At 33.5% G+C, this 57,671-nt stretch carries 49 protein-coding genes and 1 pseudogene (2 of these 50 cut by a window edge); all 50 read right to left on the bottom strand.

The genetic code is table 11. The annotated features are described in order from the left end of the window. Nucleotides 1-233 carry the beginning of a GltB/FmdC/FwdC-like GXGXG domain-containing protein gene (locus tag BM077_RS03145; protein WP_089748095.1) on the bottom strand. 505 nt of this gene lie to the left of the window's left edge, so only the first 233 of its 738 coding nucleotides appear in the window; its start codon is at nucleotides 231-233; the stop codon falls past the left edge of the window. A gap of 17 nt (nucleotides 234-250) precedes the next feature. After that, nucleotides 251-1,510, bottom strand: coding sequence for an NAD(P)/FAD-dependent oxidoreductase (locus BM077_RS03140; protein WP_089748097.1), 1,260 nt, complete (start codon nucleotides 1,508-1,510; stop codon nucleotides 251-253). A 2-nt stretch (nucleotides 1,511-1,512) separates the two neighbouring features. After that, nucleotides 1,513-1,965 (bottom strand): 4Fe-4S dicluster domain-containing protein, encoded by a 453-nt coding sequence (locus BM077_RS03135; RefSeq protein WP_089748099.1) that lies wholly within the window; start codon nucleotides 1,963-1,965, stop codon nucleotides 1,513-1,515. A gap of 21 nt (nucleotides 1,966-1,986) precedes the next feature. Next, nucleotides 1,987-3,489, bottom strand: a complete 1,503-nt coding sequence (locus BM077_RS03130) for an FMN-binding glutamate synthase family protein (protein ID WP_089748101.1) — start codon at nucleotides 3,487-3,489, stop codon at nucleotides 1,987-1,989. Then, nucleotides 3,486-4,583, bottom strand: coding sequence for a class II glutamine amidotransferase (locus BM077_RS03125; RefSeq protein WP_089748103.1), 1,098 nt, complete (start codon nucleotides 4,581-4,583; stop codon nucleotides 3,486-3,488). The genes BM077_RS03130 and BM077_RS03125 overlap by 4 nt, the downstream gene beginning before the upstream one ends. 207 nt (nucleotides 4,584-4,790) lie before the next feature. Beyond that, the gene (locus BM077_RS03120) at nucleotides 4,791-5,129 is read right to left on the bottom strand and encodes a P-II family nitrogen regulator (RefSeq protein ID WP_089748104.1); all 339 of its coding nucleotides are present in this window, start codon (nucleotides 5,127-5,129) and stop codon (nucleotides 4,791-4,793) included. Nucleotides 5,130-5,435: 306 nt separating this feature from the next. Beyond that, nucleotides 5,436-6,770 (bottom strand): ammonium transporter, encoded by a 1,335-nt coding sequence (locus BM077_RS03110; RefSeq protein WP_089748110.1) that lies wholly within the window; start codon nucleotides 6,768-6,770, stop codon nucleotides 5,436-5,438. 341 nt (nucleotides 6,771-7,111) lie between these two features. Continuing rightward, the gene (locus BM077_RS03105) at nucleotides 7,112-7,843 is read right to left on the bottom strand and encodes an NAD+ synthase (RefSeq protein ID WP_089748111.1); all 732 of its coding nucleotides are present in this window, start codon (nucleotides 7,841-7,843) and stop codon (nucleotides 7,112-7,114) included. 13 nt (nucleotides 7,844-7,856) lie between these two features. Further along, nucleotides 7,857-9,188: pseudogene (glnA, locus tag BM077_RS03100) on the bottom strand (type I glutamate--ammonia ligase). A 187-nt stretch (nucleotides 9,189-9,375) separates the two neighbouring features. Beyond that, complete coding sequence (gene asnB / locus BM077_RS03095; RefSeq protein ID WP_089748113.1) at nucleotides 9,376-11,217, bottom strand: asparagine synthase (glutamine-hydrolyzing); 1,842 nt, start codon at nucleotides 11,215-11,217, stop codon at nucleotides 9,376-9,378. Nucleotides 11,218-11,426: 209 nt separating this feature from the next. Continuing rightward, a complete protein-coding gene (locus BM077_RS03090) occupies nucleotides 11,427-12,092 on the bottom strand; it encodes a 4Fe-4S binding protein (protein WP_089748115.1) in 666 nt (221 codons plus the stop codon). Nucleotides 12,093-12,253: 161 nt separating this feature from the next. Then, the gene (locus BM077_RS03085) at nucleotides 12,254-12,622 is read right to left on the bottom strand and encodes a hypothetical protein (RefSeq protein ID WP_089748117.1); all 369 of its coding nucleotides are present in this window, start codon (nucleotides 12,620-12,622) and stop codon (nucleotides 12,254-12,256) included. A gap of 153 nt (nucleotides 12,623-12,775) precedes the next feature. Continuing rightward, nucleotides 12,776-13,000, bottom strand: a complete 225-nt coding sequence (locus BM077_RS03080; RefSeq protein WP_089748119.1) for a hypothetical protein — start codon at nucleotides 12,998-13,000, stop codon at nucleotides 12,776-12,778. Nucleotides 13,001-13,147: 147 nt separating this feature from the next. Beyond that, nucleotides 13,148-14,389 (bottom strand): LL-diaminopimelate aminotransferase, encoded by a 1,242-nt coding sequence (locus BM077_RS03075; protein ID WP_089748122.1) that lies wholly within the window; start codon nucleotides 14,387-14,389, stop codon nucleotides 13,148-13,150. A 433-nt stretch (nucleotides 14,390-14,822) separates the two neighbouring features. Continuing rightward, the gene (gene dapF, locus BM077_RS03070; protein WP_089748123.1) at nucleotides 14,823-15,665 is read right to left on the bottom strand and encodes a diaminopimelate epimerase; all 843 of its coding nucleotides are present in this window, start codon (nucleotides 15,663-15,665) and stop codon (nucleotides 14,823-14,825) included. Nucleotides 15,666-15,812: 147 nt separating this feature from the next. Next, entirely contained in the window at nucleotides 15,813-17,567 is a 1,755-nt protein-coding gene (gene pyk / locus BM077_RS03065) for a pyruvate kinase (protein ID WP_089748124.1), read from the bottom strand. A 35-nt stretch (nucleotides 17,568-17,602) separates the two neighbouring features. Beyond that, entirely contained in the window at nucleotides 17,603-18,601 is a 999-nt protein-coding gene (pfkA, locus tag BM077_RS03060) for a 6-phosphofructokinase (RefSeq protein WP_089748125.1), read from the bottom strand. Between the two features lie 25 nt (nucleotides 18,602-18,626). Continuing rightward, nucleotides 18,627-19,634 carry an acetyl-CoA carboxylase carboxyltransferase subunit alpha gene (locus tag BM077_RS03055; protein ID WP_089748126.1) on the bottom strand — a complete coding sequence of 336 codons (1,008 nt, stop codon included), beginning with the start codon at nucleotides 19,632-19,634 and terminating at the stop codon, nucleotides 18,627-18,629. Next, the gene (gene accD, locus BM077_RS03050; protein ID WP_089748127.1) at nucleotides 19,627-20,535 is read right to left on the bottom strand and encodes an acetyl-CoA carboxylase, carboxyltransferase subunit beta; all 909 of its coding nucleotides are present in this window, start codon (nucleotides 20,533-20,535) and stop codon (nucleotides 19,627-19,629) included. The genes BM077_RS03055 and accD overlap by 8 nt, the downstream gene beginning before the upstream one ends. Before the next feature lie 243 nt (nucleotides 20,536-20,778). After that, nucleotides 20,779-21,729 (bottom strand): serine/threonine protein kinase, encoded by a 951-nt coding sequence (locus tag BM077_RS03045; RefSeq protein WP_089748128.1) that lies wholly within the window; start codon nucleotides 21,727-21,729, stop codon nucleotides 20,779-20,781. Nucleotides 21,730-21,747: 18 nt separating this feature from the next. Beyond that, nucleotides 21,748-23,835 (bottom strand): PP2C family protein-serine/threonine phosphatase, encoded by a 2,088-nt coding sequence (locus tag BM077_RS03040; RefSeq protein WP_089748129.1) that lies wholly within the window; start codon nucleotides 23,833-23,835, stop codon nucleotides 21,748-21,750. Nucleotides 23,836-23,886: 51 nt separating this feature from the next. Continuing rightward, complete coding sequence (locus BM077_RS03035) at nucleotides 23,887-24,726, bottom strand: PP2C family protein-serine/threonine phosphatase (RefSeq protein ID WP_090003420.1); 840 nt, start codon at nucleotides 24,724-24,726, stop codon at nucleotides 23,887-23,889. Nucleotides 24,727-24,767: 41 nt separating this feature from the next. Further along, nucleotides 24,768-25,310, bottom strand: coding sequence for an FHA domain-containing protein (locus tag BM077_RS03030; RefSeq protein ID WP_089748131.1), 543 nt, complete (start codon nucleotides 25,308-25,310; stop codon nucleotides 24,768-24,770). A 23-nt stretch (nucleotides 25,311-25,333) separates the two neighbouring features. Then, complete coding sequence (locus BM077_RS03025; protein ID WP_089748132.1) at nucleotides 25,334-25,981, bottom strand: FHA domain-containing protein; 648 nt, start codon at nucleotides 25,979-25,981, stop codon at nucleotides 25,334-25,336. Nucleotides 25,982-26,002: 21 nt separating this feature from the next. Then, the gene (locus tag BM077_RS03020; RefSeq protein WP_089748133.1) at nucleotides 26,003-26,431 is read right to left on the bottom strand and encodes a DnaJ domain-containing protein; all 429 of its coding nucleotides are present in this window, start codon (nucleotides 26,429-26,431) and stop codon (nucleotides 26,003-26,005) included. A gap of 22 nt (nucleotides 26,432-26,453) precedes the next feature. Then, nucleotides 26,454-27,227 carry a hypothetical protein gene (locus BM077_RS03015; RefSeq protein WP_089748134.1) on the bottom strand — a complete coding sequence of 258 codons (774 nt, stop codon included), beginning with the start codon at nucleotides 27,225-27,227 and terminating at the stop codon, nucleotides 26,454-26,456. Nucleotides 27,228-27,277: 50 nt separating this feature from the next. Next, nucleotides 27,278-29,911, bottom strand: a complete 2,634-nt coding sequence (locus BM077_RS03010) for an Hsp70 family protein (protein WP_089748135.1) — start codon at nucleotides 29,909-29,911, stop codon at nucleotides 27,278-27,280. Beyond that, on the bottom strand, nucleotides 29,908-30,618 hold the full coding sequence (locus tag BM077_RS03005) for a hypothetical protein (RefSeq protein ID WP_089748136.1): 711 nt from the start codon (nucleotides 30,616-30,618) through the stop codon (nucleotides 29,908-29,910). Before BM077_RS03005 ends, BM077_RS03010 begins: the two co-directional genes overlap by 4 nt. 218 nt (nucleotides 30,619-30,836) lie before the next feature. Next, nucleotides 30,837-31,892, bottom strand: a complete 1,056-nt coding sequence (locus BM077_RS02995) for a hypothetical protein (RefSeq protein WP_090095126.1) — start codon at nucleotides 31,890-31,892, stop codon at nucleotides 30,837-30,839. A 51-nt stretch (nucleotides 31,893-31,943) separates the two neighbouring features. Beyond that, on the bottom strand, nucleotides 31,944-33,380 hold the full coding sequence (locus BM077_RS02990; RefSeq protein WP_176941609.1) for a contractile injection system protein, VgrG/Pvc8 family: 1,437 nt from the start codon (nucleotides 33,378-33,380) through the stop codon (nucleotides 31,944-31,946). Between the two features lie 215 nt (nucleotides 33,381-33,595). Beyond that, nucleotides 33,596-36,928, bottom strand: coding sequence for a hypothetical protein (locus BM077_RS02985; protein WP_090095123.1), 3,333 nt, complete (start codon nucleotides 36,926-36,928; stop codon nucleotides 33,596-33,598). 25 nt (nucleotides 36,929-36,953) lie between these two features. Then, nucleotides 36,954-39,809, bottom strand: coding sequence for a hypothetical protein (locus tag BM077_RS02980; RefSeq protein WP_089748140.1), 2,856 nt, complete (start codon nucleotides 39,807-39,809; stop codon nucleotides 36,954-36,956). A gap of 15 nt (nucleotides 39,810-39,824) precedes the next feature. Next, nucleotides 39,825-40,868 (bottom strand): hypothetical protein, encoded by a 1,044-nt coding sequence (locus BM077_RS02975; RefSeq protein WP_089748141.1) that lies wholly within the window; start codon nucleotides 40,866-40,868, stop codon nucleotides 39,825-39,827. Nucleotides 40,869-41,084: 216 nt separating this feature from the next. Next, nucleotides 41,085-41,876 carry a hypothetical protein gene (locus BM077_RS02970; RefSeq protein ID WP_089748142.1) on the bottom strand — a complete coding sequence of 264 codons (792 nt, stop codon included), beginning with the start codon at nucleotides 41,874-41,876 and terminating at the stop codon, nucleotides 41,085-41,087. 12 nt (nucleotides 41,877-41,888) lie between these two features. Continuing rightward, complete coding sequence (locus tag BM077_RS02965) at nucleotides 41,889-42,956, bottom strand: hypothetical protein (RefSeq protein WP_090003418.1); 1,068 nt, start codon at nucleotides 42,954-42,956, stop codon at nucleotides 41,889-41,891. A gap of 352 nt (nucleotides 42,957-43,308) precedes the next feature. Next, entirely contained in the window at nucleotides 43,309-43,737 is a 429-nt protein-coding gene (locus BM077_RS02960) for a membrane-associated protease 1 (RefSeq protein ID WP_089748144.1), read from the bottom strand. Between the two features lie 85 nt (nucleotides 43,738-43,822). Next, nucleotides 43,823-45,985: a transcriptional regulator gene (locus tag BM077_RS02955; RefSeq protein ID WP_089748145.1), complete on the bottom strand. Its 2,163-nt coding sequence runs from the start codon at nucleotides 45,983-45,985 to the stop codon at nucleotides 43,823-43,825. Between the two features lie 256 nt (nucleotides 45,986-46,241). Then, nucleotides 46,242-47,045 (bottom strand): tryptophan synthase subunit alpha, encoded by an 804-nt coding sequence (gene trpA, locus BM077_RS02950; protein WP_089748146.1) that lies wholly within the window; start codon nucleotides 47,043-47,045, stop codon nucleotides 46,242-46,244. Then, a complete protein-coding gene (gene trpB / locus BM077_RS02945) occupies nucleotides 47,045-48,229 on the bottom strand; it encodes a tryptophan synthase subunit beta (RefSeq protein ID WP_090095121.1) in 1,185 nt (394 codons plus the stop codon). Before trpB ends, trpA begins: the two co-directional genes overlap by 1 nt. Further along, a complete protein-coding gene (locus tag BM077_RS02940; RefSeq protein WP_089748148.1) occupies nucleotides 48,222-48,842 on the bottom strand; it encodes a phosphoribosylanthranilate isomerase in 621 nt (206 codons plus the stop codon). The genes trpB and BM077_RS02940 overlap by 8 nt, the downstream gene beginning before the upstream one ends. Beyond that, nucleotides 48,835-49,626: an indole-3-glycerol phosphate synthase TrpC gene (gene trpC, locus BM077_RS02935; RefSeq protein WP_089748149.1), complete on the bottom strand. Its 792-nt coding sequence runs from the start codon at nucleotides 49,624-49,626 to the stop codon at nucleotides 48,835-48,837. The genes BM077_RS02940 and trpC overlap by 8 nt, the downstream gene beginning before the upstream one ends. Beyond that, the gene (trpD, locus tag BM077_RS02930; RefSeq protein ID WP_089748206.1) at nucleotides 49,617-50,663 is read right to left on the bottom strand and encodes an anthranilate phosphoribosyltransferase; all 1,047 of its coding nucleotides are present in this window, start codon (nucleotides 50,661-50,663) and stop codon (nucleotides 49,617-49,619) included. The genes trpC and trpD overlap by 10 nt, the downstream gene beginning before the upstream one ends. Before the next feature lie 48 nt (nucleotides 50,664-50,711). After that, nucleotides 50,712-52,178, bottom strand: a complete 1,467-nt coding sequence (gene trpE / locus BM077_RS02925; RefSeq protein ID WP_089748150.1) for an anthranilate synthase component I — start codon at nucleotides 52,176-52,178, stop codon at nucleotides 50,712-50,714. Beyond that, nucleotides 52,165-52,395 carry a hypothetical protein gene (locus BM077_RS02920; RefSeq protein WP_089748151.1) on the bottom strand — a complete coding sequence of 77 codons (231 nt, stop codon included), beginning with the start codon at nucleotides 52,393-52,395 and terminating at the stop codon, nucleotides 52,165-52,167. The genes trpE and BM077_RS02920 overlap by 14 nt, the downstream gene beginning before the upstream one ends. A gap of 432 nt (nucleotides 52,396-52,827) precedes the next feature. Continuing rightward, nucleotides 52,828-53,052, bottom strand: coding sequence for a trp RNA-binding attenuation protein MtrB (gene mtrB, locus BM077_RS02915; protein WP_089748152.1), 225 nt, complete (start codon nucleotides 53,050-53,052; stop codon nucleotides 52,828-52,830). A gap of 94 nt (nucleotides 53,053-53,146) precedes the next feature. Continuing rightward, nucleotides 53,147-53,626 (bottom strand): COG2426 family protein, encoded by a 480-nt coding sequence (locus tag BM077_RS02910; RefSeq protein ID WP_089748153.1) that lies wholly within the window; start codon nucleotides 53,624-53,626, stop codon nucleotides 53,147-53,149. A gap of 150 nt (nucleotides 53,627-53,776) precedes the next feature. After that, nucleotides 53,777-54,853 carry an ammonia-forming cytochrome c nitrite reductase subunit c552 gene (locus tag BM077_RS02905; RefSeq protein WP_089748154.1) on the bottom strand — a complete coding sequence of 359 codons (1,077 nt, stop codon included), beginning with the start codon at nucleotides 54,851-54,853 and terminating at the stop codon, nucleotides 53,777-53,779. 143 nt (nucleotides 54,854-54,996) lie between these two features. After that, nucleotides 54,997-55,977 (bottom strand): DapH/DapD/GlmU-related protein, encoded by a 981-nt coding sequence (locus tag BM077_RS02900; RefSeq protein WP_089748155.1) that lies wholly within the window; start codon nucleotides 55,975-55,977, stop codon nucleotides 54,997-54,999. Nucleotides 55,978-56,018: 41 nt separating this feature from the next. Beyond that, the gene (locus BM077_RS02895) at nucleotides 56,019-56,504 is read right to left on the bottom strand and encodes a phosphatidylglycerophosphatase A family protein (RefSeq protein ID WP_089748156.1); all 486 of its coding nucleotides are present in this window, start codon (nucleotides 56,502-56,504) and stop codon (nucleotides 56,019-56,021) included. Between the two features lie 51 nt (nucleotides 56,505-56,555). Next, nucleotides 56,556-57,671, bottom strand: the 3' end of a protein-coding gene (locus BM077_RS02890) for a DNA polymerase III subunit alpha (RefSeq protein WP_089748157.1). Its footprint extends 2,271 nt past the window's final position; the window shows 1,116 of its 3,387 coding nt (coding positions 2,272-3,387); its start codon lies off the right edge, out of view; the stop codon is at nucleotides 56,556-56,558.

Genomic DNA, 57,671 nt, shown 5'->3' with positions numbered 1-57,671 from the left:
CCATCTTGACCATTTCCATTTACAATTATCTCTACTCCATTAGTGAAAGCAGCCATGTCATTACCAGGCGTTCCATTTATAATTAATTTTACATTACTATCTAAACCATCACCTATATAGCGATGCCCATTAACATTATTAAGCACTATTTCATCATTGCCTTGCGCAACTAAATCTTTAATCTGTTTATTTAATTGACGATAATAGACTCCTTTTGCATCTATGGTAGCCATTCTACTCCCTCCTTTAACTACTCTGCTAACTTTTGAGTTCTCCATTCTTTATCAAAATCAATGTAACCAAAGTCATCAGCTAATAATTGATTCTTAATATCCTCTACACCCTTTTGTTCTTTAATTAATCCGGTTAAGATTCCAGCTCTATCTACATCATTTAAATAAATAAAACCTACTATCTTACCATCCTTTAAAACAATCTTCTTATAAACTTTATCTTCCTCCACTTTATCAATTAAAACTTCATACTCATCTGTAGCTGGGTTAATAATTCCTGCCGTAATCATCGATAGGTCAAAGAATCCGATAGCATTTCGTGCAAACCCTTCCCTATAACTCTCATTACTTCCGGCCATATTCTGCCCTGCCACTAAGCCTTGATTATAAGCATTAGGCCAGATTGGAATTACTCCTGCCATCTCATGTAACATATCATAACCTTCGGAAACATCTCCGGCAGCATAAATATCATCTATGTTAGTTTCTAACTTATCATTTACAACTAATCCTCGGTTCACCTCTACATTAGTACCCTTTACTATTGATACATTAGGCTTTACTCCTACTGCTACAACAGCTAAATCACAATCTAACTCTTGACCTGATTTTAATTTAACTCCTGTAACCTTTTCATCTCCAAGAAACTCTATAATTGTGTCTTCTAGAATAAAATTAATACCTGCTTCTTCTAAATGTTCCTGCACTAAATCAGCTGCTTCTTTATCTAAAATAGCACTTAATACTCTATCGGCTAGCTCAACAACGGTTACTTTTAAACCTTTCTTAATTAAAGCCTCTGCTGCCTTTAAACCAATTAACCCCGCCCCTAAGATAACAACTTCCTCGGCTTCACTCTCTTTTATATCACTAGCAATCGCCTTAGCATCATCTAACTTAATAAAGTTAGAAATATTCTCTTTATTAACTCCTTTCATTTCTGGTATAAAAGGAGCTCCTCCAGTTGCTACTAATAACTTATCATAAGTAACTTCTTCGTCGTCTTCTAAAAGAACTTTCTTATCATCTTCATTAACCTCTGTAACTTTAATACCTAGTTTAGCATCAACATTATTCTGATTATAAAATTCATCTGGTCTGTATTTCATCTCTTCTTGCGTTACTTTATCAGCTAAGTAATACGAGATTAACGGTCGCGAATAAGCAGAATATTCTTCATCAGATATAATAGTAATCTTACCTTCTCTATCAACTCTTCTAATTCCCTCGACAGCACCGATTCCCGCCGCGGAATTCCCGATTATTACATAATCCAAAATTAACACACCTCCTCTACTTCTCTATCCTCAAAAATCAAAGCAGCATTCGGACAGTTCTCAACACATGCTGGCTCACCTTCTTCAGCACAGAGATCACATTTAGAGATCACTTTATTCCCAAATTCATCTCTTTTGACTGCACCAAAAGGACAAGCCATAATACAAGTCCAACAACCTACGCATTTATCCTCATCATAGTCTACTATTCCCGTCTCTTCATCCTTCTGCATTGCTCCGGTAATACAAGCTTTAACACAAGGTGACCCTTCACAATGACGACATTGTAATGCAAACGAAACTGCACCTTTAGTTTCAACAATAATTCGCGAAGTAACTTCTTCTAATTTATACGCCTTAATTATATCTTTAGATTGCGAATGATTAGTCACACAATAAACTTCACAGAGCTTACAGCCAAGACAATACTCTTCTCGAGCATAAACTTTCTTCATCTCAATACTCCCTCCTCTTTTTTATTCCCCTGCGTGTTTTATACCTAGAATTTCTAACTCTTTTTCTGTTAAATCTATCCCTCGTAGCATTAATCGATTGCCACGAAGACTTTCTAAAGCGTTGATTCCCATTCCGCCTAGTATTTCTTTAATTTCATGAGACCAGCCTTCGATTAAGTTCTTAACTCGTTCAACACCTATTTCAGGGTTTAATCGCTTTACTAATTCTGGATTTTGAGTTGCTATACCCCAGTTGCATTTGCCGGTATAACATTTCTGACACATATGACAGCCTAATGCTATTAAAGCAGCGGAAGCAACATAGACCGCATCTGCTCCTAAGGCTACTGCTTTTACTATATCAGCACTATTTCTAATCGAACCACTAACTACTAATGAGACTTTATTTCTCAAGCTTTGCTCACGCAAGCGACTGTCAACTGCTGCTAATGCTAACTCAATAGGAATTCCTACATTATCTCGAATCATAGTCGGGGCTGCTCCTGTACCACCTCGATAACCATCGATGGCAATAATATCAGCTCCTGCACTAGCTATTCCCGAAGCAATAGCTGCTACATTATGCACCGCTGCTATCTTGACAGAAACTGGCTTTTCATAATTAGTAGCTTCTTTCAAAGCGTAAATTAACTGTCTTAAGTCTTCTATTGAATAAATATCGTGGTGCGGAGCTGGGGAAATTGCATCTGTACCTTTAGGAATCATTCTTGTCTTTGAAACTTCTTCTCCTACTTTTTCCCCTGGCAGATGACCGCCGATCCCTGGTTTAGCACCTTGGCCGATCTTAATTTCAATAGCTGCACCAGCATTTAAATACTCTTGATGAACACCAAAACGTCCAGAGGCTACCTGTACAATCGTTCTATCTTTATATGGATACAAATCCTCATGCAAACCACCTTCACCGGTATTATACATCATGCCCATTTCATTGGCCGCCTGAGCTAAAGACTTACAGGCATTAATACTGATTGAACCAAAAGACATAGCACCAAACATGATTGGAGTTTCTAATTCTAATTGTGGTGGTAAGTCCTTTACCTTACCTTCTTCATCAAACTCAACTTTATCTGGCTTGCGACCTAAGATAGTCTTAAGCTCCATTGGCTCTCTTAATGGATCTATCGAAGGATTGGTAACCTGACTCGCATTAAGTAATATATGATCCCAATAGATCTTCTTATCGGTTGGATTACCCATCCCAGTTAATAAGATTCCACCAGTATTAGCCTGTTTTTGGATATTACTTATCATACCACCGGTCCAATTACTATTCTTCTTATACTCTAATGGATATTCTTTAATCACTAAAGCATTGGTAGGACAGAGCGTTACACACCGATGACAATTAACACAATTAATATCTTCTTCTCTCATTCTCTCTAAATCTTCATCATAAAAATGTGCTTCGTTAGCACACTGTCTTGCACAGACTCGACACTCAATACATTTGTCCTGATCTCTTTCAATTACAAATTCCGGATTATTATAATTTAAGCTCATACTCCACTCCTCCCTTCTAATAGACCAATTACTGGTTCTCCTCCTCTAGGAGACCAAAGCTTCTCTGGCTTAGAGCATATTTCTCGAATAGCTGCTTCTTCACTAGCAACATAAGTTCTTTCTTCATCCTCAGCCACAACTAAAGGTCGTAATTTAATTCTATCATTCAAAGCAAGAAACCCATCTTTATGTCCTAAAATGATTGAAAATGGTCCATTCAATAGTGCACTACCATAGACTGCTCTGATCGATTTAACAAGTTTTGCTTCTTCATCATCCATACGCTCAACCTCACTCCATAAAGGTGCAGCCACTGCTTTAACTGCTACTTCTAAAGGGAGATTATGTTTACGTAGCATTAAATCAAATAGATAAGTAATCGCTTCAGTATCTGTCTGCATAGTACATTTATAATCAAACATCTCTAAATAACGTTTGTTTGCTCCATAAGATGAAATCTCTCCATTGTGAACAATTGACCAATCAAGTAAAGTGAATGGATGGGCTCCTCCCCACCATCCTGGTGTGTTAGTTGGAAACCTACCATGAGCCGTCCAAAGATAGGCTTCATACTCTTCTAACTTATAAAACTCACCTATATCTTCTGGATATCCTACTCCTTTAAAGACGCCCATATTTTTACCGCTAGAAACTACAAAGGCCCCGCGATAATTAGCATTAATATTCATTACTGACTGTGCTACATACTCATCTTCTTCTAATCCTGATTCTGATAACTTCCTTTCGTCTGGTCGTACAAAATAACGCCAAATAATCGGTGGATTATTGATTGCTTCTACTTCCCGTGTTGGTATCTTTTCACTAACTAAGATAACAAAATGGCGATTTAAAAAGTAATCAACCTTCTCCTTAGCCTCTAAATCATCATAAAACATGTGAATAGCATATTCGTCTTTATGGTCAGGATAAATACCATAAGCAGCAAATCCACCACCTAAACCATTAGAACGATCATGCATCAAAGCAATCGAATCCATAATTTCCTTCCCAGAAAAGCATTTTCCTCTTCTGTTCAATATTCCACTAATTGCACAACCTGACATAATCTTTTCCGTTGGCCTACTTCCTCTCATCTACTCCACCTCTCATTTCTTAATCACCTTAATAACCTCGTTTTCATAATATGAAATTCAATTTCGTTTTTTATGGTATAGTTATTATATAATATATTTTCAGGAGTTGCAAGTCTATTTTACATTATGAAAACAATACAATAAATGATATAAAATACAAATGGTTTATAAAATTAACCCCCAGGAATAAAATTCCTGGGGGTTAATTTAAATCGCCTCTTCACCTGTCTCTCCTGTTCGGATCCTGACAACCTCTTCAATAGGATAAATAAATATCTTTCCATCACCTACATTGTCTGTTCGAACCGCATCAATAATCTCGTTTACTACAAGATCCGTTTTTTCATCCTCAACCACAATCTCTATCTTTAATTTTTCTTTCAATTTTACTTCATACTCTACTCCACGATAGAACTTTTTAGCCCCTTTTTGATTACCATAACCCGCAATTTGAGTAATATTCATACCATTAACTCCTATTTTTTCTACAGCCACCACTAATTCCTCTAAACGTGTCGGCCTTATAATACACTCGACTTTCTTCATTATTATCACTCCTCATCTTTACGATATAAACTTCTAACTATTATCTATTTTCTATCAATTGCATTACTCCTTAATCTCAACCTTAGCCTTAGTCTCAACCTTAGCCTTAATCTTAACCTTAGCCTTAATCTTAACCTTAATCTTAACCTTAACCTTAGCCTTAGCCTTAGCCTTAACCTTAGTCTTAACCTTAGTCTTAACCTTAGTCTTAACCTTAGTCTTAACCTTAGTCTTAACCTTAGTCTTAACCCCAATCTTTCGACTCCATGATTTAGACCTACACTAATACTAACAAATTAATTCCTACTACTCTTCTTTACTAACCGGTATACTCTTCCAGTGCAATGGAACAAAATCAGGATAAGAAACCGAACCATGCTCCGTTATATCTAACCCTTCTAATTCTTCTTCACGAGCAACCCTCAAGCCAATCACCGCATCAATCGCTTTAAATAAAACATACGCCATACCGAAAGTCCAAATAAACACACTAACTACACCTTTAGCTTGAATCAATAATAACTCAGCACCTCCACCATAGAAAAGACCACCATCTACAGCAAGTAAGCCAACCATCAATGTACCAAAAGCCCCACAAACACCATGAACCGCCACTGCTCCAACCGGATCATCTACACGTAATTTATCAATAAATTCAACCGCAAAAACTATCAATATTCCAGCTAAAGCACCAATAGTTACCGCTCCATAGTTATCAACTGCAGCAGTTCCAGCAGTAATCCCTACCAAACCAGCTAATGCCCCGTTCAACGTCATACTAACATCAGCCTTACCATACTTAACCCAACTAGTCACCATAGCCAATGTAGCTCCAGCAGCAGCGGCCAAATTAGTCGTCACTGCAATAGAAGCAATACTTAAATCAGTCCCCGCTACAGTACTACCAGCGTTAAAACCAAACCAACCAAACCATAAAATAAAGACACCTAAAGAAGCCATTAACAAGTTATGACCTGGCATCGCATTAGCGGAGCCATCCTCATTATACTTACCAATTCGTGGACCTAAAACCATAGCTCCTGCCAAAGCAGCCCAACCACCTACCGAATGAACAACTGTTGAACCAGCAAAATCAACCATATTCGATAACCAGCCGCCGCCCCATATCCAATGACCAACAACCGGATAAATAATCCCTGTGATCACAATACTATAAACCAAATACCCACTATATTTTGTTCTTTCCGCCATCGCTCCAGAAACAATTGTTGCCGCAGTTGCTGCGAAAACAGCTTGGAAGATCCAAAATGCACTTACCGGGATACTCAAGCCTAAATTTTCGAAATTACTATTTAAAAAGAAGCCTTCCATACCAACAAACTCATTTCCAGCACCAAACATCAATGCGAAACCAAAAGCCCAATAGATCAAGGAGCCAACCGAAAAGTCCATCAAGTTCTTCATAATGATATTTCCAGCATTCTTAGCTCTAGTAAATCCCGATTCAACCATAGCAAAACCAGCTTGCATAAAGAATACTAAAATTGCTGCTAATAAAGTCCAAATCGTATCAATCGCTATTGCATTACTTGCCGCAGTAGTTTCTGCCGCAAAAATCGTTGCCGAAGAAAAAATCAACACTCCTAAAGTCACCAAACCAACTAATAAACTCCTTCTCATTTTTACCACACCTCTTTTAATTTTAATACCTATTATCAAATCTTATAAGTCCCAACAACAAACCTAACATCAAATAACTTTATTTCCCCTTCCTTTTCATAAAAAAGCCATTTAGAAAACTAAATAACTTCATTTGATGTTAGGTATATGTTAAGTATACGTTAATTATAAGAGTTTTATCTGCTTTTGTCAAGGATTTTATTAGTTTTTTATAAAAATAACAATAACCTAACATGAATTGAGCCAAATAATAAAATAATACCAAATAAATAAGCCTAAGAGTTAACACCCTTAGGCTTATCATAGTTATTGTAACATTCACAAATAATCACTCAATGACCTTAATCAATTTGAAAAATATCAGGTAATTGAACTTTATGTTTATTTTTCTCTTCTAAATCATCTACTACTTTTTTCACTTCATCACTTGCTTCACCAGTTAAAATATATCTATCAATTTCTTCATAACTTATCCCCAGCTCTTCTTCGTCAGTTTGACCTTCCCACAAACCAGCCGAAGGAACCTTGTTAATAATCCTTTCAGGAACATCTAACACTTCAGCAATTTCTCTAACTTCTGTTTTAACTAAGCCACCTAAAGGAGCTAAGTCAATTCCTCCATCACCATACTTAGTAAAATAACCTAGTTTCAGTTCACTCCGATTATCAGTACCTATCACTAGACTATTTCTTAAATTGGCGTAATAATAAAGAGTAACCATTCTCAACCTAGGCTTAATGTTAGCCACAGCCAAGTTCTGATCATTTGATTCTTCTCCCATTATCTCTAACAAAGAATAAAAAGCATCTTCCAAACCAAAGACTTTATATTCTATACCAAATTTCTCTGCTATCAATTTAGCATCTTCTTTGTCTTGATGGTTACTTTCACAAGGCATAATCAAACCTAGGGTCTTTTCAGGAAAAGCTCTTTTACATAAAGCTGCTGTCACAGAAGAATCGATACCACCAGACATCCCAACTACAACTCCATCACAGCCTGCTTCTGTCACTTTCTCTTCAATCCACTTAATTAACCCCTCTGTAATCTCATCATAATTCCTATTTAACATAATAACCCCCAGTTTAATAAGTATTTAAATATTGATCTAATTCCCACTGATGAACTTGCATCTTATATATATCCCATTCAATCTGCTTCGCTTTAACAAAGTGCTTATAAACATGCCCTCCTAAAGCAGATTTAATCACTTCATCTTCCCGGAGTTCTTTTACAGCCTCTATCAAATTACCAGGTAAACTTTCAATGCCCGCATCTTGCTTTTCAGATTCAGTCATACTATAAATATTATCTAAAACTTCTTCCCCTGGCTCTATTTCATTCTTAATACCATCTAAACCAGCTTTTAACATTACTGCCATAGCCAAATAAGGATTCGAAGATGGATCAGGGTTCCTAAGCTCAATTCTAGTCCCCACTCCTCTAGAAGAAGGAATTCTAACTAAAGCACTTCTATTAGCTGCCGACCAAGCAATATAAACCGGCGCTTCATAACCTGGAACTAATCTTTTGTAAGAATTAACAGTTGGATTAGTAACTGCAGCAACAGCTTTAGCATGCTTCAATATACCACCAATATAATGATAAGCCGTCTTACTTAAATCTCGCTCATCCTCCGGATCATAAAAAGCATTCTCTCCATCTTTAAATAACGACTGGTGAACATGCATCCCCGACCCATTCTCTCCAAATATCGGTTTCGGCATAAATGTTGCATGTAAGCCATGCCCATTAGCAATTGCTTTCGTGACAAACTTAAACGTCGCTACATTATCAGCTGTCTGTAATGCATCAGCATATTTAAAATCAATCTCGTGCTGACCAGGCGCAACCTCATGGTGTGAAGCTTCTACCTCAAAGCCCATCTTTTCTAAAGCTAAATTGATATCACGTCTAGCATTCTGTCCTAAGTCTACTGGTGATAAATCAAAATAACCACCGTTATCCATAGTCTTAGTTGTCGCTTCTCCATCTTCATCAGTTTCAAACAAGAAGAATTCCGGCTCAGGTCCAGCATACATCTCATAACCCATTTCTTCAGCTTCCTGAATCACCTTTTTCAACACATTTCTTGGCCCACCAGAGAACGGCTCTCCTTCAGGAGTATAAACATCACATATTAATCGCGCCACCGCCCCTTCTTGTGGTCGTCATGGAAAAATCGCAAAGGTGTCATAATCTGGTTTTAAATACATATCCGACTCTTGAATTCTAGTAAAGCCCTCGATCGAAGATCCATCAAACATTATCTTGTCATCTAATGCCTCCTCTAACTGCTCTACTGTAATAGCCACATTCTTAGTAATCCCTAAAACATCTGTAAACTGTAGTCTAACAAACTTAACATCCATCTCTTCCGCCTTTTGCAAAACATCTTCTTTAGATAAAATACTCATAATTATCCCTCCAATATTTTAAATGTTAGCTTTATGTTAACTATACGTTAAGTATAAAGAAAATGTGCAGTCTTGTCAAGTGATTTTCGAAAATTTATTCTAATAACCGCCAACCCTCACATATAATCGAATATATTAATCAAAAAAACCGAACCTAAGAAGGCTCGGCTCTCAAAAGGTCAAACTCCTAACAAATTGTAACATCATATTCTTCTAGCCAAATATTTAACTGAATTAAATAAGCAAACAGTTGTGGTATTCTCATTAATTGTCCAAACCATGGCAAATCAGAATCATGATCTCTTTCTACTAGTTGTCGCACTACTGCTTCATCGATTAACTCTAATAACGGTGCGTTAGGATTATTTAAGATTTCTCTCAGTAAATCTCTAGTAGCATTAAAGTAATCTGGATTAAAAGTTTTAGGATAAGGATTTTTCGGTCTCTTCCTAACCCCTTCTGGTAATATCCCTTTTAAGGCAGCCCGCAAGATCCCTTTTCTCATTCCGGCATAATTCTTCATTTCCCAAGGAATATTCCAAACATATTCCACTAAGCGATGGTCACAGAAAGGGACCCTTACCTCTAAACTAGTATACATACTCATTCTATCCTTACGATCAAGTAAGACCGGCATCCATCGTGTTAAATTTAAGTAAAACATTTCTCGCATTCTAGTATTCTTAGCATCCTCTCCTGCTAAACGAGGAACTTCATCTAAAGCCTCTTGATAACGTTGGTGCAAATATTCTTTAGGTTTAATGCGATCAACTATTTCTTTCTTAAAAATTTGTGTCCTGCTATCTATCCTTCTAGACCACGGAAATGTATCAGCATTTAAAGCTTCTTCACGATGATACCATGGATATCCACCAAATATTTCATCAGCACATTCTCCCGACACAGCAACCGTAAAGTCCCTTTCAATCTCACGGCAAAATAGATACAACGAAACATCTATATCTGCCATACCAGGTAAATCTCTTGCATAAACTCCTTCTCGTAAACATTCTGCTAATTTTAAATTAGATAAAACAATATTATGATGCTCAGTATCAGCATAATCAGAAACTAATCTAATCCACTTATCATCAGCATCAGGCTGAAATTCATTAGCTTCAAAATACTCATCATTGCCTTCATAACTTACAGAATAAGTATGTAACTGCCCTTTTCCAGCTTCCTGTAATCCTTCACTAGCAACTGACGTAATAGCGCTAGAGTCTAATCCACCTGATAACAAAGTACAAATAGGAACATCCGAAATTAATTGCCGTTTAACTGTGTCTACAAATAGTTCTCTTACTTTTTTAATAGTATCTTCTAAATCATCTTCATGTGGTTTACTTTCTAAGGACCAATACTTGCATTCATGCAACCCTCCTTGGTCATAAGTAAGATAATAGCCTGGTTTCAATTCCTTAACCCCTTTAAAGACTCCATGTCCTGGTGTTCTTCCAGGACCCATTACTAATATCTCAGCTAAGCCTTCCTTATCTATCTCCGATTTCACCTGTGGATGTGCTAAGAGCGCTTTTAATTCTGAGCCAAATAGAAAGCTACCTTCAAATTGAGTATAGAAAAGAGGTTTAACCCCAATACGGTCCCGTGCTAAGTATAATCTTTCCCTAGCAACGTTCCAAATACCAAAAACAAAGATACCATTTAAATACTTAACACACTCTTCTCCCCATTCAATATAAGAAATTAATAATGCTTCTGTATCTGAATGACTCTGAAAATTGTAACCTCGATTCTTTAATCTAACTCGTAATTCTTGAGTATTATATAGTTCACCATTATATACCATGACATATGTATTACCCTGATATGATCTAACCATTGGCTGTTTTCCACCTTCAGGATCAATTACAATCAATCTCCTATGCGCTAAACCTACATTTTTAGAAAACCATTCTCCTCTTTCATCAGGTCCTCGCCTATTCAATACTTTCCCCATTTTTCTAACAGTCTCTTTCTGTTGAGTCAAATCAATATTCCAATCTACCCAACCAGCAATTCCACACATATAATTTCACCTCTTTTACATCTTTATACTATTACTATGTTAAACAATTTCATATGTTGCATTATAATTTCACTATGCGTTAATTTATTATAAAATAAAAAAATCAAGCTCCCCCACACTTAGGAAGCTTGATTTAAATATAAATATCCACACACCTTATAATTAAAAGAAAGACTTAACTTAAAATAATCTATTATAACTACTATAAGTTATTTAATTGTCGGATTGGAAATATCAAATGGACAAGCATCTACACAAACCATACAATTTAAACAGTCAGCATCATCAATTATATCTTCCTCTCCAATATAATCTTCTGGAATATCAATTGGACATTCCTTAGCACAAATACCACACTCTTTACAGTCCTTGATTTCTACATTCAAGATCCGATCCTTACTAAAAGCAGATTGTAACCAACCAACTGGACAGAATGAGCACCAAGTCCTAGGCTTATAAATAATACCTAAAGGAATAGCAATTAACAAAGTAGTTACAATACAGACAAAGATCATGAAAGCTCCTGCCCTAACTAAAGGAGATTCATCTTGAATTAAAGGATTATAACCTAATAATGCCAAAGTGAACATCCCTAATAAAATTGTAGCCATAATGACTTTAAAAGTAGTTGACTTCAAAAATTTAGGAATTTTTTTGTGTCTAGATATCTTGCTAATAACTGTATTTAAAAATGATCCTCTCGGACAGAACCAACCACACCAAAACCTTCCTAAAACATTAGATAGCAAGACTGCTATAAATGGAATTGCTAAGAATACTAAACCAAGTTTATGATTAAATAGACCAAATACCAAAGAAAACATCACTACCGTACCTATATACTGAATCTTTTTACGATGATTTTGAAATTTCATTAAAAACACCTCCTATTTTTAACCCCCTCCCTGAGGGGTTGTAAGAATTATATAATTTATTTTTGTTAATGTCAAATTAAATTCCACTATTTATTCTAACAACAAAAATCCAGCTCCAATAATAATGAAGCTGAATCTTCATACTCAATTAAGTATGCAATTTAAAAGTTCTTATCATATCTAATCATATACTCTCCAGATTTAGGATCTAAATCTAACTTAAATCCTTCTCTCTTCAACTGAGCTTTTAATCTATTCTCTATTTTTTTCTTACTCTTATCATCTATTTCATATCCCGCTTGCTTTAATTCAGATAATATTTTATCTAATATATCATTAATAGTATTTAAGTTATCATTCTTTGGAAACTGAAATAATATAGCATCTATTATATCATCTATTTCAGCCAAAATAGGTGTTCCTTTACGAAAGTAATCATCTAAACCAGGCTTAATCTTAACTAAAACAATTATTACTGTAGATAATATTCCCAAAATGGAAATAATAGTATTTACATTAAGTTCAGACATATACTCTCCCCCTCTCTTTAAATAAACTATCTTTTTATATTATAATGCAGCAACTATTAAAATTGTGTACAATTTTTTTTAATTTTGATTAAGATATAAAAAAGAAAGCCAGTCTACTTTTAACAAAGCAGACTGGCTTATTAAAACCTTTCTTTATCCTCTTCTCTCTAACTCTTCTTTAATCTCATCAATCTCTTCTTGAATACTTTTTAACTCTCTATTATACTTCTCCTTGGTATTACCAGGCAGGTGAATCCCGGTCTGACCTAGTACAAACTTCATTTCATCTTCCGTATCCTTATACATATTCTTCTTTTCCTCTAAAAGTTCCTTTAGTTCTTTTGTAGGCAATTCCTCAATTGATTTTGGAACTTTCAACCTTGCTCCCCCCCTCTTTTATGAATTTTAAGATATATTATATTATCATTATATTATATTTCTACGAGATACATTAATTTCCTTCATATAGAAAAGAAAAAAGGTTCTAAGAATTAATTCTTAGAACCTTTTAAAAATCAAATTTAATTAAAATACAAATTCATCTCGTGATAATCTATCTTTAATTTCTTCAATAACACGTTTCTCTTCTTCTACACCGTCTGCTACAAATGTCACCGAGAATCTAACAAAAGATCCAGCATCATCCCATGGTACAGTAGAAATCAAATGTTCTTTTATCAGATATTGTGAAAAGTCTTCAGCATTCTCAAATTCAGGTCCACCTTTAACTCCCTTAGGAATGGGAACATAAAGGTAAAATGAACCTTTCGGCTTTGCAGCATCAAAGCCTAATTCCTGCAAAGCTTCTACTAACAAATCATGCTTACGAGAATACTTTTCTGCTGTCTCTTCTGTAATTTCAGGGTGTCTCAGCGCATAAGCAGCTGCATGTTGAACTGCTTTAAACTGACCAGAATCATTATTATCTTTAACAGTTGCAAAAGCATTAACTACTAATGGATTTCCAGCTACAAAAGCCATTCTCCAACCAGTCATATTAAAAGCTTTAGATAACGATTGAATCTCTATTCCCACTTCTTTTGCACCAGGAATAGATAAGAATGACAACGGCTCATAACCATCAAAAGTTAATCCAGCATAAGCAGCATCATAGATAACGATAATATCATTACTCTTAGCAAATTCAACTACTTCTTTAAGAAATTCCTCAGTAGCCACTGCTCCTGTTGGATTATTAGGATAATTCAAATAAAGTAATTTAGCTCGTTCTTTTTGATCTTCTGTAAGACTATCTAAATCAGGTAAGAAGTTATTCTCTTTTAATAATGGTAAATTAACTACTTCCCCGCCTAACCATTCAGTATGAGTACCCATTACTGGATAACCAGGAGTAGTCATAATCGTAATATCATCAGGATTAATAAAAGCAGATGGTAACATAGCCAAAGCTGGCTTAGAACCGATAGAATGATTAATTTCTGTTTCTGGATTTAATCCTTCTACTCCAAATACTTCTTCCATATACTCAGCTGCTGCTTCTTTAAACTCAAAGATTCCATTATCAGAGTAACCTCTATTCTCCCACTTCTGTGCTTCTTCGTATAGAGTTTCAATAACTCCTTCGTCAGCCATCCAATCCGGCTCACCAACCCCCATATCTATTAGCTCTACATCAGGATGAGCCTCCTTAGCTGCAGCTTTTGCTCTTTTAATCTTTTCAAATTTATAGATTACATCCTCTTTTCCAAAATTCTCCCCACCAATTCTCTCAGCAAATAACTGTTGAATATAACTCTCTTCTGACATACTCACTGCCTCCTTATATTCTTTAATATTAAAATAAATAAATTTCATAAATGTTTCAACTGTTAACTATCTCCCCCAGCCTACAAACCAAGGCTGATCACAAGCCTATGCTAAACTCTGCTTCTAATTAGTAAACTTTTTATTGGGCTTAACTGTCTCGCCCAGCTTAAACTTCAAAGCTCCTTACAGGCAAACCATCCAATCTATAAACCAAGACTGGCTGTGTAAACTCCTGGCGTGAATAAATTCTGCCACAACCTACGATAGACTCTGCCTCTAATTCGGAAACTCTTTTCTGGGCTTAACTGTCTCGCCCAGCTTAAACTTCAAAGCTGGTCGCAAGCCTACGATAGACTCTGCTTTTAATTAGTAAACTTTTTATTGGGCTTCACTATCAACTATTCATTCCTTAGCCTTAAACTTAACCTGTTAGTTAAACTATCCATTCTCCTACAAATACTTCTTCAGCAGGTCCAGTCATATAGATGTGATTATTCTCTTCATTCCACTCTATCGTCAAATCGCCACCTAGTAAATGAACCTCTACTTTTCTACCAGTTAATTCATTTAAAATCGAAGCTACTGTAGAACCACAAGCACCGGTTCCACATGCCAATGTAACTCCTGCTCCCCGTTCCCAAACACGCATCTTAATTTCACTAGAGTTAATTACTTCTATAAATTCTACATTCGTTTTCTCTGGAAAACGAGGATGTTCTTCAACTTTCGGTCCAACTTCAGTTACTGGGAATTCCTCAGCATCATCAACAAAGACGACACAATGCGGATTACCCATGGAAACGGTAGTTATTTCGTACTCTTCACCATCAACATCTAGTTTCTCTTTAACTACCTCTTCCTTATCTACTCCTTCGATAGGAATCTCAGAACTATGTAAACGCGGTTCACCCATGTCAACCTTAACAGCCTGCACATCACCATCTTCAATTATTAATTCTGGAATAATAATCCCAGCTAAAGTTTCTACTTTAATCTTCGTCTTATCAGTTAGCTCTTTTTCATAAAGATATTTTCCAAAGCACCGAATAGCGTTTCCGCACATCTCTGGTTCACTACCATCTGGATTAAAGATTCTCATTCTAAAATCTGCTTCTTCAATTTGAGCAGGCAAGACTAAAACTAACCCATCAGCCCCTACTCCAAAATGTCGGTCACAGATCTCTTCAGCTAATTGATTCGCATTATCAATGTCTTCGGCAAAACAATTGACTAGAACAAAATCATTACCTAGTCCGTGCATCTTTGTAAATTCCATTTTGCTTCTCAACTCCTCTTATCATTAACTTAAATTAAATTTTAACATAAGTAATTATTATTGTCAAAATAAACTTCATTTGCTAAAAAGCACATAGCATATATGCTATGTGCTTTAACTAATTATTTAATTTCTTCCTTGAACTTTCTATAATACATTTGCTTCTCCTTTATAGACTAAACCTCGCACACTATCGACTGTTACTATATCCCCGTCTTTTAAAGCATCAACCACATTAGAAGCACCTACTACTACTGGAATTCCTAAATTTAATCCAACAATCGCAGCATGTGAAGTTAAACCTGGCTCTTCGGTAATTACTGCCACTGCCTTCTCCATAGCTGGCACAAAGTCTTTATCTGTCCCATAAGTGACTAACACATCACCTTCACGCATCTTCTTATTAGCTTCACTAGCTGTCTTAGCTACACAAACGCACCCACTTGCTGCTTGCTTTCCAATTCCAGCACCGCGAAGAACAGCTTTGCCAACAATATGTACTTTAAGTAAGTTAGTGGTTCCTGGAACCCCTGCTGGTGTGCCAGCAGTGACTACTACTAGGTCTCCAGTATCAACATATCCTGATTCTAAAGCTCCTGCTACTGAAGCATCTAACATATCATCAGTAGAATTAGTGTTTTCTACTAAGACCGGTTTAACTCCCCAGGAAAGAATCAGTTGATTAAATACTTTTCGATTCGGAGTAGTTGCTACAATCGGTGAATAAGGTCGATACTTAGAAACCATTCTCGCAGTATGACCGGAACGAGTAGAAGTAATAATTGCTGCTGCCCCTAAGTCTTGAGCTGTCTCACATGTTGAATAACTTATTGAGTCTGTTACTGTTCTTGGTGGAACCATATTCTTATGAGCCATCTGCTCTTTATATCGCTGTGATTCTTCGATCTCTTCAGCAATCTTAGCCATAGTCTGTACTGATTCAACCGGATAATCGCCAGCAGCAGTCTCTCCAGATAACATAGTGGCATCAGTACCATCAAAGATCGCATTTGCTACATCACTAGCCTCCGCTCTAGTAGGACGTGGATTACGAATCATTGAATCCAACATCTGAGTAGCAGTAATAACCGGCTTACCTGCTTCATTACATTTACTAATCATCATCTTTTGAGCAGTTGGTACCTTTTCTGTCGGGATTTCAACTCCTAAGTCACCTCGGGCAACCATAATACCATCAGAGACTTCTATAATTTCATCAATATTCTCTACACCTTCTTCATTTTCAATCTTAGAAATAATCTTAATATTAGCGTTCTCTTCCTCTAAGATTCGCTTAATTTCTAATACATCCGCTGCCTTTCTAATAAAAGAAGCAGCAATGAAGTCTACATCCTGCTCAATACCAAACCTAATATCTGCTACATCCTTCTCTGTAATTGCTGGTAGATTAACCGATACCCCAGGTAAATTAACTCCTTTACGAGAACCTAATTCACCACCATTAACTACCGTACACTCTACTTTAGTTTCGTCAAGTTTATCTATCTTCAATTCAATTAAACCATCATCAATTAAGATCACACCTCCAGGTTCCACATCCTGAGGTAATCCTTTATAAGTAATAGAAGTCTTTTTATTATCTCCTTCAATATCTTCCGTAGTCAAGACAAATTTTTGCCCTTTTTTCAATCTTACCTTCTCATCATTCTTCAACATCCCTGTTCTAACCTCTGGTCCTTTAGTATCTAATAATACAGCAACTGGTTTATCTTTTTTAGCAGCTAATTGACGTACATTTTCCATTCTAACCCCATGCTCTTCATGGTTCCCATGTGAAAAATTCATACGAGCTACATTCATCCCAGCATCAATTAATTTACTAAGAATCTCTCTATCATCACTGGCAGGCCCAATAGTACACACAATTTTTGTTCTTCTCATCTAAAACCCTCCTCTGGTAAAAGATTGTTAATTTGCTATAATGATAGTATATGTGCTAATTCATAAATTCCTTCATCTACTTCTTTGCTTCCTTCTAAAGCTTCTTCTATTGGAAAACTCTGTACTTGATTATGAACCATTCCTACCATCTTATTCGTCTCTTCCTTAATTAGCATGTCAACTGCAGCTGCTCCTAAACGACTAGCCATAATTCTATCCTGTGCAGTAGGAGCTCCACCTCGTTGCAGATGCCCTAAAACTGTAACCCTAGTTTCAAAACCAGTTCGCTCACTAATCTCTTCACCAAGAGCAAATGCTTTACTTTCATTCAAATCACGGTCAGTTTTAAAATCATCGCTAATACCTTCTGCCACTAATATAATACTATGTAATTTACCACGGTTATAACCATGTTTTAATTTTTCACAAATACTTTCAATATCAAATTCAACTTCAGGAATCAAGATTGATTCTGCCCCACCGGCTAACCCTGACATTAGCGTTAGGAAACCAGAATGTCTACCCATCGTCTCTACTACAAAAGTTCTTTCATGAGAAGTGGCTGTATCTCTTATTTTATTAATAGCATCCAAAATTGTATTCATAGCTGTATCATAACCAATAGAATAATCAGTACAAGCGATATCATTATCAATTGTCCCTGGAACACCTATCACCTTAATATCTGATTCATCACTAAGCAGCTTTGCTCCGGTAAAAGAACCATCACCACCGATTACAACTAAACCCTCAATCCCGCCATATTTTAACTGTTCAATGGCTTCCCTTCGTCCTTCTTTGGTTCTAAATTCTTCACAACGTGCTGAATGTAGTATAGTACCTCCGCGATGGATAATATCAGCAACAGAACCTCGATTCATAACTTCGAAATCACTATCAATAACCCCTGCGTAACCCCTTCTAATTCCGATTACTTCTAATCCTTCATAGATTGCTTTTCTAACTACTGCCCTAACGGCAGCATTCATCCCAGGAGCATCGCCCCCACTAGTTAAAACACCAATCTTCTTCACCAAACACTACCTCCTTATTTAATTACTATTCATTAACTACTTCATCTTGTTGCTCATCATTGACTTCTATCCTGCTATGTTCTATATATTCCCCTATTTGCCGAAACTTATCATATCTTTTTTCTAACATTTCTGAAATAGAGAAAGACTGAATTTCTTGTAAATTAGTAAGAATAGCTTCTTTGAGTAGTTCGGCACTTTCTTTAAATGCTTTATGGGCCCCTCCTAATGGTTCATTAATAATTTCATCTACAATACCTAATTCTAAAAGGTCTTTAGCAGTTAATTTTAGCGCTTCTGCTGCTGTCTTTGCTTCGCTAGCATCTTTCCAAAGAATAGCAGCACATGCTTCTGGCGAACATACTGAATAATACGTATACTCTAGCATCATAATTTTGTCACCGACACCAATACCTAAAGCACCACCACTACCTCCTTCTCCAGTTACAATAATAATTATTGGCACCTTTAATCTCGCCATTTCCATCATATTTTTAGCAATTGCTTCTGCTTGCCCTCGTTCTTCGGCCTCAATACCTGGATAAGCACCTGGCGTATTAATTAAAGCTAAAATAGGACGATTAAATTTCTCAGCCTGTTTCATTAATCTTAAAGCTTTACGATAACCTTCCGGGTGAGCCATACCAAAGTTACGGTTAATATTATCTTTAGTACTTTTCCCTTTCTGATGACCAACTATAGTCAAAGGTTGGTCTCCTATCTTACCTATACCACCAATTAAGGCTCGATCATCTCCATAATTCCTATCTCCATGCAATTCAATAAAGTCATCACAGATTAAATTAATATAATCTAATGTAGTCGGACGTTCTGCATGACGTGCTAACTTTAAAATTTGCCAAGGCTCTAACTCAGAATATACTTCCTGCTTAACACGTTCCGACTTCTCTTTAAGTCTTTCAATCTCATCAGTCAAATCTATATCTTTTTCTTGCATAAACTGCTTCAATTCCTTAATCTTATCTTCTAATTCTATTAAAGGCTTTTCAAATTCTAAATGATCTTTAGGCATTAACTTCACCTCGCAAGCTATGTATATCTAAAATTCTTACTAAAACATCCTTCATCTCTTTTCTACCCACTACTTTATCTACCATACCATGTTCTAATTGAAATTCAGAAGTTTGAAACCCTGATGGTAAATCTTTATTAATTGTTTGCTTTATAACTCGCGGACCAGCAAACCCAATCTTTGCTTCTTTTTCAGCAATAATAATATCACCTAAAGATGCAAAACTTGCTGAAATACCACCATATGTAGGATCAGTCAAAACTGAAATGAATAACTGTCCAGCATCATCTAATTTAGCTAAAGCAGCACTAGTTTTAGCCATCTGCATTAACGATAACATTCCCTCATACATCCGAGCACCACCTCCACCACCAGAAATAATGATTAAAGGCAGCTCTTCATTTAAAGCGGTTTCAATCACTCGTGTAACTTTCTCACCAACAACTGAATTCATACTTCCCATTAAGAAGTTAGCATCAATTACAGCAATAGCTACTCTATGTCCTCCAATCTGACCCTCACCAGTAACTACAGCCTCATCCAATCCCGTCTTTTCTTGATATTTCTTTAACTTACTTTCGTATTTAGGAAATTCTAACGGATTAACAGTCTCTAATTCTTCTCCAAATTCAGTAAAACTATCCTCATCAATTAATAAGTTAAGCCTCTCTTGTGAATTAAGCCGAAAATGATATTCACACTCTAAACAGACTTTTAAATTTTGTGCCAGTTTTTTATTAAAAATAATCTCTCCACAATTCTTACACTTAGTCCACAGTTCATCTGTTATCTTACCTTTACCTTTACCCTTACCTTTCTTTTTCTTCTTCTCTTTTGATTTCTCTTTTTGCCGTTTAACAGTTACATACTTTGATTTACTACCAAACCAATCTTTAAACATTTTCTTCCCCCCTTACTAAAAACAGAAACTTTAACTCCTAGAACCTTAAACCAACAGACCATATTATAGTATATTTATATTTAGTATGTACATCTCTTTAATTCACAATTCTCTAACCCAAAAGATGAAAACCCACTTAATATAAAAAATGAACAGTATAATCAACATTAATACTGCTCATAATTATAACACACTACGGTTAAATTTCAACTCTTTCACATTTTTAATAGAATATTATAGCAATTAATTGGAACTATCCAGAGTTAAACCATTAAATAGTTTCAAAATACTATCTTTTATTTCAATTTTTATATATTCCTTCCATAATTTCAATTGCAAGGACCACACCTTTTGATCTCTATCTTTATAATTTAAAGATAAGTTCCTCATTATAACTCTATTTAAATAACTAGAAACTTCTTGGTTTAATTCATTTACCTCTTTTATCTTATCTTCAATTATTCTATCTACAGCCTCTCTAGGTATCTTTTGAGTGAAATAGTAATAAAGAATAGCTGCTAAACTATAAATATCGGAATAACAACCTTGTCTGGTCTTTTCAGAATAAAGTTCAATTGGTGAAAACCCTGGAGTTAAAAGAACTTTTTTCTGAAAATCCTTCTTATAATCTATTACTGAGCCAAAATCTATTATGATAGGCTGCTTATTATAAATTATTATATTACTAGGTTTGATATCACGATGAATATAACCTTCTTTATGAATATTATTAACTGCATCTAATAAAGGTAAGTATATTCCTCTTAAAAAATCTTTAAAATTAAGATTATTTTCATTTAAATAATTACCCAATGTCTTGCCTTGATAATACTTTATCACTATATAGGAAGTATTATTCTCTTTAAAATAATCATAACACTTAGCTACGTATTTATTCTCTAATTCTATCATTAACTTTGCTTCTTTTGAAAAAGAGTTACATTCTTCTTTAAATTTATCTTTAAAAAGATTATTCTTACAGACTACACTTTTTGCATCTAGATCACGCAAAGCTAAATTTTTAGGAAAGAACTCTTTAATGACCACCTCTTCACTAGTATCAATTCTTTCAGCTAAATATACTATTGAAAAATTACTTCTAGTCACTAAATTATCCTTAATACGGTAATTATTCTTTAAAATTGTTCCTTCTGGCAGATAAATATAATCTGTCTCTTGGCATGCTTCCTGCATTGTTAAGATCCCACTCTCCTAAAAGAAGAATAAAAATTTATCTTTGGCTTCTTTTGTCTTTTTGATCTTCTTTTGTATTCTTTCACTAGCCTCAGATTTGTTAATTTCAGAATATATCTTATTGGCTTGTCCATAATTATATAATGCTTTTTCATACTTCTTACTTTCTAACTGCATATCTGCTAATCTTTCATAATCTTTTGCCTTTAAATATGACTCAGCATCCCTTACATTATTTATCTTCTTTTTAATTGTCTTGACCTTATCTGTTAGGCCAAAATTCAAGTAAATTAATTCAGCTTTCATATACTTTAAATTTGCATTTTTAAAATCTTTAACTTTAAATAACGCATCACCTTCTGCTAATAATTCTTTAGCTTTAATAAGTCTTTCACTTTTATCAATCTTCTCTTCAACCCTTGTGCTACTTCCCTCTTTACCAATTGTATTGAATATCTTATAAGCATCCTTATAATTGGCTAACGCATCACTATACTCCTTTTTCTCTAAATATCTATCTGCTTTTGTTTCATACTCCTTTGCTTTTGTAGCTGCTTTTAAAACATCGATATTTCTTAACTTTTTCTTAATACTATTAACTTCTTCTGTCATACCTAATTCTGAATAGATAATTTTGGCTTCAGTATATTTTAGAATTGCATTTTTAAAATCTTTTAATTTAAATAGCTCATCTCCAGTCACCTCAACCTCTTGAGCTTTACTGAATCTTTGATTATTTGTTATTAATTTTTCAATCTTCTGTATGTCAGCTTTTACTTTCTTCTCTCTCGCTGACATTTCATTTTTACGATAGATTTTTAATGCCTTCATATATTTATCCATAGCAACCGGTAGCTCTTCAGACTTAAAGAATAGATCACCTTCATTTTCATAATTAATAGCCTTTAAAGTATCATTGGTCTTCGTTAATTTATCCTCTATCTGAGATAGATTATATTCACCTGCTTTTAGATAATTTAATTTAGCTTCCTTATATTTAGATAATGCATCTCGGTAATTGCCTGTAGTAAAACTTTTATCACCGTCTTCTTCTAACTTTCTACCAGCAATAATCCTTCCAGTCTCCTTAATCTTCTTATCTACTACCACGAGTTTTTCTTTTTGTTGTGATTTCTTATACAGATTTCTTGCCTTGTTATATTCTATTAACGCCTTATTATATTTACCTTCTTTAAATAGTCTATCACCTTCATTATTATTAGTAGATGCTTTCTTTATATTTTTTAGTTTCAAAGTCTTTGCTAACCTACGCTTGCTAATCTTGCTATAAATAAAGAACCCACTACCTAAAATGAGAATTGGAATTAAAAAGATAGCTATCTTCTTATATAATTTCTTTCTTGACTTATCCTCTTGAAAAGCTTTCTTTATAAAAATAGAAGCAATAGAATAATTATCTAAATCATTACCCGTGTTTAATATCTTACTTTCTAGACCTTCTACAAACTCTTTTGCATCATTTGCTTCTTTTAATCCATTTACCAATTCTTGGTCGTTGATATTCTCCCAAAAACCTGAAGTACACATCAATAGAAAATCATCATCCTTCAATCTAAGCTTCTTACTTACATATGGCTTAACTGTACCATCTTTTCCTAAATATTCTGTTAAATTATTTCTCTCTTGGTGCTGATTAAGTCTCTTTTCCTCAACTTCACCAGCATCTACTAACATCTGAGCTATACTATGGTCCTTACTCTTACGATTTATCCTTTCATTTCTTAGATGATATAAACGTGCATTCCCTACACTTCCCCAAATAAGCGAAGAGTAGTCACTAACAATAACTAATACTGTAGACTGCAATTTCATAAGTCTACTTTCATGAAGTAAAGCCTGATGAGCATTCTTAATATATTTTTTTATATGCCTCCGCTTCATAGAAGGATTTTCAGTAAAGTCGTTAAGAATGCTTCCAGCTGCTATTTCAGCACTTAACATATCTGGTGACGAATCTAATCCATCCGCTAATACCCAACATGCCATATCATCAAGCTCAACATAAGCAAAATAATCTCTATTCTTTTTAAAGTTGCCTGACTTAGTAATAAATTCTGTTATAAATTCACTATTGTCTTTACGCACTTCTTCTTCCTCCTCATAAAACACTAAGTATTAACAATTAGAATGCTCTTATTAAGTCTTTTCTAATACGATGACCGTTGCGTTATCTTGATTATTAATATTCTTATCTAACACTATTTTTAAGATTTCCTCTGAGATTTTTAATGGATGGGCCCTTTTAGATATAACTTTCTCTAGTTCTCTTTCTGATAAAGAATCATTTATCCCATCACTACAAAGAATCACTTTATCCCCTTGCTGTAGTTCGATTGCAGAATTACTATAGTCAAGTTCATAAAAATTCTCGTAACCAAGATAGCTTGTCAACCTGTCTCGCTTAGGATGATTTAAAGCTACTTGTTGACTTATTTCCCCTGCTTCATAAGCAACAGCTAATTCTTTAGCAAAAGTATGTTGTTCATTAAGTAAATTTAGTTCTTTTTCTCTATAAAGATATATATAACTATCTCCAACCGAAGTCCAATAAAGTCTACCATTATTAATTAATACCGCTACTAAGGTTGTCCCTATATTGCGTTCAGTACTAAACTCTAAAACTTTAGCATTACTTATATATGTAGTATTAATTAAGAATTTCTTAATAGGATGAATATTATAAGTCCGTGTAAACTCCTCCAAGAATGTTCTTACCACTAGGTTACTTGCCTTCTTCCCAAGCGATAACCCTCCCATACCATCTGCTAATACAGCTAAAACCCCGTTTTCGTTCTTTATTGTTGAAAATGAGTCCTCTTGTTCTTTTCTACTTCCTCTATCTTGAGCATTACCAATTAATAATTTAGGCTTATAACGTTTGTCATTTAAATAACTCTCTACTAAATATCTTGCTATTAATAAGATACTAAGATAGATTAAAAGATTAGGAAATGCAAATATTCTTTTAAATAACATACTTTTCTCCTTCTTTAATCAAAATTAGATGAATTATATAGTCATTCAAGCCCCCATTCAAAATGCTGACCACATAAAGAGATGAATATAAATTTACTTTCTCCCATCTCTATCACATCATAAGGCGATAGTTCTGTTGGTGCATAGATTGCTTCTTCATTAATATATATAATCCCACTAGTTTCAGCTCCAGGAATTAACATGAAATTTCTTTGTTTTGGATTATAACTTATTACCGCATGATTTCTTCTAGATATTGCATTATCACCAGCAATATGAATGTGCATATCTTCTGAACGACCTATAAAGTTTTTTTCACTTACAATCTTATAATCTTTGCCACGTTCTACTCCTTCTATACATACTATCCAGCCTACTACTGGATTGATACCATCTTGATTATCATAATAGGCTAAAGTCTTTGCCCCATTTTGATTAGTATTAGAAGCAGTAGATGATTTCTTGTTAGACTCTTCTTCTCCAGAATTTTTGTTGTCTTCTAATACTTTTTCGTCGCAATAAGGACATTCATTATATTTTCTAGGATTATATAAATGCCCATTTGGACACCTCTCCATATTCATTTTGATATTTCCTCCTCTAAATTCTATTTAACTAATAACTTCGTATTTGCTATATATATAGTATCTCCAGCATTAACTTGATATGGTCTTCCTTGCTCTATTTTAATTTTTTCACTGCTCTGTTTTCTTTTAATTCCGCTACCATTTGACGAACCTATATCCTCAAAGTACCACTTATCACCCGTATTATTCATTACTGCATGTTGCCTACTAATTAAAGAAGCATATACAGCCTCTGATAGGTCAATATCAACCTCATTTGCTTTAGTCTTTTTTCCAATTAATAGCGATGGTGAATTGTGTATCTTCCATCTTTTTATGATTTGGTCACTCTCATCTTTTAGTATTAGTGCTTCAACCTCTTGATAGCCTGTCGCAACTTTGTTCCTCTTTTTATTTTTCTTTACAAATATTCCAATAGCAGCTACAGTTATAGCTACGATACTACCGACTATTAATCTTCTGTCCTTATAAATTATATTTAAATAGATAATTCCCCCTAATATCATTGCCAATATAACAAGATTAATAAACTTTAACAAATAATGAATCGATTCATTATCTTCATCCTTATGCCTTGATATTTTCCATTTCAAGTAGTACCGTTTAATATGTTTAGGTATATTGATAACAGGTAGTATCCTTTTGAAGATATAAAAGATTTTATTCATTAATACTCCCTCCTAAATGCTTTATTTATTAGCCCCAAAGTATCTATTAAAAAGATCATCAGTATTCATTTGATCTTTCTTTTGTTTCTTTTTCTTCTTAATCTTCTCTTTAGTTTTAGGGTCAAAACCAAAAAACTCTTTAAACCTCTGCTCAACATTATTAAGATCGTTAGGATTGAAATTAGTCCTATATTTTTCTTGCTTTTGAGAATAACCTCCAGTTTGCCTCTTATTAAACTCTTGATTTAACTGCTCATCATATTCTTTTCTGCTCTGCTTAGAACTTAATACTTCATAGGCCTTAACAATCTTCTTAAATTTCCTTTCAGCCTCGCTATCACCTGGATTCTTATCTGGATGATACTCTAATGCTAACTTTCTATATGCTTTCTTTATTGTCGATTTATTAGCGTTCTTCCTTACCCCTAAAATACTATAGTAATCCCCCATAAATAATCTTTATAGCCTCCCTCTAATCAACTATAATTTTATTAGGCCGATTTCTTGCTTGAGTTCCATTTGATATATTTCCAGATATCAGTTTCAATATCCTTCTTAAAAACCTATATATTTCCATATTAGTATATGCTTTATCTTCTAAACCCAACTTTTTAACTAAATAAGCCATTATCAGTTTCCTATTTACCACCTTATTACTTAAACATTGCATAGCAAAACTTATATCCAAGCTACTATCTTCTATATTATCCAATACTTGATGGGCAAACATTTTACTTATTAAAGGATGAATGCTTGGTTCACTAACACTGGAATACTTTACATTAATTAAATTTATAGTATTATACTCTATAGCAAAATCCGTAAATTGATTATAATTATCTCTTAATTGAGCCCCTTTTCTAAACTTAAACCTTCCAAGTTCAAATTCACTTTCTTCTAATTTTTGCCCAGTATCCAAGTATATATTGCTTTCGTATATTTCAAAATCATTCTCCTCTTTAGAATCTAAAAATTTAACTTTTAAAATCATTTCATTACTGCTATCTTCGTAATCCACCTTGCTAACTTCATTTAACATGTACATTCTATCTTTAAATTTAATCAATCCTCTATTAATATTTATATAATTACCTTTCACTTCCAAACTACAGCCTGTTAATATACCATCAGAATAGTCTTGAAAATATAAGTTAATAAAATCTCGCGGATAATCTCTAATATTTTCAAGCATGCTCTTTTTTAATATATTACCTTTTTTAAAATAAGGAAATTGATTACTAAACAAGTTATCATCCTTCCTGCTTGATCTACTATATTCGGGAAAAGTTAATGCACCTATTTTAATCCATCAAAGAAGTCCAGATTAGATAAATCATCTTCAAATGCAAAGAATTTTTTCTTTCCTACATATAATTGATCATCCATTCTGCTAACTGGTACTATAAAGAAACCCCAACTTTCATTATCAGTAAATACAAAGAACTTTACTTCTCCATTTTTAATTTTATCTGTCTCTTCCTGCACTATTTTATTTTCATATTCTTGTAATAAGTCTTCTACTACTATCTCTTGATAGTCATTAAAATGATTTTCATATATATACTCTTGTTGTAATACGCCCTGCACATTCTTTAAATAAAACTTTATTTCTTTTGTGCTTAACGGTTTAGAAATACTGCCTTTAGCTTGGTCTATCCGATTCTGACTTCCGACAATTGTCTTTTCTTCTCCTGTAAATGTAATTGCACTTATAGAATAGGGAATAATTGGCGACTCACTTTCTATTTGTACCTCAATATCGCCAAGTTTCTTTGCTTTCATATATTTTATTACTCCTCTTAGACAAGAAAGCTTTAGATACAGAGACTCTTCTTCTTTATCCTTCTGTTTAAATTCTATACTTCTCCCTGGAACAAATTCTTTAAGAGCTTCTTTAAAAATATCTATTTTACAAGACTGTCCTGTTAACTTAATTATGGAATAATCCATTAACTCTCCACTTTCATAAAGCTTATCTAAAAACTTTCTAACTATTTCATAAATATCGGCTCTAATCAATTTAGTTATCTCTTTAATATTAAAAATGACATCTGGAAATCTATCTACTGTCTCTAATACTCCGTACTTATAAACGGAAAGACTCCACTTATCTAATGGTGTTACGTATAAATCACTATCTACTTCATTAAATTCAGTTGACTCAAATTTATTTCTTAAAATGCTTGTCTTTTTAAAGAACTGTTTCTTCATTCTTTCAGCTATCTCCCACAAAAAGTAAAAGTTATTCTTTACTTTCTGGTACTCATCACTGGTCTTATTCTCATATTCTTGGTACCTAGTTGGAATTACGGTTTCTGCTCTTTGATAGTACTCTTCTAATTTAGTATAGATTTTATCTATCCCCAACTCATCCACATATCTAAAGAGGTCTATACTCGGAAATGGAATCAACTCATCTATATCTATAATCTCTTGCTCACTCTGATAGTAGTAGGCAAAAACTATCTTCATGAACTGCATTATTCGATATGTTATATTATTACCACCAAAGTTTGTATCTCCATTTTTAAAACCGGTTTTGATATTTACTTTATAAGAAATATTCCCCTCAACTATTTGAAATTTACAAGAAGATAAATCGGTAGTTCCACCTCCACAATCTATAACTAATGCTTTGTACTCCTGGCCATCATAAAAGTTTCTCTTTTCAATTAGATTAGCTATTGTATTATACAGTACAGATATCCCTTCATCTAAAAAGTACTTACTTTCTACATTATAGCCCTCAACTATTTCTTGGAACATATTAATAAATTGTCTTCTCATCTTTACTGGACTAGAAATATGTAAGTTCTTAAATTTACATTTGAACTGGTGTTCAGCTGTCTTAACAATATAATTAATATAAGCTCTAACTACCTCTCCTCTTGTTATCTCTGCTATATTTCCAAATTCATCATAGACTTCTTCGCGTTTCTGGTAAGTATTAACCCACCTTTTTATTCCTTGAAAGACAGTAGCATTACTGGTATAGTCATTCTTCTTCATCCGCTCTTTTGCTTCATGCCCAAATATGAACTTAATATTATTGGGATTTTCACAATTTAATACATAAACTATAGTTGGCGTCATCTTAATCCACTGTTCATTCTTAATAGTTACATGAGGAAACTTAACAAAGTTTATTTCATTTAATTTAATGTTCTCATTTAACAAGTCATTACTAGAAAGATTTGAAACATAATTACTATCTAAATATGCTCCTGCTGTTGTATTTGATGTGCCGAAGTCAATACATAATACCGCTTTTGTAGTTTCTAATGCTTTGACTTCGAAATCAATAATCGGCACCTTATAGTATTCAATATTTTTTGGCGGCAACTTGCGTTCTTCATAATAACTCTTATATAAGTAATTTGAATCATTCTTTTTAAAGAATAAAAGACTATAGTTCTTATTATTAAATTCTTCTAATCTAAAGTTATGATTATTTGCTGCTAAATAATAATTACCTTCTGTATCTTTCTTAAGATTGAAGACACCACATAAATAGTTCTTCCCATTGACTAATAAGACATTAGACTCTTCTATTTCACCCTTAATAACCACTTTATACTTATCTTCTTTTGTAATCCCAACCCCTTCATATATCGTGATCTTAGCTGGAATCTTTATCTTATCGGCAACCCGCACTTTAGTAACTAAATTCTCATCCAATGCATCTTGTAATCGCGCAAGACCACCGGATTTATATTTTTCTATTAATTTTACTTTTTCTACTCCTCGATATTTAAATATAATATCTACTAACTCTTCCCTACTATAAGAACTTTGATAGGCTTTAACTATCTTATATCTACTACATATATTCTTTAATTTATAAGTGGACATTTCCAGTAATTCATTTTTAGTGAATCTCCTATCTTGTTTCTTCTTTCTTATATTAGGATTAAGCTTATAAGAATTCAATTTTTGGCTTCCTCCTTTTCATAAATTGAAATTTCCCCTATTGTCATCGTTTCTACTACCCCTATTATTCCAAAATGTTTCTCCCAATAAGTCGTTATTTTAAAATTCACTGGTAAGAATAATTCCTTTATCACCTTTAACTTCATAAGATTAATCTGATTCTTAACTTGGCCAATATAGATAAGAACTTCATTTATTTCATAACAATTCACATAGATGATAGAGTCTTTAAAGATTTTTTTAATAGTATCTTTTAAATGATATATATGATTCCCGGTATTATAGAACCTATAAATATTATCTAATAGAAGACTCTTTTCTTGATTAGTAAAATAATCTATCCCTTCCTCTACTACTTGTCCAAAATAGCCACCCTTAATTTCATGGTAAATAATTTTTTTATAATACTCTTGCTTGTCCATTCCCTGTTTAAGGTCTATCGTTGTTAAAAAATGAACTACTATATCTAAAAATACACCTCTTAACTCTTGGCAATCATCATAATCAGGCATAAATAACTCTTTAAAAATATCGAAAAATCTATAATAAGGATTAATCTCTGCCTCAGCTTCTACTTGCTTAGAATTTATATCTTGATTACTAAGTTCCATATACGGTGAGTATCTATTTGCTAATTTAAAACTAATTTCTTTTAAATCTATATTCTCATTTTTGGCTCTGACAATTAATTCCCATATGTAGTTCATTAAATAAATACTCCCTTACAAATGTACTCCGCAAAATGCATCTGAACTTCTGAAATCACGAAACTAAGTAAGTCATATTTTAAATAATTATCTTCGATATCTTTAAACTTTAATAACATTACTTTCTTACTGTTATTTACTCTGATTTCATCTTCTATATAAAAATTAAAGTCGTAGGTAGAGTCTTCATCTATCATTTCATTTAATATTTCAACTTCCTATAAAACTAAGTTATCGATCTCTTTAAAAGAATTTATTATTCTATTTAAGTCCCCAAAAGTTCTTACTGGTTTGAACTTCTGATGAGTAAGTCGATTCATCAGTAAACCTTGCTTACTATTTGACATTAATTCAAATTCAAATGTCTGGTTTTTAGGCTTATTATCTTGGACAATCTTCAGTAATTCCCAAGAAGTAGAATTACTATCATCACAAGTAATAATCAAGTCTTCTTCCTTTTTCTTAATAGCTATTATGTTGAAGTTATCTGAAGTAACTAAATAACCATTCTCCACACCTAAATCTTTTAAAGATACTACATGATCATAATTTATCTTGTCTTCAGCTGGCACCGGAAAACCATCACTCTTCTGTTCTACCCTCTTTATATTCCAGACAGGAACATACCCAACATGTTTCTTATCTTCTAAACTACCTAAATCAAAGTTTATCTCTTCAAAATCTGTTATATCATCTAATTCTTCACCACTATCTACAATTACAATATCGAAGATCTTCCGAATATAGGGATTGTTGATAGTTCTCCATCTAATGCCACTCCGCAAAAAAGTCTTGTATAATTCTTCTTCAGCCTTGAGATAGTCTCGATTATACTTTAATTTAATCGAAATATTATACTCTTCACTATCACTAATGATGGTTCCTGACAGTGGTTCTCCTTCTTCGATTAAAGACTGAATCTTTTCGTATTCTAATTCTAAAAAGACTTTAGTAACAACAACTTCTTCGCCTGCTTTAATCTTTTCTATAAGCTCTTCTTTATCATAGACTTCTTCCTCTTTATCTTCTTCTAAGATTGGAAATAAGAAATCATCCAATAGATCAACTTTCTCTCGCTTAACAAGAGTTGCATAGATATCATAATACTTCTCCTTATCCTCCATTATATTAAAGACTCTATCTTCTAAAGCATCATTTACTTGCTCTTGATAATCTATAATATTAAAAAAGGCTTCCTCCATTATCTCCTTTAGTACTTTTCGATCTTTAAGATTAGCCATTTGATCTAGTTTAGCCCCTATTAAATCTTTCACTTTCTTAACCTACCTCCAATAGTATTCCCTTCATAATCTACTCAACTTATCTTAGGACATATCAATCCCGCTATTATTAACTTTCATCTTCTTGCCTCCAAACTCTACTTCGGTCTTTGCATCGTCCATGAGTACAGCACCATCTTTTCTTTTCATATTAATCAAATCTGGCGTCATTTCAATCGTTCCTTTAGTACTGATTACTTTTATCAGTTCTTCTTTTATCTCCATTAATGATTTTTCATCTTTGCCTGAAATTAGCAGGCTTTCATTGTTCATCTTAATTCGATAACCATTAGGAGTAATTATCTCCTTATCCTCAGGAAGTTGTCTATTCCTCTTCTGATTATCGGTACTACTACTCTTTAACGTTGCATATTTTTCATTCTTACCTTTGAAATATATGTCTACTATATCTCCTATTTCTGGCGCAAAATAAGCCTCAGTATATAACCTATCAATCGGAAAATTAAATGCTTTAAATCCTATATATTTATTAGTTATATCGATAAATTTTACTTTAGCGGTATGATCTTTATTAAGCTTCTTGACTTTAGCCCTAAAGCTTCGACCTTCAATTGGAACCTTACGTTTTTCTTTAAGTAAATTGATCGCTTCCTGCTTAGCTAATGTCAAATCAGAGCATAAGATACTGTCCTGTAAATAAATTCTGTTCTTTAATATAATTAGTTCTAACTTCTTTTTCGTCTGATTATTTACTTTATAATTAATCTTCTTCCCTATATCGAATATATCTTCTGATCTATGATTTTCATGACCATAAATTTTATAATAATCGAATTTATTATTCTTACGTCCAGTCTTCTTTGCTTTACCACCTGAAACATTATTAAGCTCTTTTGGTGCACCCGGATGGGCTCCAACTAAAATATTAACCCCTTCTTGAATATCTTTCATATCATCAACAATTAAGATCTTATTTAAGTAGGACGTTATTCGCTTCAAAAAGTCCCAATCAGTCTCCTTATACTGCAATACTAAAGGATATTCTTTAGAGACTAATGGCGTTTCTCCCATAGCGTCATCAGCAAATGCAAGGTGAAACTTCGGATTATCCTGCATTAATTTATCAAAGACTTCATTATAGGTAGTACCTAAATTCTGAAATATTCTATTCCTTCTAATTTGTTTTAGTAAGATACTATACGATACTGCTTTTAAAGTAAGATAATAATCATACTTCTTATATACAAATTTGTAGTCTGTTATTATTCCTTTAAATAATATCTTATTCCCCTTCTCACCATAATTTATAACTAATTTTGGTTCTTGCTTTGCTAAATATCTATCGTAATCGGCTACATTGGCTTCATCTATAACCCCTTTAAGTTTAACCTCAGTATGCTCATAGATCGCTTTATCTATCTCTAACTCTTCTAATGCTTTAAATTTAAAGATATCAAATTTAATCTTATGCGGCGTAAAACGTCTACCTACTTCTGCTTGGTCCCCTTTCGTCGAACTCATTAAATCTGCCTCCCTTAAAATCATAAAACAACCTAGATATAATTCCTCCATTAATTATCTTCTATTTCTTAATTGAATTTCCTGCTTATAATGTATTATTTTTTATATTATACCATTATATAGTATAATATGTGTGGTTATTCTTCTCTACTTCAATAAACTTACTTGTATAACCAATTGTATCTAAAATTCTTCCAATTAGATTTCAAATATAGTTACGAAAGACTAATCCCACCTTTACTTATCTTTAATCGCCGTTTGCCAAAGCTTAACTCTGTCTTTTCATCATCGATGATTCCTTGGCCTTTCTGGTTACCGATTCTAACTCTATCTTTAGTCATTTCTAGTCCACCGCCATTCATTACTCCTAAATTAAGTTCTTCTTCCATTAGATGAAGGCTAGCTTTCTTATCTTTGCCTGCTAATAGAATCTCTTGGTTATTGAGTAAGAGTTGAAATCCACCAGGAGTCTTGATTAGCTTATCCACTGGGTCATGATCTATCTTCTTGTCATTATCGGTACTACTACTCTTTGAGGTAGCATGTTTCTCATTCTTGCTTTTAAAGTAGATATCTACTACATCACCTACCTCTGGTGCGAAGTAAGCATCGGTATAGAATTTGTCTATTGGAAAACGAAAGGCTTTAAGTGGATTATAGTCATCTTCGATATCAAGAAATTCTACTTGGACTGTGTAGTCTTGATTAACTTTCTTAACCTCAGCTCTAAAACTTTTTCCTTTGATTAGTCGCTTGCGTCTTCTTTTCATTACATCTATCTCTTCTTCTTTAACTAAACTTAAGTCTGAACGTAGAATACTATCTTCCATATAGATTCTATTCTTGATTATAATCAATTCGACAGTCTCCTTAGTCTCATTATCTAAGCGATAATTAACCTTCTTACCGATATCGAATATCTCATCGGATCTAAAGTGGGCATGGTAATGGGTCTGATAGAACGGATAAATATGGTCTCTTTCTTTAATACTCTTCATCCTCTGAACACCGGCAATATTATTTAAATCTTTTACTTTGCCAGTGTGGAATCCAAGTAAGATAGTAATCTTTTCTTCGTCATCTTTCGTATCGTCTACAATTACCAGTTGATTTAAGTAAGAAGCAATACGTTTCAGAAAGTCCCATTCGTTCTCTTTATACTGTAAGACTAGTGGATAGTTCTTAGAGACCAATGAAGTCTCTTCTAAGCTATCGTCAGCAAAGGTGATATGAAATAATGGATTATCATCCATTAGCTTATTAAATACTTCACCGTAGGTTGTGCCAAAGTTCTGATAGATACGATTCTTCCATTTGCGTTCTAATAGTACGCTATAAGAGACCGCTTCTAATTCTAAGTAATACTCTTGTGGTTTATAATCCAAACGATAATTTTCGATGACACCTTTAAATAGAATCTTATTATCTTGATTATCATAAGTGATTACTAATTTAGGGTCTTCTTTATCTAGGTATCTTTCGTACTCTTGTAAATCTTCATCGCTAATCATACCAGCAATCTTGACTCTAGTATGGTCATAGACAGACTTATCTATCTCTAACTTATCTAAGATTTGGAATTCAAATGGATCTATCTTAACCCGATGGGGAGTATAAGTTATCGGTTCTTTGGTAGCCTTAGCTTCTTTTACTTTTGGTTTTAACTCTATGCCATAATCTCCATTCTTAAAACCATCGATAATTAACTTATCCTTCTTTTCTGGACCATAGAGATAGACTAATTCATAACGATCTGGTCTATAGATGATATTACTGCCGTAATACTCTTCACCACCAACTTTAACCTTGCCTTCGATTTCGTCTACTTCATTATAGACTCCGGAGATCTCTTTCTTATCTATCTTAATTTTGCGTTCAGGATTAGTATATTTACTGAGGATTGTTGCTCCGATTCCTTGAGTATTTCTAAATTGGTAGGTATTTTCTTCTTCGAGGCGGTATTCGGTGTCGTATTCTTCTTTGTAGTTACTTCGTGTTTTGTGGGTGCCGTATATTTTATTTTGAGATGGTTCTTCTAGTTCTATCTTTAACTTTACTTCTTCATTAGTAAACTTTCGCTTTGAGTCTGAGGCATGATATTCTTTTACCTCTTCGTTACTTTCTAGTTTATTACCTAGAATTAAGAACTGCCCACTACCTGTTATCTTCCAGTCCCATAATTTTGTTAACTCTGAATAACCCATTCTATGATTTAACTGATTTAATATAGGCTTAGCTAGTTGATAGATTCTATCTTCCTCAGTTAGTAAATCTTGATTCTCTTGTAGATATCTACTCTTAAATATACCGCTACTATCTTTCGTATCCAACTTCTTTTGCAAGTACATACTATGGCGCAAACGGTCTTTGATAATCACCATAATCTCGCCTTCCCTACCTAGTCTAGATAATCTAAAGATTTCTTTTAAGAATCCCTCGTCCTTGGTTTTGAAATCAAGAATTATATCTTTGATTAACGAACGTAAGTAATCACGACTGACATTATTAGTTAGGTTACCTTCTTGAGGAATATTTCGCAATCTATCAACAGCCGATTTAAAGCTACCGCCTTCTTTAGTTAAGATAAATGGTTTGAAGAGGTCTAATTTAGGCTTGGTTAAATCAACTGCTTCTTTCTTTTCTAATTTTGATATTCGCTCACTTAAGTTGCTAACTTTCCCTTTATCTAACCGCCATAAATTTTCATCTACGACATATGTGTCTCCTATATGTCCTAACAGCCTAGCTGGTATATTATCTGCCATTATGTAATTGATAATATTACCTTTTGCTTCTTGGGTTCTGGCTTTATATTGCTGGTAGCTATCTATAAATCTCATCTTGCGTTCTATTATGTAAGGGTTGAAGGATTCTTCTACTAGTTTCTTTGCTTCTTTTTGCTCTAGGCTTAGTACTTTGTTAAGTACCTTGATTAATGCTTCTTTCATTTTTTTAACTTTTATGCCTTCAACAAATTCATCTCTATACTCAATACTTATATTACCGTCTTCTATTACTTTGTGATAAATAAGCTCATTAAATATTAAGGTCATTATGCAATCTTTATTTAATAGATCATTTAAGTAATATAATAAACCAGCTTTATAGCCTAAGAATTCATTTCCATTAAATTTTAAAAAAGTTTCTAATCCAATACTATTATAAGTAACTATCTGTTGATTAACTTTAAACTTTTCCGCCAGTATACCTGCATATTGAGCATAAGCTCCTGCTTGGGAATAACCGTGCAAGTTATACTTATATTCTGTTCCTTGATCATTAAGTTTTAATCTGTATATATTCTCAGCCTTATCAAATTGTTCATTAGGTAATCCAGCTGCAACAAGAAGATTAGTTATTTTACTCTCTTCATTATTTGGGTTGAATCTAAGGTTTACTTCTTTTTTATCTTCATCTATAATTTCTTGCATTTTAAATCCTTTATTATTAGTAACTTGCTTTTGAATATCATTTATTATTTCTTTTATCTCTTTATCAGAATCTAAGCCAAAAGTTCTTTTCAAGATAAAATTATATTTTTTATTCATATCGTCACCCCCATAAAACTATCTATTATTTAAGTCCAAATTCTTCAGCCAATATTTCTGTATTTGTTTTTGAAGAACGGTTTATATTACTTGAATTATTTAATTTTTCTATTAAGATATCTATATTGTCATCATATAAGTCTTCTTTTGGCACTTCGATATCTAAATCTTCAAAATCAATTATTTCACCAGAATTATTCTTAATCATTTCATTTATCTCTAAGACATTCATAAATTCTTCTTGTGGTATTCTTTTAAACGGTGTTTCGTCCCTCTCTTTTACTGCCTGAGAAAGATTTAAAGCATATAGAGTTAATTTTCCTCCAATAATATAGTCATGAGGGTTATACTTATATTCGAGCTTATTATTTGAATTAATTATAACCATACCATCTAGTTCATTATTTATAAATTGATAAGCAGCACGCGGATTTACTTCTTTAATCTCTTTTTCTTCATATAAGTTCTCTAATAATCCTTTATCATTTCTTAACATTTCTAATATATTTTTGTAATGGTAAGGAGATATTTTACAATTACTAATGTCTCGTGAGCTATGGCTTTGAACCTCTCCACTACCATACTGTAATTCATGCATTATTTTTATGAATTCTTTATTTACCTCTCTACCTTCAAAATCATGACCAATCTCTTCTAATTCTTCCTTCTTATATTTTAAATTATTTAAGGCATGTTCAAAACCGTAACCTCTAGTTTTGGACCTTGATTTTTTCAAATAATTATAAATTATTGAACTTTTTAATACACTGGCTATATATTCTTCTCTTAATTTCGGTTTTTCTTCATTGATATTACCTTTTGCATCTAAATAAGGCATAAAAACAAATTCATTTGCTAAATCTGAATTACTAATAGGAATATTTTCTTTTATTGCCTGAGTTATTTCGTTGGAAAGACTTATTCCCTCCCTGGTAGTATAAATGAATTCAAAAGCATCTTGCTTCTTTTCTTTATAATTTCTTTGCATAATACCTAGTACTTGTATTAAATTCGCACTCATAATCCCTTTTGTAATTTCTTTTTTATGCTCTGAACTTAATGACATGTTAATAATACTAGTATTAACACTTCTAGAAACTGATGTTTTCTCTTCTATCACCTCTGTAATTTCATAAATCTCTCCATTAATTTTTTCTAATTTCCAATATTCTGTATTAGAAGTTGCACTTCTACTTGTAACTGTAGATGCAGTAATTTCATTCTTAATTTTATATTCTAAATTACCATACTTGGTTATTGATTCAGTTATATTCTTAAAATTATTATTTTTTACATGATTAAAAATAAGGAATATCGCATGCTCTTTTTTTATCTTTATCTCTTCACCTTCATCTATTTTAATTTCAATATAATTTTGATTTATATATTTATCAGTTACATATCCCTTTATACCACTTTGTTTTGGTTCTATTAATTTTAAATCTATTAACAAGTCATATATTTCTTTTACTTTCTCACTTCCAAACCAAGTAATTAAAAAATCTATTCCAGTAGATGCAATTACCCCGACCAAAATCAATAATATATTACTTCCTATAACCCCTAATGCAATAGTCTTCCCAAAATAAGTCATAAGTCCTGTAGTTACTACTAACAAAAATGTCTTTTTAGCAAGACCATTTGGAATATCCTTAACTGATGATTTTATCATTATTTTAATATTACTTTTATAATTTTTATGTAAGTCTTCGGGAGTAAAATCTATCAATCCCTTTACCTCTTCTATTTTATTATAGAAAAGAGTTGCAGTTATTCTATCTATTGTTTGTTTCTTATTTAAACTATCTTGGTCTAATGAAATATTAAGAGTATTTATAAAACCTAACTCTGCTCCTCCTTCATATCCAGTAAATTTTATTCTCTTTGCATCTTTGTTGTCTCTTTTAATTTTATTAAAAACAATTTGCAAGTAATCTTTTTCTTCAGGAAGCAATTGACTGTCAGTTGTTTTATGACCTTTATAAGCTATTACTATATCCTCACCTTTTTTAAAAGCCACTACTCTAAATCCTGTATCATCTAGATTGAGTTCTTCTGTTATTAATACAGAAGAATTTTTAAGTATCTCTTCTAATTCATCTACAAACTTATCCTCTTCTTTCAAATCCATATAAGCTTTACCACCGATTTTACCTAACTCTTGACATACCTTCTTTAAATCATCTCTCGAAAGATACCCCAAGGTAAGCAATTGTAAAATAATATTATCATCTAGCTCTTTAGCTAAGCCTTTTAAAGCTTTTTGACTAACCTCTTTCACTATCTTATCACTCAAGTCTATTGAACTCTTAGCCAAATCACCCCAATTAAGCGCTATATCTAATACCCCATCAAATACCTTATACCCAATTTCCACCCTTCTCTGTAGTTTTTCAACATCTTCAAGTTCTTGGCGTGTTGGATATAGCTTTGGTTTGTTATTAGAATTTAAGTTTAACTTCTTTTGAATTCTGTCATATGTATCATCTAAATAATCTGTAACTACCTTATAGTTATCAGCAGCATAGATAACCTCCCAATCCTGCATGAATCTAGCTTCCTCAAGTCCTTCGTCTTCCCACTTTTCCAGGTATTCCATAGCTATTCCTGCGTTTTGGCGTAGCTCTACTATTCCTTCTTCTTTTTTGTAGTTTCCTTCTTCATCTAAACCACCGTATTTGTATTCTATTACTTCTCCATATTCATCTGTTTCAACAAATAATTCAGGTTTTAGAAGGTCATTTAAAAAGAGATTGTTCTTCCTTTTTCCCGTCGTTTGATTATATAATTCAACAAACTGCCATTCTAAATTTGTTAAGTTATTAAAAGTTAATGCTTCTTTATGAGATATTGAACTTTTTACTCCACTATTTGTAGTCACTCTATTTTCGCCTCCTTAATCAACATAAATATATTCAAACTCACTTTCTATTACAATTTCATTTACATCATTATATTCTTTTTCCTCTAATATACCTTTTTTTAAAGCTGTCTTATATTTTTCATTTGCTATTTTAGGAGAATATAAATAAAAAGAAGCTTGTGCATTATTTTTATTTATTTCTTTATATGTCAATTCACTCTTCCGTATCTTCTTCATATTTGCTAACAACTCTTCTTTACTCATCTTATCTACCTCTTTTTGTAACACTTTTGACATTTCTTTTCGCAATTCCATTGGTGGTAAATACACTGTTTCACCATCTACTTCTTTTTCTACCTTATCAGAGAAGTAAACTTCACTACTATATTCTCTAAAACTTGGTGCTAAAACCCTTTCATCTATAAATATTACTCCTAACTCTAAGTACTTAAATAAACCTTCATCCTTTAAATACTGAACAAAATTAAATATCTGTTTTCTTCTCTTTTCCTTCTCTTTCTTATCCTCTATCCGATTAAATATATATACATATAACTCTAACTCTATCCTTCTCTTTTCAGGATGAGCTTTTAATTCTTCCATAGCTTTTAAAAAACTAGGTTCTTTATACCAGGCATAAAATCCCGTGCTCTGTCTTTTCTTATACTTAACATCTGTTTTTAATAACACTCTTTCTCCAAATATTTTTTTTGCTTTAGGTAGCAAATATTTTTCTGCTCCCAAGTTTATTTGAATTAATCCATAATTATCTCCAGGTTTCTCTAATCTCCCAAAAGCACGCTTATCAATACTTGCACTACCATAATAATACCTATCTCCCTCTTTATGCGTGCCAATTATTGATTTAGGATATATTCGTGCGACATACTCAGTTATTCCATCATCATTTCTCGTCCCTATCCTATCTACTACAAACTCTTCTCCATACTTTTTATAAAGATAATCTTTTATCTTTGCTCTTACCTTTTCAACATCATGACCACCTGTACAAGCTGTTAGAATAATACTTAAGATAACTATTACTAATAAAAGTATCACCTTCTTGTATCTTTTCATTTTCTTCACCTCTTTGTTTTAGTTTAAAATCTTAATACAACCACAAAATTTATAGCTCTATCAAGACTTCAAACTGTGAAGGGTTTTAAAGATTTTAATGTTTTTAACTATCAATTATCCATAGTCTGTGTCTTGTCTGAGTAAGTCTGTGTCTAATTATTTTTTAAGGTTTATAGATTTTAATGTCTTAAGGTCTTAACTGTCAACTGTCAATTGTCAACTGTCAACTATTATTATCTTAGATGAAGAATAAATAGAAGCTAAAGCACAACGTTTTTCACTTAACTCCAATATTTCATCTAATTGAAATAACTTATCACCTGTAGTTATCTTCTCTAAAGTTTTATTAACATCAGGTAATATATCGTCTGCATAAGAAGTCTTTTTAATTCCTAACACTTCGTCAGCAAATTTAATTTCTACCGCTATAGGTAGCAGGGTTGCTGCTATATCGACTCCCTTAGTTATTATTTCTAAAGTTGTCATTGCCTTCTTTTTATCATCTAATTCTCCTCTGCTTGAATATGGCCTCTCAGCTGGATTAGGCTCCTCCCCATATTTAGCTGCATATAAATCATCAAAAAAATCTGCTATTATCTTATAATTATCTGCGGCATAGATTACTTCCCAATCTCCTAAAAAGCTACCTTCGTCAGTACCTTCTTTCTCACTTGTATCCTGCCATCTTTGCCATTTCTCTAAATACTCCATTGCTATTCCAGCGTGTTTGCGTAACTCAGCTTTGCCTTTTTCTCTATCTTCATCTGTAAGATTAATATTCTTTCCAGTTTTACCCTTGAGGTACGGATAAAAATATGAATCACTATCAGCATCATATCTTACAAATAATTCTGGATTTAATAGGTCATTTAGTTGAGTTGACCTCTTCTTTTCATCATCACTATCACCAGATGTTAATCCTACAAATTCCCATTCTAAATTTGTTAAATTACTGAATGTCAATAACTCTTTATGTGTTATTACTGAATTGTTTTCAGCTGTACTCATCTCTTCCCCTCCTTAATTTATATAAATATATTTCTTATATTTAATCAATTCTACATCGCTTATTTTATCATATGTTCTTTCTCTATCCTTTTTTGTTATTGAAGAACTATATTTTTCTTCTAATATTCCTATAGAATATATCCAACATTGATATTGACCATTATATTCTCTTATCCCATCATAAGTTAAATCTTCTTTATTTATCTTTCTCATACTAACCAACAACTCTTTTTCACTCATCTTGTCTAGTTCTTCTTGCAATACTTTTGACATCTCTCTTCTTAATTTCATTGGAGGCATATATATTTCCTCACCTTCTACTTCTACTACTACTTCATCTGACCTATATATTTTACTCCTAAATTTATCATAACTAGGTGCTAAAACTCTTTCATCAATAAATATTACTCCTAATTCTAAATACTCAAACAACCCTTCATCTTTTAAATACTGCACAAAATCAAATATCTGCTGCCGTCTTTTTTCTTTCTCTTTTTTATCATCTATTCGATTAAAGATATAAACCTGAAGGTTTAATTCAATTCTATTATCCTTAGGATTATTTTTTGTTTTATTCAACATCTTTTCAAAGTTGGATTCTAATCGCCATCCAAAAAAATCCTCACTCTCTCTTTTTTTATACTTAACATCCGTCTTTAGCAATACTCTTTTCCCAAATATCTCTTTTGTTTTAGGTAATAAATATTCTTCTGATCCTATATTCATTTGAACTATCGAATAACCATCTCCAACTCCACCTAATCTATCAAAAGATTTTTTGCTTACAGAGGCCGTTGAATAATAATACTCGTCCCGTTCTTTATTGGTTCCAATAATTGATTTAGGATAGATTCTTGCTTGATAAAATTCTTGACCCCGACTACTTCTTATTCCTATTCTATCCACTACAAATTCTTTACCATATTCTTTATAAAGGTGCTCCTTTATTTTTCTTCTTACCTTCCCAACATCAGTACCATCACTTAACGACTTAATATACATAAATGCTGGTGGTAATGAAATTATAATCAATGCTATTATTAACCCAGTCAACCAACTATTTTTCTTCTTATTTCCCATTTTTATTATCTCTCCTCGCTTATGTTATTCATCATTATCGTCAGAATTAATAGCTCAAAATCTCAATACAACTACAAAGATTTGTAATTCTATTAAGATTTCAAACTTTAATTCAAAGTTTAATGCTCTTAATTGTTAATTGTCATTAGTCTGTGTCCCGTCTGAGTAAGTCTGTGTCTAATCGCTTTGAGGTTTTAATGGTCTTAACTGTCAACTATCAACTGTCAACTATATTAACCCTTCCCAAACTATATAATTCTACTAAACTCCCAAACCACCTTCCTAAAAATGCCATATGATAAATAAAAAGGAGCAATCTCTAAATTGCCCCTTTCAACTTGCCTCTTCAGTTTTAGCCTACAGCATATCCACCTTCAATAGCAACTAAGTCATTCTTATCCTTCTTCTGCTTGAGGAATAACTCAAAAGTACCAATTCCCTCAGTATGGCCAAAATCTTCTTCATAATCTACTATAAATGCGTTTGGCAAATCTACTTTTCTTACTACTTGATCTCCTGCAATTACTTCCAAAGTAGCCTTTCTGTAGGCATCTGCCTTTTCAGCACTTACCAAAGACCATGTCGCAAGCCTTTTTGTATCATCTGGTTTGCCATCTACAGGTGTTATAATCTTTCCAGAAACTCTCAATTCTGTTCCAATATCTGTAGCTTTCGCATTAGAAGCATCTGGAGAATCTGACTTGTAAGATGCGGTCGTAATATTATCCTTTCCTAACTTAATAGTTCCACTTTGCCCTTCAATCGTTAATCTAAATCCCATAATTACCATCCCCCTATATAATATAAGTTATCTATATTAACACATCATCATATATGTATTAATATCTAAATAATTTGTCTTCTAATTAACTAGCAGTTGCACTAGTACTCTTAGTAATATTGACTTCTAAATTCTTAACATTGCCATTAAACGCAAGATCTAATTGACAAGTATTACTTTCCAAGTCAATATTATAAGTAATATCATCACCATCTTGTAATATAGAATTAATATAACCTTTACTATCAAGCCATTTGCTCTTTTGGCTATTTGGATTATTGCTAAAGAATTTAACGATCTTATCTTGTTTGAAATCACTAGTCTTAAAACGTAAAATTCTCTCTATATAAGTGCTAACTAAAGTCTTATAGATTGAATCGAATCCTTCCTCTGTAACTTCTAGACTCCTTGCTTTATAAACAGTAATCCTCTTAACAGTATTACCATCTAATTGTGCATTCTCAGAAGCAAATACAAAACCAAAATTATTTCTATTGATTGAATCTTTTATTGCATTAGTAAAGCCTGTTATCTCTTTAGCTAATGTTGTTGTTACCTTTAAATTATTATCTCCACTTTCTATGTCAAATCTAACCCCTGGATAAGAATTATCTACTCTTTTAAATCTTTCATTTAAATAATCCGAACATTGATAAGCTGCTACTAAACCTGCTGCTACATAGGAAGCATCTATATATACCCCTTCTAACCATAATTTTAAAATATCTTCCTCTTCTTTAGATAGAGTAGCCCCATCATCAAGGGCAACCATCTTCTTATCTAAAACTACTCCAGACTTATTCTTAGGTATCACTGTGAAATTCGGCAAACAAGGAATTGCATACTCACTATATTCTTGGCGAGTTAACATCTCCGTCTTATCTATATACTTTGCTACCCCTTTAGTTGCCATATCATTAAAGGTAGTCTCTTCAGTTGCTTGGAAGTTAAAGAATGTCTGAATCTTATAATCCTTTACTACATCAAGTATAGCAGTTAAAGACTCTACAGTCTTACCTTTCTGTTTATTACTCTTATCTGTTCCTTTAAAACGAATTCTTCGGGTCTTTACTTTATCTGATGACTCTAGTTCTATCCCTGGTACTATTCCAAACCAGATAGTCTCTGAAAAGTTATTCTTCTTATTGACTGTATTTAAAAATGTTTCTAACCGCGGTTTATTATTAGCTTTTACTAGCATATCTACTTTACAGTTGCTAACTAATAATTGGGGCTTCATACCTCTACCTTCAGTCTCATACTGCTCAAAGAACATCTTAACCCCAAGTAACTTCTCGATTAAAGGTTTAGCTGCTTGTACAAAGTCATCCTTAGACTGCTTATAAAATTCAAGATAATTATTATAATTTTGAACCTCTTTTTCTACATCTATATCAGTAGTTGGCGTAGATATAGGTGCAAAAGTCCTAACTACTAAGTCCTTTACATAAGGAGTAGGATTCTCAGTTATCTCTTCATAATCCTCTTCAAATACTTCAACTAAAGCATTATTGTTCTCTTCATTCTGTTCTACTAAAGCAGTCTCTTCTTCTTTTGGTGCTTCTAATATCTTAAGTTCTCCTTGCTTATCCATGGTAAGAATTCCCGCCTCTATTGCTTCAGCTTCAGCACCATCTTGACTATCTCCTAATAGCAACCTGGTTTTAATATCCTCAATTGCTAAAGGTAACATACCTAATACATTATTATAGTTATGACTTGCTTCCTCAAACTTTATATTTAACTTATCCCCTAATTCTAACTTACTTGGATCTTCATCATCAAGTTCTTCGTATTTTCCATATAAATAGTTAATCTCTTTTCTTACTTGTTTTATATCCTCCATTACTTTCTTAGGGGAAATCATATCGAGAATATTTTCGAATTTAAAGTCTACATTCTTTGTTCCTTGACTCTTTTTAGTATCAATTAATGTAAATAACATCTTTAGAAAATCATTATTTTGGTTTAATTTTATCTCACTTACACAATTCTCTGGTATTCCCTCTGGTCTCTTGGCAGTATATGCAACCTGTTGATTAGCTGCATTATAATATGAATAGATCGTTGGACTGAACTTCTTTAAAAACTCTTCAAAACTCTCTACCAACAGATGATCATTGATCTCATTTATTTTATCGTCATCTAAACTCTCTATCCCTTTCACATCACCTACTAAAGTAATTAAGTCTAATTTTTCTGGATTTACTTCCTCAAAAAGTAAAGTCCTATTAGTTTGATTAATAATAGCTAAATCTCCCCTTTCTAAATTTTGAAATCATCATAACCTCTTTTCTTAGTTATAGATCTCCTTCTCCCTTGGTATAAAGTTTATTTAATAGAATTTTTAATATTTTATGTATATTTATGGATATAAAATAACTCAAGATATATTATAATATAATTTGGCTTATTAATCAAGAGGTTATCCTCATTTTTACTGATTAAAAATTTAAAAAAGCGCCTATCACTTGAAAACAAGTGATAGGCGCCTAGTAATTATTTTAAGTTTTAGGATTACTTAGACTATAAATAAAATCTGTAACCTTAGTAACAAATTCTTCTTTTTCATCTTTAATTAAATCTAGATTATCTTCTATCTTTTCAATGATTGCACTGCCAACAATAACTCCATCAGCAAACTTATTAATTACTAATACATGTGCTGGTTTTGAAACCCCGAAACCAACTGCCACTGGAGTTGTAGTCAATTTTTTAAGCTTCTTCACCAATGTTTCAACCTCTTTAGAAACTTCTTCTCTAGCCCCGGTAGTTCCCGGCGTTGAAACTGCATAGATAAAGCCTGAAGAGTTTTCAGCTACACTCTTCATTCTTTCTTCAGTACTAGTTGAAGACATTAGTAAAATTATATCTAAACTCTCACTATATGCCCTTAACTCTTCATCTTCACCTAAAGGCAAATCAGGAATGATAACTCCATCAACACCGACCTCTTCACACTCAGTAGCAAACTCTTCAAGCCCATAGTTATAAATGGAATTATAGTAACCCATCAATACCAATGGAATTTCACTCTTTGATCTTATTTTGGCTATTAAAGAAAAGATATCATTTAAATTAGTACCATGAGCTAGGCTTCGTCTACCAGCCTTTTGAATAGTAGGACCATCAGCTAATGGAGTGGCATAAGGAATCCCTAATTCAATAATGTCAGCACCTTTCTCCTCTGCTGCTAAGACTAACTCTTGGGTTAAATCTAAATTAGGGTCACCAGCCATTAAAAAAGGAATAAAAGCCTGCTCCCCTTTCGCTTGCAATTGATTAAAAGTAGAACTTATCCTACTCATTAAAGGTCAACTCCCAACCTATCGGCTACAGTATATACATCTTTATCTCCTCGACCGGAGAGATTGACAATAATAATTTCATCTTCATCTAACTTAGGCGCAAATTTCTTAACGTAAGCAATAGCATGTGAACTTTCTAGAGCAGGAATAATCCCTTCTACTTCTGAAAGTAATTTAAAAGCCTTTACAGCTTCTTCATCGGTCACTGCTTCATAATCAGCACGCCCTATATCTCTTAAGTGGCTGTGTTCAGGACCGATCCCTGGATAATCGAGTCCGGCAGAAATAGAATGCACCGGCATAATTTGACCATTATCATCCTGTAAAACATAGCTTTTAAAACCATGAATAATACCTTTACTTCCTTTAGTCAAGGTAGCAGCGTGCTTATCAGTATCTACACCTAAACCAGCTGCTTCTACTCCGATCATATTTACCTCTTTATCTTCAATGAATGGATAAAAGAGTCCAATAGCATTACTACCACCACCAACACAAGCTACTAAATGATCCGGCAACCTTCCTTCCGCTTCAAGAATCTGTTCTCGAGCTTCTTGACCAATTACCGACTGGAAGTCACGCACCATCGTTGGATAAGGATGAGGTCCAACTGCTGAGCCTAGTAGATAAAAAGTATCATCAACATTCTCTACCCAATTTCTAATAGCAGCATCGACAGCATCACTTAAAGTAGCTGTTCCTTCAGTTACAGGAGTCACTTCTGCTCCCAATAGCTTCATTCGGAAAACATTTAAAGCCTGACGCTCAACATCTTCTGCTCCCATAAATATTTCACATTCCATGCCAAACATAGCTGCCACTGTAGACGTAGCTACACCATGTTGTCCTGCTCCAGTCTCAGCTATAATTCTCTCTTTACCCATTCTCTGTGCCAGTAAGATCTGTCCTAAGGTATTATTAATCTTATGCGCACCCATATGATTAAGATCTTCTCGCTTAAGATAAATCTTTGCTCCACCTAACTTATTAGTTAGCCTTTCAGCATAATAGAGTGGATTTGCTCGCCCTACATATTGCTCTAAATAATACTCAAACTCTTCTATAAACTCTGGATCATCTTTATACTTATCATAAGCCTCCTCTAACTCTTCTAAAGCTGGAATTAATAGTTCTGGAACGTACTTCCCACCAAATTCACCGAAATGTCCTTTCTTATTAGTCATAATTTTTCCTCCTTATTCTCTTAATTAATCCCTTTAATTTATTATGATCTTTTATACCTGCTACTTTTTCTACTCCACTACTAACATCTACTCCATAAGGATGAACCTGATTAATTGCTTCTGTAATATTTGCAGGTTCTAAGCCTCCAGCTAAGATAATAGGTCCTAATTCTTTAGCCTGCACAGCTAATTGCCAATTAAAAGTCTCTCCTGTTCCTCCTAATTGTCCAGCAATATAAGTGTCTAGTAAATAGGCATTTACTTCATATCTTTTCAACTTTACTAAATCTAACTCTTCCTTTACTCTAAAAGCCTTAATCACCTTCATATGCTTAAACTGCCTACAATACTCTGGATCTTCTTCCCCATGCAGTTGAAGTGTATCTAAACTACAATCCTTAGCAATTTTTAGCACCTTCTTACTATCTTCATTAACAAAGACACCTGTATAATTAACAAAGGGGGGTAACTCTCTAACTATTCTCCTTACCTGCGTTACATTAACCTGTCTTGGACTATCAGCAAAGATAAAACCAAGGCTATCTACTCCTAAACTAACTGCATACTTAGCATCTTCTAAGTTAGTAATTCCACAAATCTTAATTCTAGTCATCCCACTCACTGCTCATTCCCATTAATTCGTTAATCTTTCCTTCTAAATTATTACTCCTCATGATTGCTTCCCCAATTAAAACTCCATCTACGCCAGCTTTAGTCAAGATTTCAATATCTTTCCTAGTTGAAATCCCGCTTTCACTAACTATGATTTTATCCTTGGGCAAGAATGTCTTGAGCTTTAAAGTCTGCTTTAAATCAGTATTAAAAGTCTTTAGATCACGATTATTGACCCCTATGATCTCTGCCCCCGCATCTTGAGCAACCCCAAGTTCTTCGGTAGTATGCACTTCTACTAAAGCATCTAAGCCTAATTCTTTAGTTAATGCTAATAGTTCTACTAACTCTCCTTTAGATAAAATATTAACTATTAAGAGCACTGCATCGGCTCCATAAGCTTGTGCTTCATAGATCTGATAAGGGTCAATAATAAATTCTTTTCGTAATAAAGGTAAGTCTGTCACTTCCCTCACCGAACGTAAATACTCTAAACTTCCCTGAAAGAAGCGTTCATCAGTTAATACTGAAATAGCTGCCACATTCTGTTGAGTATATACCTTAGCAACCTCAACTGGATTAAAGTTTTCTCTAATTAATCCTTTCGAAGGCGAGGCCTTCTTAATTTCAGCAATTAAACCTATCTTTTCTTTGAGCAAAGACCTTTTAAAATCCTGAATCTCATCTAATGGCCTTAACTGCTTAGTTAACTCCTTTAAACTTACTTCTTCTTTTCGTTTTTTAACTTCTTCTCTTGTATTCTTAACTATTCTCTCTAAGAACATTTATAACCACTCTTTTGCTCGTTATATACTTTCTTTGTATAGGAAATTAATTCCTCTAATTTTTCCAATGCTTTTCCTGAATCAATAATTTTAGCTGCTAATTCGACACCCTCTTCTAAATTATCAACTTGGTCTGCTATTAAAAGACCAGCCGCACTATTTAATAAAATTATATCTCGCGTTGGTCCAGATTCACCTTTTAATATCTCAAGAGTTATTTCTGCATTATCTTGGACGGTACCACCTTTAATTGCTTCTAATTCTGCTACTGATAAGCCAAAGTCATTAGGGTGAATCGTAAGTTCTTCTACCTTGCCATCGCACAAATAACTGACTTTAGTCTCTCCTAGTATCGAAATTTCATCTAGCCCACCAGCTCCATGAACTACAAATGCCTTTTCTACACCTAGATTTCCAAGGACTCGAGCTAAAACTGATGTCAATTCTGGATCATACACCCCTAATACTTGCCGTTTTGCTCGCGCAGGATTAGTCAACGGACCTAGAATATTGAAGACTGTTCTAATTCCAAGCTCCTTCCTTGGCCCAATTGCATGTTTCATCGCTTTATGAAACTTAGGAGCATATAGAAAGCCAATACCAATCTCATCTACGGCCTTAGCCACCTCTTGCGAGCTTAATTCTAAATTAACACCCAAGGCTTCTAAAACATCAGCGCTACCGCTCCGACTAGATACTGAACGATTCCCATGCTTAGCTACTGGAACCCCCGCTCCAGCAATCACTAAAGCAGTCGTCGTAGAAATATTAAACGTACCAACTCCATCACCACCAGTACCACATGTATCTACAACTATTGGTTCTTTTGGCTTAACCTCAGTTGCCTTATCACGCATCACCTGGGCACAGCCAGTTATCTCTTCTACCGTCTCACCTTTCATGCGTAACGCAGTAATAAAGCCAGCAATCTGGGCCTTAGTTGCTTTACCGCTCATAATTAGATTCATTGCTTCGGCTGCTTGTTTGATACTTAAGTTCTTACCCTCCATTAGCTGATTAATAAATTCCTTCATTATTCTCATCTCCTCTCATCTAATTAACCTTTACTTTACTCAACTTTACTCTCAACTAGCTAATTCAATCGCCTTTAATAAAGCCTGCGCCTTATTCAAGGTCTCTTGATACTCGGCTGCTGGGTCGGAATCAAATACAATTCCAGCTCCTGCTTGCACATAAACTTTATCTTCTTTGAATAACATAGTTCTAATCGTAATACAGCTATCGAGATTACCATTAAAACTGAAGTAACCGATGGCACCAGCATATGGCCCCCGTTTAGTCGGTTCTAACTCGCTTATGATCTCCATTGCCCTAATTTTAGGAGCACCAGAGACTGTTCCAGCAGGAAAGCAAGAACGAAGCGCATCAAACCCACTTTGATCATCTCGTAATTCCCCATTTACATTAGATACTAAGTGCATAACATGTGAATACTCTTCTACTTCCATAAATTCATCCACTTCTACAGTACCATATTTACTGATTCTCCCAACATCATTTCTGCCTAAATCGACTAACATCGTGTGTTCAGCTCGTTCCTTCTTGTCATTTAACATTTCTTCTGCTAATTCCTTATCTTCATCTTCTGTCGCTCCTCGAGGTCTCGTCCCGGCAATCGGTCGATTCTCTACGACTCCATCCTCGACTCGAACTAACATTTCTGGTGATGCTCCCACCAACTGTAGCTCTTTAAAATTAAGATAATACATATAAGGCGATGGATTAATCCGTCGTAATACCCGATAGACTTCAAAAGGTTGAACTGTTATCTCTGCCTCTAATCTTTGTGAAAGAACGACTTGAAAGATATCCCCTGCCCTGATATACTCTTTAGCCTGCTTTACTTTATGCATAAATTCTTCTTGATTCATATTAGACTTAAATTCAATATTTTCTGGCTGCTTATTATTAGCTAACGCAAACGAGCTTTTAGAATCAACTTTAAGCCTTTTTCTAATCTTATTAATCTTATTGATTGCTTGCTGATAAGCTTCCTCTGGATTATCTTCCACCAAAGTATTAGCCACTATCTTGATCTTATGCTTGACATGGTCAAAGATTAAGATAGTATCAGTCAAGATGAATAGACTATTTGGAATATCTAATCCTGATGAAGCCATTAATTCTATTTCTTCAAATGAAGTAACTAGGTCATAACCTAAATATCCAACCGCCCCACCATAAAATCTTGGTAAATCAGCAAGTTCCATTGGTTGATACTTAGCCAGGATATCTTCTAACTCTTTTAATGGATGGTCAGTATTATACTCTTCAATACTTCCATTCTTCTCAATAGTCACCACTCCATCTTGATAACTAAAAGTCAAGAATGGCTTACCACCAATAAAAGAGTAACGTCCTACCTTCTGACCTCCTTCTACACTCTCGAGCAAATAAGAGTATTCAGTATCTCCTAACTTCTTAAATGCCGACACCGGAGTCTCCATATCAGCTACTACCTCACAATAGACCGGAATTAAATTTCCTTCCTCAGCTTTAGTTATGAATTCTTCCTTTTTAGGATAATACATCTCCAACTTCCTTCCTAAAGCTTTCTGATACGCCATCAGCTTCTGCAACGACCTTTGCTGTAGTAAATAGTTGTTCTTTGCTTTCAACAGCACAAGGTCCTGCCATAATCACCGGCTTACTATCACCAATTTTAACTCTGTCAATCTGAATTATACTCTTCTCTAACTCCTTGTTACGCCCTACCAAAGGATATAACTCTCTAGCAGGTTGACTCATCTCATCTCAACTCCTCTCTAATCTCAAACTACTTATATTAACTGTTAGCAATTATCTTTGTGCTTCTTAGCACTCCTTGCCGCTAACTTCTAATCGAATTAATTTACCACCTCCATACCAGAAAAAGCCAGGCTCAATTGAGCCTGGCTTATATTCGTTGGTTCATAGATTAATCATCATCTTTAATATGAATAGATGCACTAATTCACCTCTGAATATAGATAATTAACCATGTCTATAAATTCTAAATTAGACATAATATACCTATGACAGAATCATACTAAAGAATTCTCTTCCTAATCTAATCTCAACTCAACTAAACTCAACTAAACTCAACTAAACTCAACTCATCTCTTAATATTTAATTGTCTATACTCAACTCTTCCCAACTCTCATCTTTTGACTAAACTAGCAACTAATCAATTTATCAAATTAACCGTCAGACTCCACTTCGCCATGTTCAGTAATAATCTTTGCTTTACCTCTAATCTTAATTGCCGAAGTATGCTCTGTAAATTGAGCTAACATTACTTCTCCCTCATCTAACTTTTCAGTATGATGAAATTTAGTATTCTTACCACGAGTTAAACCGATAATTGTAACCCCGTCTTCTAAAGCTTTAATTACTACGTAGTCTTCATCTATGCGCGTTTCCATTATCAATCCCCTTTCTGGGTCAATGTCTATATATAAGTACTAAAACCTGTTACACTCATGATAATATACTTTCTTTTTATTGTCAAGCAAAACTTTAGAAATGGCTAACCCCTGTGCTTAAAAGAGTAATTACTACACCAGCAATTAGAACACCTGTAATAATTGCTGGAAAAGCAGACCTAAATCTAATTTTAAAGATAGTAGCTGCTACAGATGCTGTCCAAGCTCCAGTTGTCGGTAAGGGAATAGCTGTAAATAAAATTAAACCAATAGCTCCATATTTATCTACTTTGTCACTTTTACGCCTAGTTCTAGCGTATAACCAAGAAAAAAATCTATCGAATAATTCTATCCTCCTTAAATATTTAGTTACTGGGTCTAATAAAAATAATAAAGGTATAACCGGAACTGCATTCCCAATAACACTCAGAACAAATGCTTTAGTTGGACTCAACCCCCATGAGATTGCCAACGGAATAGAAGCTCTCAGCTCGGTTACTGGTAGCATGGCAGCAATAAAAACAGCAAACTCTTTAGACACTAACTCTTTTAAAGTAATAAATAATTCTTCCAAATTCTTAACCTCCACTTAATTATACTCTTATTCTATTCGCTTAATATTATCTATATAGATAGTATTCTATATATTTTTTTCCTTACCTTTTTTAGTATTAAAAGAATCTAAAAGAGGAAGCTAAAAGCTTCCTCTTTAAAGTAATTAACTCTATTCATTATTCTCTTGGTTATCATCTCCATTATTTTTTGTATCCTCACCTTGTGTAGTTCCATTAGTTAAAAATTCATATGATTTTTCTAATAAATCTTTAGCGTACTTAGGATTATGAACACCATAGCTGCCATCTCCTTTTACTAGCTTCCAGTTATAGGCAGCAACATATGCTTCATGTGGGATATCCTTAATTTCTTCCCCATTTTCATCTTTAAATAAAAACCCTCCGTGATATGAATCAATTTCAGCAGCACCAGTGGCTTCTAAAACTGCTTTCTTTAATTTTTCTAATCTTTCTTTCGTCTCATCTTGATATCCATTTAAGTTAAATGTGTCAATATCAGAATGGCACTTGCTACATACCTGCTCAATAGCTTCCTCTTCCATTACAAAAGTATGTTGTTCATATCCTTCTTCAGCTTCTATCATATGACAGCTTGCACATGTATTGTCTAGACCGGGATGTCCAGATGAAGTGCTATATTCCTCTCTAGGTATTTCCATACCACCTTTCCCAGTAAGCAATGCAGCTGCCATACTATAGTGAGGATAAGTAAACTTCTCTAATTGGTTGGCTTTTGAATCCTCAAATAGCTCTGATGGATTCCTTCTACCATTATGACACGCCATACAAACAGCACCTCTTCCAGCTTCATATGGCTCATCTAAAAATGGCAACTCAACTTCACCATTTTTAATTAATTCTGCACCTACATCGCTATGACATGCTTGACAATCAATCCCTGTAACATGCTCTGCCTTAAACTCTTCTTTATTTTGGGCATTAAATCCATTTCCATCATGACAATTAGAACATGGCTTTCCTCTTTCGGCTACATCGACGATAGCATACTGATGACCAGATTCTTTCCAGTCTTCAGAGATTAATCTGACTTTTGTTAAGTCACCTAGTTCTTCATCTTCTTGAACTTGTTGCTTTTGTTGCTCAGCAGCATTATTATTTGTATTATCTTCAGCTGCATTATTATCATTAGCATTTTGATTTCCAGCACATGCTGCTAAAGATAATACCATGATTAAGGTTAATACGATTAATAAAAACTTTTTCATGAATTCCACCCCTATGTAATGTAATTTTGTAAAATAAATCTACATTACTTATTATAAATCAAATCTAATATATTATTAGCTTCTAAGCTATTTTTTAATTAATACAGTGAAAAAGACTCCACAATAATATATGGAGGCACAAATCATTCAAGCTCATCTTTATACTTTTTTTCTAATAATTTAAGTAGTTTCTTTTCTTTTTTATAATCTTTAATTGGCTGTGCTGGAGAACCAATAACTGTTAATCCAGACTTTACTTCCCTACCAAACGGAACTACTGCTCCTGAACCAATAGTTACCCCATGCTCTATTCTAGCTGTGTGTACTATCGCATTAGAACCAACCATTACGTTCTTCCCTACTTTACCTCCTACTATGGCTCCACTACCAATAAAAGTTCCATTATCAATCACTGTAGAAATTACTCTTCTATCAGCATCATCTTCTATAGTTGCTCTCTTACGTCCTACATTAAAAATTCTAGCCAAAGGTCCAATCCTAATCTTATTCTTAATAGTTATATTACTCTCTAAGTTAGCTGCTGTACCAATCGATACATTATCACCTATCTTTACATCACTTCTAATCGTGACATTCTCTTCAATATTAACATTATCTCCGATTTGAACATTATCTCCAATAATAGCCCCGGTTCCAATATGACAGTTATCACCTATAGTAGTACCGGTCCTAATAATGACACCTGTACCAACGAAGGTATTCTGTCCTATCGTTACATCTTCATGCAAAATTGCATTTCCTACTACTCTACTACCTTTATCAAGAAAAACTCCATCATAAAGTTCTGCCAATGAACTAACACTTGCTCCATCCAACAAAGTTACTTTCCGAATCTCTCTTTCGCTTTTCTGATCTTTAAATTCTGCTACAGGTAGAATTGTTATTATCGGATCAATACATACTTCTTTAATCAATTCTAATGTCTTATTTAACATATCTCTCTTAACTACAACTGCAAATTCAACTTTACGACCTTCTGGCCCTTTAATGACCTTAACGGAATAATGTAAATCAAATTCTAAAAATCTTTCTCTTAATCTATAACTTAAAGTTCCGCCAACTGTAGTTACAACCTTATAATAATCCGTTTGATATTTCTCCAAACCTTTCCCTCCAATCCGGCTATTAAATTTTAGATTATAATTTATGAAATATCTGCTTGTTCTTGATTGCGATGATGGTGAGCCAATCTAGCCGAAGCAGCAGAAGCAATCCCTGCTACAATATCATCTAAAAAAGTATTCACATTATCTTTGCTACTATCTAATTCTTCCATAATTCCTACTTTATTTTTGTCTAAATAGCCAAAACTAGTAATCCCAATTGTCCCATATATATTAGCAATAGTCATCGCTAAACTCTCATCAATCCCGTATAAAGGTTCATCAGTTTCAATAATACTAGATAAAGGTTCTTCAACAACCCCATCTTCTGTTAACTTATCTAAAGCGATACCGGTCAAAATTGTATACTGGACCTCTCTCTTTTCAAATACTTTTTCAACACTAATAATACATTCGTCTAAAGTCAAATCTGGATTATAAGGCACCTGTAAATCATAAGCAATCTTAGCAATATCTTTTATCTTTACACCTCTATCTTTTAATGACTTAATTACTATCTCTTTCATTAAATTCCCCTCCCTTTACTCTTTTTATTATTTAATATAATATATGTTTATTTAATCCAAAATGTAATCATCGATTCCATTAATTGCCTTTAATTTCTCTTCTAGTTCTTCACTGAATTGAACAGAAAACTTATCAGCTGTTGATAGCAGTACTTTCTCTTCTTCAAGATCAGCAACGATATATACTGACATATTCCCCGGGCAATTTTTCAGTATTTGTGCCATTTTTTTTAATTCTTCTATCTCTATCTCGCTTATCTTCAAATATAATCTTTTTTGTGGTGGCCCTTCTATCTTTTCTCCAATTACTTTTATTACTTGTTCATTTCGGTCTAATTTTCCCTTTACCAAGAGAAAGTCATTATGAACTAATAATTCTCCTGAGTTATTGTATAATTTAGGAAAGATAACTACTTCAATTTGACCAACCCTATCCTCTAATTGGACGAATGCCATCTTCTTACCATGCTTAGTAACAATCTGATTTAAGTCACTAATAATTCCGGCTATTACCACTTCTTCTCCATCATTTAAATCTTTAATCTGCAAAGTCGAGAGTGGCTCATATTTATCTAATAAAGACTGAAATTTATCAATTGGATGTCCAGATATATATAGCCCTAAGTATTCCCGTTCCATGGCTAATAACTCTTCTGAACTATATTCTTTAATATCTGGTAGTTCTAAAGTGTCATTAACAAATTGATCATCATCTAAAAAATCCATAAAAGATTGTTGTCCATTCTCTTTTTCTTTTTGAATTTGACGATATTGTTCATAGAGTTTATCTAAAGCCTTTAATAATTGAGAACGATACGCACCTAATGAATCAAAAGCTCCAGCTTTAATTAGACTTTCAATCACCCTTTGATTAACCTTGCCTAAGGAGACCTTCTCACAAAAATCAAAGATTGATTCAAAATCGCCTTCTTCCCTAGTATCAATTATCTCTTCAATCGCCTTCTGACCTACATTCTTAACAGCTTCCAAACCAAATCTAATCTTACCTTTGACTACTGTAAACCTGACTTCACTTTCGTTTACATCTGGAGGCAGAATATCAATTCCCATCCGCCTACACTCTTCAATGTAGCGAGCCACTTTATCACTATTTCCCATAACACTGCTCAACAATGCTGCCATAAATTCAACAGGATAATAATTCTT

The organism is Candidatus Frackibacter sp. WG13 (genome assembly GCF_900114655.1).
GTDB lineage: Bacteria > Bacillota > Halanaerobiia > Halobacteroidales > Acetohalobiaceae > Frackibacter.
This window is presented reverse-complemented; position numbering and strand designations above follow the sequence as displayed.

Bases quoted from the DNA above. Each gene is read 5' to 3' on its own strand.
- BM077_RS03035 (WP_090003420.1), bottom strand. From the start codon at position 24,726: ATGTTATTTAAAAGAATATTTGCATTTCCTAATCTTTTAATCTATCTT.
- BM077_RS02940 (WP_089748148.1), bottom strand. From the start codon at position 48,842: ATGACTAGAATTAAGATTTGTGGAATTACTAACTTAGAAGATGCTAAG.
- BM077_RS02920 (WP_089748151.1), bottom strand. From the start codon at position 52,395: ATGAGTCAACCTGCTAGAGAGTTATATCCTTTGGTAGGGCGTAACAAG.
- trpC (WP_089748149.1), bottom strand. From the start codon at position 49,626: ATGTTCTTAGAGAGAATAGTTAAGAATACAAGAGAAGAAGTTAAAAAA.
- BM077_RS02985 (WP_090095123.1), bottom strand. From the start codon at position 36,928: ATGAATAAAAAATATAATTTTATCTTGAAAAGAACTTTTGGCTTAGAT.
- BM077_RS03075 (WP_089748122.1), bottom strand. From the start codon at position 14,389: ATGTCAGAAGAGAGTTATATTCAACAGTTATTTGCTGAGAGAATTGGT.
- BM077_RS02970 (WP_089748142.1), bottom strand. From the start codon at position 41,876: ATGAGTACAGCTGAAAACAATTCAGTAATAACACATAAAGAGTTATTG.
- pyk (WP_089748124.1), bottom strand. From the start codon at position 17,567: ATGAGAAGAACAAAAATTGTGTGTACTATTGGGCCTGCCAGTGATGAT.
- accD (WP_089748127.1), bottom strand. From the start codon at position 20,535: ATGTTTAAAGATTGGTTTGGTAGTAAATCAAAGTATGTAACTGTTAAA.
- BM077_RS03020 (WP_089748133.1), bottom strand. From the start codon at position 26,431: ATGGGGGATTACTATAGTATTTTAGGGGTAAGGAAGAACGCTAATAAA.
- BM077_RS02960 (WP_089748144.1), bottom strand. From the start codon at position 43,737: ATGGGATTTAGATTAACGATTGAAGGGCAAAGTGGAACTATTAAGTTA.
- trpB (WP_090095121.1), bottom strand. From the start codon at position 48,229: ATGACTAATAAGAAAGGACATTTCGGTGAATTTGGTGGGAAGTACGTT.
- mtrB (WP_089748152.1), bottom strand. From the start codon at position 53,052: ATGGAAACGCGCATAGATGAAGACTACGTAGTAATTAAAGCTTTAGAA.
- BM077_RS03130 (WP_089748101.1), bottom strand. From the start codon at position 3,489: ATGAGCTTAAATTATAATAATCCGGAATTTGTAATTGAAAGAGATCAG.
- BM077_RS03085 (WP_089748117.1), bottom strand. From the start codon at position 12,622: ATGTCTGAACTTAATGTAAATACTATTATTTCCATTTTGGGAATATTA.
- BM077_RS02990 (WP_176941609.1), bottom strand. From the start codon at position 33,380: ATGAGTTCGACGAAAGGGGACCAAGCAGAAGTAGGTAGACGTTTTACG.
- trpE (WP_089748150.1), bottom strand. From the start codon at position 52,178: ATGTATTATCCTAAAAAGGAAGAATTCATAACTAAAGCTGAGGAAGGA.
- BM077_RS03030 (WP_089748131.1), bottom strand. From the start codon at position 25,310: ATGAATATGGAGAGGTGTCCAAATGGGCATTTATATAATCCTAGAAAA.
- BM077_RS03005 (WP_089748136.1), bottom strand. From the start codon at position 30,618: ATGAACTACATATGGGAATTAATTGTCAGAGCCAAAAATGAGAATATA.
- BM077_RS03045 (WP_089748128.1), bottom strand. From the start codon at position 21,729: ATGCAGGAAGCATGCCAAGAGACAGATTATATTTATCTGCCAGAAGGA.
- BM077_RS03090 (WP_089748115.1), bottom strand. From the start codon at position 12,092: ATGAAATTTCAAAATCATCGTAAAAAGATTCAGTATATAGGTACGGTA.
- BM077_RS03125 (WP_089748103.1), bottom strand. From the start codon at position 4,583: ATGAGAGGAAGTAGGCCAACGGAAAAGATTATGTCAGGTTGTGCAATT.
- BM077_RS03055 (WP_089748126.1), bottom strand. From the start codon at position 19,634: ATGCCTAAAGATCATTTAGAATTTGAAAAGCCTTTAATAGAATTAGAA.
- BM077_RS03135 (WP_089748099.1), bottom strand. From the start codon at position 1,965: ATGAAGAAAGTTTATGCTCGAGAAGAGTATTGTCTTGGCTGTAAGCTC.
- BM077_RS02975 (WP_089748141.1), bottom strand. From the start codon at position 40,868: ATGAAAAGATACAAGAAGGTGATACTTTTATTAGTAATAGTTATCTTA.
- BM077_RS02905 (WP_089748154.1), bottom strand. From the start codon at position 54,853: ATGAAAAAGTTTTTATTAATCGTATTAACCTTAATCATGGTATTATCT.
- trpA (WP_089748146.1), bottom strand. From the start codon at position 47,045: ATGAGTAGGATAAGTTCTACTTTTAATCAATTGCAAGCGAAAGGGGAG.
- dapF (WP_089748123.1), bottom strand. From the start codon at position 15,665: ATGGAATTTACAAAGATGCACGGACTAGGTAATGATTTTGTTCTAGTC.
- BM077_RS03120 (WP_089748104.1), bottom strand. From the start codon at position 5,129: ATGAAGAAAGTCGAGTGTATTATAAGGCCGACACGTTTAGAGGAATTA.
- BM077_RS02895 (WP_089748156.1), bottom strand. From the start codon at position 56,504: ATGAAAGAGATAGTAATTAAGTCATTAAAAGATAGAGGTGTAAAGATA.
- BM077_RS02965 (WP_090003418.1), bottom strand. From the start codon at position 42,956: ATGGGAAATAAGAAGAAAAATAGTTGGTTGACTGGGTTAATAATAGCA.
- asnB (WP_089748113.1), bottom strand. From the start codon at position 11,217: ATGTGTGGAATTGCTGGTTGGGTAGATTGGAATATTGATTTGACTCAA.
- BM077_RS03110 (WP_089748110.1), bottom strand. From the start codon at position 6,770: ATGAGAAGGAGTTTATTAGTTGGTTTGGTGACTTTAGGAGTGTTGATT.
- BM077_RS03025 (WP_089748132.1), bottom strand. From the start codon at position 25,981: ATGAATAAAATCTTTTATATCTTCAAAAGGATACTACCTGTTATCAAT.
- BM077_RS03105 (WP_089748111.1), bottom strand. From the start codon at position 7,843: ATGTTAAATAGGAATTATGATGAGATTACAGAGGGGTTAATTAAGTGG.